Below are 57671 nucleotides of genomic sequence, written 5' to 3' on the forward strand. Positions count from 1 at the left end.
CTCTCGTTTCAATCAAGAGTAAGAATGAAGTTATCGCCGATATCGTTGCCCTGTTGCAATCTCCGGCCAAGAATGTTATTTCTGCTCTTCAATCAGGTGGTAACACCCTTCACGGAGTTCTCAAGACTCTTGGTGAACGTCCCGAATAATTTTCAAAAATCAACAAAGTATTTAAACAATTAAAATCATACAAAAAATGGCAGATTTGAAAGCTTTTGCAGAACAATTAGTTAACTTGACAGTAAAAGAAGTTAATGAACTTGCAACTATCCTTAAAGAAGAATACGGTATTGAACCTGCTGCTGCAGCTGTAGCTGTTGCTGCTGGTCCTGCAGCTGGTGCTGCTGCCGCAGAAGAAAAAACTTCTTTCGACGTAGTATTGAAGAGCGCTGGTGCAGCTAAACTTCAAGTAGTTAAGGCCGTTAAGGAAGCTTGTGGTCTTGGTTTGAAAGAAGCTAAAGACTTGGTAGACGGTGCTCCTAGCACAGTAAAAGAAGGTTTGGCTAAAGACGAAGCAGAATCATTGAAGAAAACATTGGAAGAAGCTGGAGCTGAAGTTGAACTTAAATAACATTGGCCTGGTAATCAGGTAATTCGGTTAGGAATCCTTCACAAGAGGATTCTTAACCTTTTTGTGTATATATTTCAAATTAAGTTCTCCAAATTCATTGACAGATGTCTTCAAATACTGTAAATCAAAGAGTTAATTTTGCTTCGACTAAGAATCCGCTAGAATACCCGGATTTCCTGGAAGTACAATTGAAGTCATTCCAAGACTTTCTACAATTAGATACCCCACCTGAAAAGCGTAAGAATGAGGGATTGTATAAAGTATTTGCTGAAAACTTCCCTATTGCCGATACAAGAAACAATTTTGTTCTTGAGTTTCTGGACTATTATATTGATCCGCCGCGTTATACCATTGATGATTGTATAGAGCGTGGGCTTACTTATAGTGTTCCCTTAAAAGCGAAACTTAAGCTTTACTGTACGGACCCCGATCATGAGGATTTTGATACAGTGATTCAGGACGTATTCCTCGGCCCGATTCCTTATATGACTGATAAGGCTACTTTCGTCATTAACGGTGCCGAACGCGTAGTTGTGTCACAGCTTCACCGTTCTCCGGGTGTGTTCTTCGGTCAGAGTGTACATGCCAATGGTACGAAACTTTATTCGGCTCGTATTATTCCGTTTAAGGGTTCGTGGATTGAGTTTGCTACTGACATCAATAATGTGATGTACGCATACATCGACCGTAAGAAGAAATTGCCGGTGACTACATTGTTGCGTGCAATTGGCTTCGAGAATGACAAAGATATTCTTGAGATTTTCGATCTTGCAGAAGATGTGAAGGTAAACAAGACAAATCTGAAGAAGGTGTTAGGCCGTAAACTGGCTGCACGTGTCTTGAAAACATGGATTGAAGATTTCGTTGATGAAGATACCGGTGAAGTGGTTTCTATTGAACGTAACGAAGTTATTATCGACCGTGAAACCGTACTGGAAGAGGAGCATATTGATGAAATTTTGGAGTCGGGAGTTCAGAACATCCTTTTGCATAAGGATGAACCGAATCAGTCCGATTTCTCTATCATATATAATACGTTGCAGAAGGACCCGAGTAACTCGGAAAAAGAAGCTGTGTTGTATATCTACCGTCAGTTGCGTAATGCCGATCCGGCTGATGACGCAAGTGCAAGGGAGGTTATCAACAACTTGTTCTTCTCAGAAAAACGATATGACCTTGGTGATGTAGGCCGTTACAGAATCAACAAAAAGTTGAATCTGACGACTGATATGGACGTGCGTGTCCTCACGAAGGAAGATATTATTGAAATCATCAAATATCTGATTGAGTTGATTAACTCAAAAGCAGATGTGGATGATATTGACCACTTGAGTAACCGTCGTGTACGTACTGTTGGTGAACAGCTTTCTAATCAGTTTGCTGTGGGGCTGGCACGTATGTCTCGTACGATTCGTGAACGTATGAACGTTCGTGACAATGAAGTGTTTACTCCGATTGATTTGATTAATGCGAAGACTATTTCTTCAGTAATCAACTCATTCTTCGGAACGAACGCGTTGTCGCAGTTCATGGACCAGACAAACCCGCTGGCTGAAATTACGCACAAACGTCGTATGTCTGCCCTTGGTCCTGGTGGTCTTTCCCGTGAACGTGCCGGATTTGAGGTTCGTGACGTTCACTATACACACTATGGTCGTCTTTGTCCGATTGAGACTCCTGAAGGTCCGAACATCGGTTTGATTTCTTCATTGTGTGTATTTGCTAAGATTAATGAGCTAGGATTCATTGAAACTCCCTACCGCAAGGTGGAAAATGGGAAAGTGGATCTTTCTGATAACGGTCTGATTTATCTGACTGCTGAAGAAGAGGAAGAAAAGGTTATTGCGCAGGGAAATGCTCCGTTGAATGACGATGGTACATTCGTACTTAATAGAGTTAAGTCTCGTCAAGATGCAGATTTCCCGGTTGTTGAACCATCTGAAGTTGACTTGATGGACGTTGCTCCTCAGCAGATTGCATCTATTGCAGCTTCTTTGATTCCATTCTTGGAACATGATGATGCTAACCGTGCATTGATGGGATCGAACATGATGCGCCAGGCGGTTCCTTTGTTGAGAAGTGAAGCTCCAATCGTAGGTACAGGTATCGAACGTCAGCTGGTAAGAGACTCTCGTACCCAGATTACCGCAGAAGGCGATGGTGTGGTTGACTATGTGGATGCTACTACTATCCGTATTTTGTATGACCGTACGGAAGACGAAGAATTTGTAAGTTTCGAACCTGCTTTGAAGGAATATAGAATACCTAAGTTCCGTAAGACTAACCAGAACATGACGATTGACTTGCGTCCGATTTGTGACAAGGGCCAGCGTGTGAAGAAAGGTGATATCTTGACTGAAGGTTATTCTACTGAAAAGGGTGAATTGGCATTGGGTAAGAACCTGCTGGTAGCTTATATGCCTTGGAAGGGTTACAACTATGAGGATGCTATCGTATTGAACGAACGTGTGGTACGCGAAGACTTGTTGACTTCAGTTCACGTAGAGGAATATTCTCTGGAAGTTCGTGAAACAAAACGTGGTATGGAAGAGTTGACTTCTGATATCCCGAATGTAAGTGAAGAAGCTACCAAAGACTTGGATGAAAACGGTATCGTAAGAATTGGTGCTCGTATCGAGCCGGGTGATATCATGATTGGTAAGATTACGCCGAAGGGTGAATCTGATCCTTCTCCGGAAGAAAAACTGCTTCGGGCTATCTTCGGTGATAAGGCAGGTGACGTGAAAGATGCTTCTTTGAAAGCTTCTCCTTCTTTGAAAGGTGTGGTGATTGATAAGAAACTTTTCTCACGTGTGATTAAGAATCGTAGCTCTAAACTGGCCGATAAAGCATTGTTGCCTAAGATTGATGATGAATTTGAATCTAAGGTAGCTGACTTGAAACGTATCCTGGTTAAGAAACTGATGACTTTGACTGAAGGTAAGGTTTCTCAAGGTGTGAAAGACTATTTGGGTGCGGAAGTTATTGCGAAAGGTTCTAAGTTCAGTGCTTCTGATTTTGATTCACTTGACTTTACTTCTATTCAATTGAGCAACTGGACAAGTGACGATCATATTAACGGTATGATTCGTGATCTGGTGATGAATTTCATTAAGAAATATAAAGAGCTGGATGCTGAATTGAAACGTAAGAAGTTTGCTATTACAATTGGTGATGAACTTCCTGCTGGTATTATCCAGATGGCAAAAGTATATATTGCTAAGAAACGTAAGATTGGTGTGGGTGATAAGATGGCTGGTCGCCACGGTAACAAAGGTATTGTATCCCGTGTTGTTCGTCAGGAAGATATGCCGTTCTTGGCTGATGGTACTCCGGTTGACATCGTGTTGAATCCGTTGGGTGTGCCTTCTCGTATGAACATTGGTCAGATTTTTGAGGCTGTACTCGGACGTGCCGGAAAAACGTTGGGCGTGAAATTCGCGACTCCTATTTTCGACGGTGCTACCATGGAAGATCTGGATCAGTGGACAGACAAGGCAGGATTGCCTCGCTACTGTAAGACTTATCTTTGTGATGGTGGTACAGGTGAGCAATTTGACCAGGCAGCTACTGTGGGCGTAACTTACATGTTGAAGTTGGGCCACATGGTTGAAGACAAGATGCATGCTCGTTCTATCGGTCCGTACTCATTGATTACTCAGCAACCTCTTGGTGGTAAAGCTCAATTCGGTGGTCAGCGTTTCGGAGAAATGGAGGTTTGGGCACTCGAAGGTTTCGGTGCTGCCCATATCTTGCAGGAAATCCTGACTATCAAATCTGATGACGTGGTAGGACGTTCGAAGGCTTATGAAGCAATTGTGAAAGGTGAACCGATGCCACAACCTGGTATTCCGGAATCCTTGAACGTATTGTTGCACGAGTTGAGAGGTTTAGGTTTGAGTATCAACCTAGAATAAAATAATGAAAGAATGTGAGATGTCAATGTACCGATGAAGGTCTGTTGGCATCCGCACTTTTTTCAATTTCCAATGATTCAATTATCAAATCTCAATTATATAGAGTATGGCTTTTAGAAAAGAAAATAAGACGAAAAGTAATTTCTCGAAGATCTCAATTGGTCTGGCTTCTCCGGAAGAAATCCTTGAGAATTCGAGTGGTGAAGTTTTGAAGCCTGAAACCATTAATTACCGTACGTACAAACCCGAACGTGACGGTTTGTTCTGCGAGCGCATTTTTGGTCCTATCAAGGATTATGAATGTCATTGCGGTAAATACAAGCGTATCCGTTATAAAGGTATCGTCTGCGACCGTTGTGGGGTGGAAGTTACTGAAAAGAAAGTGCGCCGTGAACGTATGGGACATATCCAGCTGGTTGTGCCGGTGGCTCACATCTGGTATTTCCGTTCGCTTCCTAATAAAATCGGTTATTTGCTCGGATTGCCGACAAAGAAACTGGATTCGATTATATACTACGAACGTTATGTTGTTATTCAGCCGGGTGTGAAAGCTGAAGATGGCGTAGCCGAATATGATTTGCTTTCTGAAGAAGAATATCTGGATATTCTGGATACGCTTCCGAAAGACAATCAGTATCTTGAAGATAATGATCCGAATAAATTTGTTGCAAAGATGGGAGCCGAAGCTATTTATGATTTGCTGGCTCGTTTGGATCTGGATGCTTTGTCTTACGAACTGCGTCACCGCGCCGGAAACGATGCGTCTCAGCAACGTAAGAATGAAGCTTTGAAACGTCTTCAGGTAGTAGAATCGTTCCGCGCATCACGTGGACGTAACAAACCGGAATGGATGATCGTACGTATCGTACCGGTTATTCCGCCCGAACTTCGTCCGTTGGTTCCGCTGGATGGTGGCCGTTTTGCTACATCTGACTTGAACGACCTTTATCGTCGTGTGATTATCCGTAACAACCGTTTGAAACGACTGATTGAAATCAAGGCTCCGGAAGTAATCTTGCGTAATGAAAAACGTATGCTTCAGGAATCTGTCGATTCTTTGTTTGATAACTCACGTAAGTCAAGTGCTGTGAAGACAGACGCCAACCGTCCGTTGAAGTCATTGTCTGACAGTTTGAAAGGTAAACAGGGACGCTTCCGTCAGAACTTGCTGGGTAAACGTGTTGACTACTCTGCTCGTTCCGTAATCGTTGTTGGTCCGGAATTAAAGATGGGTGAATGCGGTATTCCTAAATTGATGGCTGCCGAATTATACAAGCCGTTTATTATTCGCAAGCTCATCGAACGTGGTATCGTTAAGACTGTTAAGTCTGCAAAGAAAATCGTAGACCGCAAAGAGCCGGTGATTTGGGATATCTTGGAACATGTAATGAAGGGACACCCGGTACTGTTGAACCGTGCTCCGACCTTGCACCGTTTGGGTATTCAGGCTTTCCAGCCTAAAATGATCGAAGGTAAAGCTATTCAGTTGCACCCGTTGGCATGTACGGCATTCAACGCCGACTTTGACGGTGACCAGATGGCTGTTCACTTGCCTTTGAGTAATGAAGCAATTCTTGAAGCACAAATGTTGATGCTTCAATCACATAATATCTTGAATCCGGCAAACGGTGCGCCTATTACTGTACCTGCACAGGATATGGTTCTTGGTTTGTACTATATTACTAAGTTGCGTGCCGGTGCAAAAGGTGAAGGTTTGACATTCTACGGACCGGAAGAAGCGTTGATCGCTTACAATGAAGGTAAGGTAGATATTCATGCTCCGGTGAAGGTTATCGTGAAAGACGTTGATGAAAATGGTAACATTGTAGACGTAATGCGCGAAACTTCAGTAGGACGTGTGATTGTGAATGAAATCGTTCCACCTGAAGCTGGTTATATCAATACAATTATCTCTAAGAAATCTCTTCGTGATATTATTAGTGATGTAATTAAGGTATGTGGTGTGGCTAAGGCTGCCGACTTCCTGGATGGAATCAAGAATTTAGGTTATCAGATGGCGTTCAAGGGTGGTTTGTCATTCAACTTGGGTGATATTATCATTCCGAAGGAAAAAGAAACTTTGGTACAGAAAGGTTACGACGAAGTTGAACAAGTCGTAAACAACTATAACATGGGTTTCATTACCAATAACGAACGTTACAATCAGGTAATTGATATTTGGACACATGTGAACTCCGAGTTGTCTAATATCCTGATGAAGACTATTTCTTCGGACGATCAGGGTTTCAACTCTGTATATATGATGCTTGACTCTGGTGCCCGTGGTTCTAAAGAGCAGATTCGTCAGTTGTCAGGTATGCGTGGTTTGATGGCAAAACCGCAGAAAGCAGGTGCTGAAGGTGGTCAGATCATCGAGAACCCGATTTTGTCGAACTTTAAAGAAGGACTTTCGGTGTTGGAGTACTTTATCTCTACCCACGGTGCTCGTAAAGGTTTGGCGGATACCGCTTTGAAGACTGCCGATGCTGGTTATTTGACTCGTCGTCTGGTGGACGTATCACACGATGTGATTATTACAGAAGAAGACTGCGGTACACTCCGCGGATTGGTTTGTACGGACCTTAAGAATAACGATGAGGTTATTGCTACTCTGTACGAACGTATCTTAGGCCGTGTTTCCGTACATGATATTATTCATCCTACCACAGGTGAATTGCTTGTTGCCGGTGGTGAAGAAATCACAGAAGAAGTAGCCAAGAAGATTCAGGAGTCTCCGATCGAGAGTGTTGAAATCCGTTCGGTATTGACTTGTGAAGCTAAGAAGGGGGTTTGTGCTAAATGTTACGGACGTAACCTGGCAACGAGCCGCATGGTTCAGAAGGGTGAAGCTGTCGGTGTAATCGCTGCTCAGTCTATTGGTGAGCCGGGTACACAGTTGACTTTGCGTACATTCCACGCCGGTGGTACTGCTGCAAATATTGCAGCTAACGCCAGTATCGTTGCTAAAAATAATGCACGTCTTGAATTTGAAGAGTTGCGTACAGTAGATATCGTTGACGAGATGGGTGAATCTGCAAAAGTGGTAGTAGGTCGTTTGGCCGAAGTACGTTTTGTGGATGTGAATACCGGTATCGTTCTTTCTACTCATAACGTACCTTATGGTTCAACACTGTATGTAAGCGACGGCGACTTGGTAGAAAAAGGCAAACTGATTGCTAAGTGGGACCCGTTCAATGCTGTTATTATCACAGAAGCAACCGGTAAGATCGAATTTGAGGGCGTGATTGAAAACGTTACTTATAAGGTTGAATCGGATGAAGCAACAGGTCTTCGTGAAATTATTATTATTGAATCCAAGGATAAAACCAAAGTTCCTACCGCTCATATCTTAACAGAGGACGGTGATTTGATCCGTACTTATAACTTACCGGTAGGTGGTCACGTTATCATCGAGAACGGTCAGAAGGTAAAAGCCGGTGAAGTAATCGTGAAGATTCCGCGTGCCGTAGGTAAGGCGGGTGATATCACGGGTGGTCTTCCTCGTGTTACTGAATTGTTTGAAGCTCGTAACCCGTCAAATCCGGCTGTCGTTTCTGAAATCGACGGTGAGGTGACAATGGGTAAGATCAAACGTGGTAACCGTGAAATCATCGTAACTTCCAAGACGGGTGAGGTTAAGAAGTATCTGGTTGCACTGTCTAAGCAGATTCTGGTACAGGAAAATGACTATGTACGTGCTGGTACTCCGTTGTCTGACGGTGCTACTACTCCGGCAGATATCTTGGCAATCAAGGGTCCTACAGCTGTACAGGAATATATCGTGAATGAAGTTCAGGATGTATACCGCTTGCAGGGTGTGAAGATCAATGATAAGCACTTTGAGATTATCGTTCGTCAGATGATGCGCAAAGTACAAATTGATGAACCGGGAGATACTCGCTTCCTCGAACAGCAAGTCGTAGACAAACTGGAATTCATGGAAGAAAATGATCGTATCTGGGGTAAGAAAGTCGTAGTAGATGCTGGTGATTCTCAAAATATGCAAGCTGGACAGATTGTAACTGCCCGCAAGTTGCGTGATGAGAATAGTATGTTGAAACGTCGTGACTTGAAACCGGTTGAGGTTCGTGATGCTGTTGCTGCTACCTCTACTCAGATTCTTCAAGGTATCACGCGTGCTGCTTTGCAAACATCAAGCTTTATGTCGGCTGCTTCCTTCCAGGAAACGACGAAAGTATTGAATGAAGCTGCTATCAACGGTAAGATCGATAAGCTTGAAGGTATGAAGGAAAATGTGATCTGTGGTCACTTGATTCCTGCCGGTACCGGACAGCGCGAGTTCGAAAAGCTCATCGTTGGATCAAAAGAAGAGTATGACCGTATCTTGGCTAACAAGAAAACAGTACTTGACTACAATGAAGTAGAATAAATACAATTCAATTGACTATATGAAAAGGAGCAGTTGCCTAATTGGGCAATTGCTCCTTTTTTTATTTCTTTTTTACTCGCGTGTATTACCATTAGTTTCAGGAAAAATGTGTTATTTTGCAGGATAACTTTTTAATCATATTAAATATGGAAGAACAAAATAACAACGGACAATTACAGATTGAATTGAGAGAAGAGGTTGCACAGGGAACTTATGCAAATCTTGCTATTATTACTCATTCGAGTTCTGAATTCATCCTTGACTTCGTGCGCGTAATGCCGGGCATACCGAAGGCTGGTGTGCAATCTCGTATTATTGTGGCTCCGGAGCACGCAAAACGTCTGCTGCGGGCATTAGAAGATAATATAGCAAAGTATGAGCGCGTATTCGGTCCGATTCGTACTTCGGATGAACCCCCTATTTCTCCTTTGACGGGTGTAAAAGGCGAAGCGTGAGGATGATATAAAAACATTAAAAAAGAAAAAAAAGTTGTAGCGCATTGAATATTCAAATATTATTCGTATTTTTGCAGCCCAAAATGTATAGTTACGAAATTAATATAACAATAATATAAATCAAAAAACAATTAAAATGCCTACAATTCAGCAATTAGTAAGAAAAGGACGCGAAGTGCTGGTGGAGAAAAGTAAATCTCCAGCCTTGGATTCATGTCCTCAAAGACGTGGCGTTTGCGTGAGAGTATACACTACTACTCCGAAGAAGCCGAACTCTGCAATGCGTAAAGTAGCTCGTGTACGTTTGACTAACCAAAAAGAGGTGAACTCATACATTCCGGGAGAAGGACACAACTTGCAGGAACACTCAATCGTTTTGGTACGTGGTGGTCGTGTAAAAGACCTTCCGGGTGTGCGTTATCACATTGTACGTGGTACGCTTGATACAGCAGGTGTTGCTGGTCGTACTCAAAGACGTTCTAAGTATGGTGCTAAGCGTCCGAAACCAGGACAAGCAGCTGCTCCTGCTAAGGGTAAGAAAAAATAAGGATTAAGACCTAATTAAAATTAAAGTAATAACTTACGTTTTAGTTTGTTGGAAATGCTAAAGGTTGAGTAAATTCTCCGGAGGGAGAGTTGAAGAAGTCAAGAAGTAGACAACCAAGAACAAAAACATTATTTTTCAAACAAATGAGAAAAGCAAAACCAAAAAAACGCCTGATTCTTCCGGATCCTGTGTTTAATGACCAAAAGGTTTCCAAGTTCGTGAACCACTTGATGTATGATGGAAAGAAAAATACATCTTATGAAATCTTTTATGCCGCTTTGGAAACAGTGAAAGCAAAACTTCCTAACGAAGAAAAATCAGCTCTCGAAATCTGGAAAAAGGCTTTGGATAATGTAACTCCGCAAGTGGAAGTAAAGTCTCGCCGTGTAGGTGGTGCTACTTTCCAAGTTCCTACTGAAATCCGTCCGGATCGTAAAGAATCAATCTCTATGAAGAATTTGATTCTGTTTGCTCGCAAAAGAGGTGGTAAATCAATGGCTGACAAGTTGGCTGCTGAAATTATGGATGCCTTCAATGAACAAGGCGGTGCATACAAACGTAAAGAAGATATGCACAGAATGGCAGAAGCTAACCGTGCATTTGCTCATTTTAGATTCTAATACTGTAAGAAACCTAATATAAACTTAAAGTAAAGGAATTAGAAGATGGCTAAACATGATTTACATTTAACTCGTAATATCGGTATCATGGCTCACATTGATGCCGGAAAAACAACTACTTCTGAACGTATCCTGTTCTACACTGGATTGACTCACAAAATTGGTGAAGTTCATGATGGTGCTGCTACTATGGACTGGATGGAACAGGAGCAAGAACGTGGTATCACTATTACATCCGCTGCTACAACAACAAGGTGGAAATATGCTGGTGATACTTATAAAATTAACTTGATTGACACTCCGGGACACGTTGACTTTACCGCAGAGGTAGAACGTTCATTGCGTATCCTTGATGGGGCTGTAGCTGCTTACTGTGCTGTTGGTGGTGTTGAGCCTCAATCAGAAACTGTATGGCGTCAGGCTGATAAATATAACGTTCCTCGTATTGCTTATGTTAATAAGATGGACCGTTCTGGTGCTGACTTCTTTGAAGTAGTTCGTCAGATGAAGGATGTTCTTGGAGCTAATCCGTGTCCGATTGTTGTTCCTATCGGTGCTGAAGAATCTTTCAAAGGTCTTGTTGACCTTATCAAAATGAAAGCTATCTATTGGCATGATGAAACAATGGGGGCTGACTACAGTATTGAGGAAATCCCTGCAGAACTTATCGATGAAGCTAACGAGTGGAGAGATAAGATGCTTGAAAAAGTAGCAGAATTTGATGATGCTTTGATGGAGAAATATTTCGATGATCCTTCTACTATTACTGAAGAAGAAGTATTGAGAGCTCTTCGTAATGCAACAGTTCAGATGGCTGTAGTTCCTATGCTTTGCGGATCTTCTTTTAAGAACAAAGGTGTTCAGACATTGCTTGATTATGTTTGTGCTTTCTTGCCTTCTCCACTTGATACAGAGAACGTAATAGGTACAAATCCTAATACGGGAGCTGAAGAGGATCGTAAACCAAGTGATGATGAAAAAACATCTGCTTTGGCGTTTAAGATCGCAACTGACCCATATGTAGGTCGTTTGACTTTCTTCCGTGTTTATTCTGGTAAAATTGAAGCAGGTTCTTATATCTACAACTCTCGTTCTGGTAAGAAAGAACGCGTTTCTCGTCTGTTCCAGATGCACTCCAACAAACAGAACCCGGTTGAAGTAATCGGTGCTGGTGATATTGGTGCAGGTGTAGGCTTTAAAGATATTCGTACTGGGGATACTTTGTGTGATGAAACAGCTCCGATAGTACTTGAGTCTATGGACTTTCCGGAACCGGTTATTGGTATCGCTGTAGAACCTAAGACTCAGAAAGATATGGATAAACTGTCTAACGGTTTGGCTAAATTGGCTGAAGAAGACCCGACATTTACTGTGAAAACAGACGAACAGACAGGTCAGACAGTTATTTCTGGTATGGGTGAGCTTCACTTGGATATTATCATTGACCGTTTGAAACGTGAATTCAAGGTAGAATGTAATCAAGGTAAGCCTCAGGTTAACTATAAGGAAGCTATCACGAAGACAGTTAACTTGCGTGAAGTGTACAAGAAGCAGTCTGGTGGACGTGGTAAGTTTGCTGATATCATTGTGAACATTGGTCCGGCTGATGCGGATTTCACTTTAGGTGGTTTGCAGTTTGTTGATGAAGTGAAGGGTGGTAATATTCCTAAGGAATTTATTCCTGCAGTTCAGAAAGGCTTTACAAATGCTATGAAGAGTGGTGTTTTGGCAGGCTACCCATTGGATTCATTGAAAGTGACTTTGGTTGATGGTTCATTCCACCCGGTTGACTCTGACCAGTTGTCATTTGAAATCTGTGCAATGCAGGCTTATAAAAATGCATGTGCTAAGGCAGGTCCTGTTTTGATGGAACCTATCATGAAACTGGAAGTTGTAACTCCGGAAGAAAACATGGGTGATGTTATCGGTGACTTGAACAAACGTCGTGGACAGGTTGAAGGTATGGAATCTAGCCGCTCTGGCGCTCGTATCGTGAAAGCGATGGTTCCACTGGCGGAAATGTTTGGTTACGTAACAGCTTTACGTACTATTACTTCTGGTCGTGCAACCTCGTCAATGACCTACTCTCATCACGCTCAGCTTTCTTCTTCTATTGCTAAGGCTGTATTGGAAGAAGTAAAAGGACGCGCTGATTTACTCTAAAATATCTAAAGTAGCAGGCTAGCGAATGACTCTTAGCCTGCCGCTTTATCTTATTATAAATGTATTAATTAAAAAAAATAATGAGTCAGAAAATTAGAATTAAATTGAAATCTTACGACCACAACTTGGTTGACAAGTCAGCTGAGAAAATTGTAAGAACTGTAAAAGCTACAGGTGCTATCGTTAGCGGTCCAATACCTCTGCCTACGCACAAACGTATCTTTACTGTGAACCGTTCGACTTTCGTAAATAAAAAGTCTCGTGAGCAATTTGAACTCTCTTCTTATAAGAGATTAATCGACATCTATAGCTCAACAGCTAAGACAGTAGATGCTTTGATGAAGTTGGAATTGCCAAGTGGTGTGGAAGTAGAAATTAAAGTTTGATAATTAAAAATTAGTGAAATGCCAGGATTATTAGGAAAAAAAATCGGAATGACATCCGTTTTCAGTGCCGATGGTAAAAATGTACCATGCACTGTTATCGAAGCAGGTCCTTGTGTTGTTACTCAAGTTAAAACTGTAGAAAAAGATGGCTATGCAGCTGTTCAGTTGGGTTTCCAGGACAAAAAGGAAAAACATACAACTAAACCGTTGATGGGACATTTTAAAAGAGCAGGAGTAACACCGAAGAGACACTTGGCTGAGTTCAAAGAATTTGAAACAGAGTTGAATTTGGGTGATACCATTACTGTAGAAATGTTTAACGACGCTAGCTTTGTTGACGTTGTTGGTACTTCTAAGGGTAAGGGTTTTCAGGGTGTAGTAAAAAGACATGGTTTTGGTGGTGTGGGTCAAGCTACTCACGGTCAGCATAATCGCGCTCGTAAACCGGGTTCTATCGGTGCTTGTTCTTACCCTGCAAAAGTATTCAAAGGAATGCGCATGGGTGGACAACTTGGTGGTGACAGAGTCACTGTACAAAACTTGCAGGTATTAAAAGTAATCGCGGATCATAACCTTCTTTTGGTTAAAGGTTCTATCCCGGGTTGCAAAGGTTCAATCGTATTAATTGAGAAATAATGGAAGTTAACGTATATAACATTAAAGGTGAAGACACTGGGAGAAAGGTTACGTTAAACGAATCTATCTTCGGAATTGAGCCCAACGACCACGCTATTTATTTGGACGTAAAACAATTTATGGCTAATCAGCGTCAGGGTACTCATAAGTCAAAAGAAAGAAGTGAAATCAGTGGTTCAACTCGTAAGATCGGTCGTCAGAAAGGTGGCGGTGGAGCACGTCGTGGTGATATGAATTCGCCTGTTCTTGTAGGTGGTGCTCGTGTTTTCGGTCCGAAACCAAGAGACTACTTCTTTAAGTTGAATAAAAAAGTTAAGACACTGGCTCGTAAGTCAGCTTTGTCTTATAAAGCTCAAAACGATGCAATCGTTGTCGTTGAGGATTTCACATTTGAAGCTCCTAAGACAAAAGATTTCGTTGCAATGACAAAAAATCTTAAAGTTTCCGATAAAAAGCTACTTGTAATTTTACCGGAAGCAAATAAAAACGTATATTTGTCAGCTCGTAACATCGAGGGTGCTAATGTACAGACTATCTCAGGATTAAATACTTACAGAGTATTGAATGCTGGGGTTATTGTGCTTACAGAAAACTCTCTGAAGGCTATTGACAATATCTTAATTTAAAAAGGAGGCTTAAATAATGGGAATTATTATTAAACCGTTGGTAACAGAGAAAATGACTGCAATCACAGATAAGCTGAATCGTTTCGGCTTTGTTGTACGTCCTGAAGCTAACAAACTGGAAATTAAGAAGGAAATTGAAGCTCTTTATAATGTTACTGTAGTTGATGTGAATACTGTGAAGTATGCTGGCAAGAATAAGAGCCGTTATACCAAAGCAGGTATCATCAATGGTCGTACGAATGCTTTCAAAAAAGCAATCGTGACATTGAAAGAAGGAGATACTATTGATTTTTATAGCAATATTTAATAAAAATGGCAGTACGTAAATTTAAGCCCACAACACCGGGGCAAAGACATAAAATTATTGGTACTTTCGAAGAAATTACTGCATCAGTACCAGAAAAGTCTCTTGTATATGGTAAGAAATCATCTGGTGGTCGTAACAGCGAAGGTAAGATGACTATGCGCTACATTGGTGGCGGTCATAGAAAGGTGATTAGAATTGTTGATTTCAAGAGAAATAAGGACGGTGTTCCAGCAGTAGTTAAAACAATCGAATACGACCCGAATCGTTCGGCTCGTATCGCTCTGTTATTTTATGCTGATGGAGAAAAAAGATATATTATTGCTCCCAATGGATTGCAAGTTGGTGCGACTCTGATGTCAGGTGAAACAGCAGCGCCAGAGATTGGTAATGCTCTTCCTCTTCAAAACATTCCGGTGGGTACTGTGATTCACAATATCGAATTACGTCCGGGACAGGGTGCTGCTCTGGTTCGTTCAGCTGGTAACTTTGCTCAGTTGACTTCTCGTGAGGGTAAGTATTGTGTAATCAAGTTGCCTTCAGGTGAGGTTAGACAGATTCTTAGCACTTGTAAAGCTACTATCGGTAGTGTAGGTAACTCTGATCATGGATTGGAAAGTTCAGGTAAAGCAGGACGTTCTCGTTGGCAAGGACGTCGTCCTCGTAACCGTGGTGTTGTAATGAACCCGGTTGATCACCCGATGGGTGGTGGTGAAGGACGTGCTTCCGGAGGTCACCCAAGATCACGTAAGGGATTGTATGCTAAGGGACTTAAGACTAGAGCTCCTAAGAAACAATCGTCTAAGTACATTATTGAGAGAAGAAAAAAGTAATCTGATTAATTGAGTAAACTATGAGTCGTTCATTAAAAAAAGGTCCATATATTAACGTTAAGCTTGAAAAGAGAATTCTTGCCATGAATGAATCAGGTAAGAAAGTCGTAGTAAAGACTTGGGCCAGAGCTTCAATGATTTCGCCTGATTTTGTAGGCCATACAGTTGCAGTTCACAATGGAAATAAATTTATTCCTGTTTATGTTACCGAGAATATGGTAGGACACAAGTTGGGCGAATTTGCTCCAACTCGTACATTCAGAGGACACGCTGGTAACAAGAAAAGATAACAGGATTTATTTGAAATAATAAAGTAATAAATAATAATGGGAGCAAGAAAAAAAATATCGGCTGAAAAAAGAAAAGAAGCCCTTAAGACCATGTATTTTGCAAAATTGCAAAATGTTCCTACTTCTCCACGTAAGATGCGTCTGGTTGCAGACATGATCCGTGGTATGGAAGTGAACAGAGCACTTGGTGTTTTGAAATTTTCTTCAAAAGAAGCTGCTGCAAGAGTGGAAAAATTGCTTCGCTCTGCAATTGCTAACTGGGAACAGAAAAACGAACGTAAAGCAGAAAGTGGCGAATTGTTCGTAACACAGATTTTTGTTGATGGTGGAGCTACACTCAAAAGAATGAGACCGGCACCACAGGGTAGAGGTTATAGAATTCGCAAACGTTCAAATCACGTAACATTGTTCGTTGGTGCTAAAAGTAATAACGAAGATCAAAATTAAGGTAGATGGGACAAAAAGTTAATCCAATAAGCAACCGTTTAGGAATTATCAGAGGATGGGATTCTAACTGGTATGGTGGAAATGATTACGGTGATTCTTTGCTGGAAGATAGCAAAATCCGTAAATATCTTAATGCAAGACTTGCAAAAGCAAGTGTATCAAGAATCGTAATTGAACGTACGCTGAAGCTCGTTACTATTACTGTTTGCACTGCTCGCCCGGGTATTATTATCGGTAAAGGTGGCCAAGAAGTTGATAAGTTAAAAGAGGAGTTGAAGAAGGTTACCGACAAAGATATTCAAATCAATATCTTTGAAGTGAAGAGACCGGAACTGGATGCTGTGATTGTTGCTAACAACATCGCTCGCCAGGTTGAAGGTAAAATTGCCTATCGCCGTGCCATCAAGATGGCTATCGCAAACACAATGCGTATGGGTGCTGAAGGTATCAAAATTCAGATTTCAGGACGTTTGAATGGAGCTGAAATGGCTCGTTCTGAAATGTATAAAGAAGGAAGAACTCCGTTGCACACTTTCAGAGCTGATATCGACTACTGTCATGCAGAAGCATTGACTAAAGTAGGTCTTCTTGGTATCAAAGTTTGGATTTGTAGAGGTGAAGTGTTTGGTAAGAAAGAATTGGCTCCGAACTTTACACAAAGCAAAGAAAGTGGTCGTGGAAACAATAGTGGAAACAACGGCGGAAAGAACTTCAAAAGAAAGAAAAATAATCGCTAAACGAATTTGAATTTTAGGAAACTATGTTACAACCGAAAAAGACAAAATTCAGAAGACAACAAAAAGGCCGTCAGAAAGGTAATGCCCAGAGAGGCAACCAGCTGGCCTTTGGTTCTTTTGGCATAAAGGCTTTGGAGACTAAGTGGATTACAGGCCGTCAGATCGAAGCTGCTCGTATTGCAGTAACAAGATATATGCAACGTCAAGGACAGATCTGGATCCGTATATTCCCGGATAAACCGATCACTAGAAAACCTGCCGATGTACGTATGGGTAAAGGTAAAGGTGCTCCAGAGGGATTTGTGGCTCCTGTAACTCCAGGTAGAATCATTATTGAAGCTGAAGGAGTATCTTACGAAATCGCGAAAGAAGCATTGCGCTTAGCTGCTCAAAAGCTTCCTATTACAACGAAGTTTGTCGTAAGACGTGATTATGATATTCAAAATCAAAATGCGTAAGTGTTATGAAAATTGCAGAAATTAAAGAAATGACTACTAATGATTTAGTAGAAAGAGTAGAGGCGGAAACAGCTAATTATAACCAAATGGTTATTAATCATTCTATTTCTCCTTTGGAAAATCCTGCTCAAATCAAACAATTACGCAGGACTATTGCGCGTATGAAAACAGAATTGCGCGAAAGAGAACTTAACAATAAATGATCAGCTTGATGGAAGCAAGAAATTTAAGAAAAGAAAGAACAGGGGTTGTGTTGAGCAATAAGATGGACAAGACCATCACAGTTGCTGCCAAATTTAAGGAAAAACACCCTATATATGGTAAGTTCGTTAGCAAAACGAAGAAGTACCATGCTCACGATGAAAAGAATGAATGCAATATCGGTGATACTGTAAGCATCATGGAAACTCGTCCTTTGAGCAAGACTAAAAGATGGAGATTAGTAGAAATAATTGAAAGAGCTAAGTAATTATGATACAAGTAGAATCCAGACTTACAGTATGTGATAACAGTGGAGCGAAAGAGGCGTTGTGTATCCGCGTTTTGGGGGGGACAGGTCGTCGTTATGCTTCAGTGGGGGATGTCATTGTAGTTTCAGTGAAGAGCGTTATCCCTTCTAGTGATGTTAAAAAAGGTGCAGTATCAAAGGCTTTGATTGTACGTACAAAGAAAGAAATCCGTCGTCCTGATGGTTCTTATATACGTTTTGATGATAATGCTTGCGTGTTGTTGAATAATGCAGGTGAAATTAGAGGTAGTCGTATTTTCGGTCCTGTAGCAAGAGAACTTCGTGCTACAAACATGAAAGTTGTGTCACTTGCGCCTGAGGTACTTTAATTTGTAAAAGATTTAAGTAATGAGTAAATTACATATTAAAAAAGGCGATACAGTTTACGTAAATGCTGGTGAAGATAAGGGCAAAACTGGTCGTGTATTGAAGGTTCTTGTTAAAGAAGGACGTGCATTTGTTGAAGGTATCAATATGGTATCTAAAAGCACAAAGCCGAATGCAAAGAATCCACAAGGTGGTATTGTGAAGCAAGAAGCTTCTATCCACATTTCAAACTTGAACCCGGTTGATCCAAAAACTGGTAAAGCAACGCGTATTGGGAGAAAAAAGAGTTCGGAAGGAACTTTAGTGCGTTATTCTAAAAAATCAGGAGAGGAGATTAAGTAATGAGTAATACTGCTAGTCTTAAGAAAGAATATGCAGAGCGTATAGCACCTGCATTGAAATCACAGTTCCAGTATTCTTCTACAATGCAGATACCCGTACTTAAGAAGATTGTAATCAATCAGGGATTAGGTATGGCTGTTGCTGATAAGAAGATTATCGAAGTAGCAATCAATGAAATGACAGCTATTACAGGTCAAAAAGCTGTAGCTACCATTTCTCGTAAAGATATCGCAAACTTTAAGTTGCGTAAAAAAATGCCGATTGGTGTTATGGTAACTTTACGTCGTGAAAGAATGTACGAATTCCTTGAAAAATTGGTTCGTGTAGCTCTTCCTCGTATTCGTGACTTCAAAGGTATCGAAAGTAAGTTTGATGGTAAAGGTAACTATACCCTTGGTATTCAGGAACAAATCATTTTCCCTGAAATAAATATCGATAGTATTACAAGAATTCTCGGAATGAATATTACCTTTGTAACCTCTGCGGAAACAGATGAAGAAGGTTATGCTTTGCTGAAGGAATTCGGTTTACCTTTTAAAAACGCTAAAAAAGACTAATAGATATGGCAAAGGAATCAATGAAAGCACGTGAAGTAAAGCGTGCTAAATTAGTAGCCAAATACGCCGAGAAAAGAGCTGCTTTGAAGCAAATCGTAAGAACAGGTGATCCTGCTGATGCTTTCGAAGCTGCACAGAAGTTGCAAGAGTTGCCAAAGAATTCTAATCCAATTCGTATGCACAACCGTTGCAAACTGACTGGTCGTCCTAAAGGTTATATTCGTCAATTCGGAATTTCGAGAATTCAATTCCGTGAGATGGCATCTAACGGACTGATCCCAGGCGTAAAAAAAGCAAGCTGGTAATTATTGTTTAAATATTGTCAGGGTAGTCCTGATTAATTTAATTTATTTTTATATGACTGATCCAATAGCAGATTATTTAACGAGGTTGCGGAACGCGATTGGTGCAAAGCACAGAGTTGTTGAAGTTCCCGCTTCGAATTTGAAAAAAGAAATCACTAAGATTCTTTTTGAAAAAGGCTACATCCTTAATTATAAGTTTGTAGAAGATGGTCCTCAAGGAACTATTAAGGTTGCCTTGAAGTATGATTCTGTTAACAAAGTTAACGCAATCAAAAAGTTAGAAAGAATATCTTCTCCGGGTATGCGTAAGTATACTGGTTACAAAGATATGCCGCGTGTTATTAATGGGCTGGGTATTGCTATAATATCTACTTCCAAAGGTGTAATGACTAACAAAGAGGCTGCAGAACTGAAAATCGGTGGTGAAGTCTTGTGTTATGTATATTAATTAGGAGGAATTAGAATGTCAAGAATAGGAAAATTACCCATTAGTATCCCTGCTGGAGTGACAATCACTCTGAAGGATAATGTGGTTACCGTAAAGGGACCCAAAGGCGAAATGAGCCAATATGTGAATCCTGCTATCAATGTTACTATTGAAGACGGACACGTAACTTTAACAGAAAACGATAAAGAAATGCTTGATAACCCGAAGCAGAAACATGCTTTCCACGGTTTGTATCGTTCATTGGTTCACAACATGGTTGTGGGCGTATCTGAAGGTTACAAGAAAGAACTGGAACTTGTAGGTGTAGGTTATCGTGCTTCAAACCAAGGTAACATCATTGAACTGGCTTTAGGTTATACACACAATATTTTCATTCAATTACCTGCTGAGGTAAAAGTTGAAACGAAGTCTGAAAGAAATAAGAATCCTCTTATTATATTGGAATCGTGTGACAAACAATTGCTTGGTCAAGTTTGCTCTAAAATACGTTCTTTCCGTAAGCCTGAACCATACAAGGGTAAAGGTATTAAGTTTGTTGGCGAAGTAATTCGTAGAAAGTCTGGTAAATCAGCCGGCGCTAAGTAATTCATATAAAATTAGATTATTATGACAACAAAAATAGAAAGACGAGTTAAGATCAAATATAGAGTACGCAACAAAATTTCAGGTACTACTGAATGTCCGCGTATGAGTGTATTTAGAAGTAACAAGCAAATTTATGTCCAGATTATCGATGATCTTTCTGGTAAGACACTGGCTGCTGCTTCTTCTTTAGGTTTGACTGAGAAAGTCGCTAAAAAAGAACAAGCTGCTAAAGTTGGTGAAATGATTGCTAAAAAGGCTCAGGAAGCAGGTATAACTACTGTTGTTTTCGACCGTAATGGTTACTTGTATCATGGGAGAGTAAAAGAAGTAGCTGATGCTGCTCGTAACGGTGGACTTAAATTTTAATCATTATGGCAGGAGTTAATAATAGAGTTAAGATTACTAACGATATAGAACTGAAAGATAGATTAGTTGCTATTAATCGTGTTACTAAAGTTACCAAAGGTGGTAGAACTTTTAGTTTCTCTGCAATCGTTGTTGTAGGTAACGAAGAAGGTATCATTGGTTGGGGACTTGGTAAAGCAGGTGAAGTAACAGCTGCTATCGCTAAAGGTGTTGAGTCAGCTAAAAAGAACCTGGTGAAAGTACCTATTTTAAAAGGTACTGTTCCTCATGAACAATCAGCTAGATTTGGTGGTGCTGAAGTATTCATCAAACCTGCATCTCACGGAACCGGTGTTGTAGCTGGTGGTGCTATGCGTGCTGTATTGGAAAGTGTTGGTGTTACTGACGTTTTGGCTAAATCTAAAGGTTCTTCGAATCCGCATAACCTTGTTAAAGCTACAATTGAAGCTTTGAGTGAAATGCGTGATGCAAGAATGGTTGCTCAGAACAGAGGTATTAGTGTTGAAAAAGTATTTAGAGGATAAGGAGGAGATATGTCAACTATAAAGATTAAACAAGTTAAAAGTAGAATTGGTGCTCCAGCTGATCAGAAAAGAACTCTTGACGCACTGGGACTTCGTAAACTGAACCGTGTGGTTGAACACGAAAGCACTCCTTCAATTCTTGGAATGGTAGATAAAGTAAAACACTTGGTTGCCATTGTTAAGTAATTATTTGTTGAATAATAAAACGAAATTACAATATGAACTTAAGTAATTTAAAACCTGCTGAGGGATCTACTAAGACAAGAAAAAGAATTGGACGTGGTGCTGGTTCTGGCTTAGGTGGTACTTCTACAAGAGGTCATAAAGGAGCTAAATCAAGATCTGGATACTCTAAGAAAATCGGTTTTGAAGGTGGTCAGATGCCTCTTCAACGTCGAGTTCCTAAATTTGGTTTCAAGAATATCAATCGTGTTGAATATAAAGCTATCAATCTGGATACTATCCAGAAACTTGCTGAAGCTAAGAGCTTGACAAAAGTTGGTGTAAACGACTTTATCGAAGCAGGATTTATTTCTTCAAATCAGTTGGTAAAAGTATTGGGTAACGGAACTCTGACTAACAAGCTGGAAGTAGAAGCTCATGCATTCTCTAAGACTGCAACTGCTGCTATCGAAGCTGCTGGTGGAACTGTAGTAAAACTCTGATTCAATGAGAAAAGCTATTGAAACATTAAAGAATATATGGAAGATTGAGGATCTGAGACAGCGGATCCTCATCACCATATTGTTCGTGGCAATTTACCGTTTCGGATCGTATGTCGTATTACCGGGTATCAATCCGGCGATGCTGGCGAAATTGCACGAACAAACAAGTGAAGGCCTTTTAGCCTTGTTAAATATGTTCTCTGGAGGAGCATTTTCTAATGCCTCTATTTTTGCATTAGGAATCATGCCTTATATCTCTGCATCTATCGTAATCCAGTTATTGGGAATCGCTGTACCGTATTTCCAGAAGTTGCAACGCGAAGGTGAGAGCGGCAGAAGAAAAATGAATCAATATACTCGTTACTTGACGATTGCTATATTGTTAGTTCAGGCCCCTTCTTATTTGCTCAATCTTAAAATGCAGGCTGGCCCTTCCTTAAATGCTTCATTAGATTGGACTCTGTTTATGGTTACCTCTACCATTATTTTGGCAGCAGGTAGTATGTTTATTTTGTGGCTTGGTGAAAGAATTACTGATAAAGGTATTGGTAACGGTATTTCATTTATCATCTTGATTGGTATTATCGCTCGTTTCCCTGATGCTTTGTTGCAAGAAGTTGTGTCCAGAGTAGCAAATAAGAGCGGTGGTCTGATTATGTTTATAATTGAAATCGTATTCTTATTATTAGTGATTGGCGCTGCTATTCTTTTGGTGCAAGGTACAAGAAAGATTCCTGTACAGTATGCAAAAAGAATCGTTGGTAACAAGCAATATGGTGGTGCTAGACAGTATATCCCTTTAAAGGTGAATGCTGCCGGTGTTATGCCTATCATCTTTGCTCAGGCAATCATGTTTATTCCAATTACATTTATCGGTTTTTCAAATGTAAATGATGCAGGCGGTTTCTTGCATGCGTTTACAGATCATACAAGTTTCTGGTATAATTTTGTCTTTGCGGTAATGATTATATTATTTACGTATTTCTATACTGCAATTACAATTAATCCGACTCAGATGGCTGAGGATATGAAGAGAAATAATGGTTTCATCCCTGGTATTAAACCGGGAAAGAAAACAGCAGAGTATATTGATGATATAATGTCTCGTATCACTTTGCCGGGTTCTTTCTTCTTGGCTTTAGTTGCTATTATGCCTGCTTTTGCCGGTGTATTCGGAGTGCAAGCAGGATTCGCTCAATTCTTCGGCGGTACATCTTTGTTAATTCTTGTAGGTGTTGTTCTTGATACCCTGCAACAGGTTGAAAGTCATTTGTTGATGAGACACTATGATGGTCTGTTGAAATCTGGTCGTATTAAAGGACGCGCTGGTGTAGCGGCATATTAATTCTTTAGATTAGAAATGATATTTCTTAAAACAGAAGATGAAATAGAATTGCTCCGTCAGAGTAACCTGCTTGTTGGTAAAACTCTTGCAGAGGTTGCCAAACTGGTGAAGCCTGGTGTAACTACATGTGAGTTGGATAAAGTTGCTGAAGAGTTCATTAGAGATCATGGGGCAACTCCAACTTTCAAAGGATTTCCGAATCAATATGGAGAACCATTTCCCGCATCTCTTTGTACCTCTGTCAACGAACAGGTGGTACATGGAATCCCAGGGGATATCGTACTGAAAGATGGTGATATCGTATCAGTGGATTGCGGAACTTACATGAATGGTTTCTGTGGTGATTCTGCTTATACTTTTTGTGTAGGAGAGGTAGACGAAGAGATTCGTAACTTGTTGAAGGTAACTAAAGAAGCGTTATATATTGGCATCCAGAACGCAGTGCAAGGTAAAAGAATTGGTGATATCGGATATGCTATTCAGCAATATTGTGAGTCTCATTCTTATGGTGTAGTGCGTGAGTTTGTTGGCCATGGCATCGGTAAAGAGATGCACGAAGATCCTCAGGTTCCTAACTATGGTAAAAGAGGATATGGACCATTGATGAAAAGAGGCCTTTGCATAGCGATAGAGCCGATGATAACATTGGGAGACCGACAAGTGATAATGGAAAGTGACGGATGGACTGTGAGGACCAGAGATCGTAAATGTGCTGCACATTTTGAGCATACGATAGCTGTTGGAGCTGGTGAAGCTGATATTTTGTCTTCATTCAAATTCATAGAAGAAGTTTTAGGAGATAAAGCAATATAATATGGCAAAGCAATCTGCAATAGAACAAGATGGAGTTATAGTTGAAGCATTGTCAAATGCAATGTTTCGTGTTGAATTAGAAAACGGACATGAGATTACCGCACATATTTCAGGCAAGATGAGGATGCATTACATCAAGATCCTGCCGGGAGATAAAGTGAGAGTCGAAATGTCTCCTTACGACTTATCGAAAGGAAGAATTGTGTTTAGATATAAATAAAATAAGATATGAAAGTAAGAGCATCATTAAAGAAACGCACGCCAGAATGTAAGATCGTTAGACGTAATGGCCGTTTGTATGTTATTAACAAGAAAAATCCTAAGTATAAACAACGTCAAGGATAATTTGTTATTTTTGCAAAAAAAATAATTTAGTATATGGCTATAAGAATAGTTGGTGTAGATTTACCTCAGAACAAAAGAGGTGAAATTGCGTTGACCTATGTATATGGAATAGGTCGCAGTAGTTCAGCAAAAATTTTAGATAAAGCTGGTGTAGATAAAGATCTGAAGGTTAAAGACTGGACAGATGATCAAGCTGCTAAGATTCGTGAGATTATCGGTGCAGAGTATAAAGTAGAAGGTGATCTTCGTTCTGAAATCCAATTGAACATTAAGCGATTAATGGATATTGGTTGCTATCGTGGTGTACGTCACCGTATTGGTCTGCCTGTTAGAGGTCAGAGCACTAAGAACAATGCACGTACTCGTAAGGGTAGAAAGAAAACCGTTGCTAATAAGAAAAAAGCTACTAAATAATAATTGTTGATATGGCAAAAAAAACAGTTGCAGCTAAAAAGAGAAATGTGAAAGTAGACGCTAATGGACAGTTGCATGTTCATTCATCTTTCAACAATATTATTGTTTCTCTTGCAAATAGTGAAGGGCAGATTATCTCTTGGTCATCTGCTGGTAAAATGGGATTTAGAGGTTCTAAAAAGAATACTCCTTATGCAGCTCAGATGGCTGCCCAGGATTGCGCAAAGATTGCATTCGATCTTGGCCTGAGAAAGGTAAAAGCATATGTGAAGGGTCCAGGTAACGGACGTGAGTCTGCTATTAGAACTATCCACGGTGCTGGTATCGAAGTTACTGAAATCATTGACGTGACTCCGCTTCCACATAATGGTTGTCGTCCTCCGAAAAGACGTAGAGTTTAATTTACCTTTAACTTACACAATGATCTTGATTTTGTTTTTGGATTACATTAATTTCTCTCTGTAATCGCGGCTGCAACAAATTGAGTTCATGAATAAACAATTAAATATTTAAAAGAAATGGCTAGATATACTGGACCAAAATCGAGAATCGCCCGTAAATTCGGTGAAGGAATCTTTGGAGCTGACAAAGTTTTGTCAAAGAAGAACTATCCTCCCGGACAACATGGTAATTCAAGAAAAAGAAAAACTTCTGAATACGGTGTGCAACTTCGTGAAAAACAGAAAGCTAAATACACCTATGGAGTTTTGGAAAAACAATTCCGCAATTTGTTTGAAAAAGCAGCTACTGCTAAAGGTATTACCGGTGAGGTACTTCTTCAATTGCTGGAAGGCCGTCTTGACAACGTAGTATTCCGTTTGGGTATTGCTCCTACACGTGCTGCTGCTCGTCAGTTGGTTAGTCACAAGCACATCACTGTAGATGGTGAAGTAGTAAACATTCCTTCATTTGCAGTAAAACCAGGACAATTGATTGGTGTTCGTGAAAGATCTAAGTCTTTGGAAGTAATTGCTAATTCTCTTGCAGGTTTCAATCACAGCAAGTATGCTTGGTTGGAATGGGACGAGGCTTCAAAGGTTGGTAAAATGTTGCACATACCTGAAAGAGCAGACATTCCTGAGAACATTAAAGAACATTTGATCGTTGAATTGTATTCTAAATAATAATTAATTTCATGGCGATATTAGCATTTCAAAAACCTGATAAAGTATTAATGTTGGAGGCGGACTCCAGATTCGGTAAATTCGAATTCCGTCCGTTGGAACCGGGTTTTGGTATTACTGTAGGTAATGCATTACGCCGTATCCTTCTTTCTTCATTAGAGGGTTTTGCTATCACTACTATCAGAATCGATGGTGTGGAGCATGAATTTTCTAGTGTACCTGGAGTAAAAGAGGATGTTACCAACATTATCTTGAATCTGAAACAAGTGAGATTCAAGCAAGTAGTTGAAGAGTTCGAGAGCGAAAAAGTGAGCATCACTGTCGAGAATTCCAGTGAATTTAAAGCAGGTGACATAGGTAAGTATTTGACTGGATTTGAAGTGTTAAATCCGGAATTAGTTATTTGTCATTTAGATTCTAAGTCAACTATGCAGATTGATATTACCATTAACAAAGGTCGTGGTTATGTACCTGCTGATGAAAATCGCGAGTATTGCACGGATGTTAATGTAATTCCAATCGACTCTATTTATACACCGATACGTAATGTCAAGTATGCTGTAGAAAACTTCCGTGTAGAACAGAAGACTGACTACGAAAAGCTAGTGCTTGAAATTAGTACCGACGGTTCTATACACCCGAAAGAAGCGCTGAAAGAAGCTGCAAAAATTCTGATTTATCACTTCATGTTGTTCTCTGACGAGAAGATCACGCTTGAAAGTAATGATACTGACGGCAATGAAGAGTTTGATGAAGAAGTTTTGCACATGCGTCAGCTGTTGAAAACTAAACTCGTTGATATGGACTTGTCAGTTCGTGCCCTCAATTGCTTGAAGGCTGCTGACGTAGAAACTCTCGGCGACTTGGTACAATTCAACAAAACTGACCTGCTGAAATTCAGAAACTTCGGAAAGAAATCGCTTACCGAGCTTGATGATTTGCTGGAAAGTCTGAATCTGTCGTTTGGAACCGACATTTCTAAATATAAATTAGATAAAGAATAAAAAATGAGACATAATAAAAAATTCAATCATTTAGGTCGTACTGCTTCTCATAGAAGCGCTATGTTATCTAACATGGCTTGCTCTTTGATCAAGCACAAAAGAATCACTACGACTGTTGCAAAGGCGAAAGCTTTGAAGAAGTTTGTTGAGCCTTTGATTACTAAGTCTAAAGAAGATACTACGAACTCTCGTCGTGTTGTATTTAGCAACTTGCAAGATAAGATTGCAGTAACAGAGTTGTTCAAAGAAATCTCTGTTAAGATTGCTGATCGTCCGGGTGGTTATACTCGTATTATCAAGACTGGTAACCGTTTGGGTGACAACGCAGAAATGTGCTTTATTGAGTTGGTTGACTACAATGAAAACATGGCTAAGGAAAAAGTTGCTAAGAAAGCTACTCGTACTCGTCGTTCGAAAAAAGCTGCTGAAGCTGCTCCTGCTGCTGTTGAAGCTCCTGCAACTGAAGCTCCTAAGGCTGAAGAACCAAAAGCTGAATCGGCTGAATAATTTTACAGTTATTCTTATAGATATAAAAAAGGCTACCTTCGAAGGTAGCCTTTTTTGTTTGTCTGCCGTTTATTAATACTAAGATACATTAAAATATATCCTAATTAAACTTTTCATAGAGAGAATCTGTTATATTTGCAGGTGAATATGGCAAAATTTGTAAAGGTAATATTGTTTCTGTTGCTGACAGTTGCTTTTCATAGCATAGCAGGCAATGTCTCTACCGAAAGAATGGTGGATAAGCAGGGGTGTGATATTACATATGCTATGGGGCAGCGTGGGGAAATCTGTGCACCCGATCTTCCGGGTAAGCCTGTGGCTGAATTGACCAATTTGCAGAGCCATCAAATATCTGTGACACGTATTCAACGTGTACAGCTTGGAGAATATTTCTTTTCTTTAAAGAATGCGCTACAAGGTTGTGCTGATCGTGAGAGCTCACTATCACAACACTGGGGGCGGATTTATGATACAACAACTTCCTATTATTGCCAGCCATCGAGTGAATACTATGTATACACCTTGAGGCGTATAATTATTTAGCAGTATATTTATTGGTATTGTTTATTTTGTGGTTACTGGTATCTTCTGTATACTGGTGATACTACTTCTTTTTATCTTTATATTTTTACTAATAAATTAAACTTTAAATATTATGGCAACTACTCAAACGATTGATGCTACTATATTCGCATCTACACACCCCGATATCGCTAAACGCATAAGTGTTTCAGGAGTTTTAATCTCTTCTGTTATGTTATTGATTGGTATTTTAGCTTTTGCTTCAACATTCGAATTGGATGACAAGTCTTCTACAACCAGTATGGCTTTGATGGTTTTGGGGACAGGTTTATTCCTTATCGGAATTTTCCGTCTTTTCTGGAAATCAAAGGAGGTTGTTTATTTACCAACAAAAAGTGTGGCTAAAGAGCATAGTGTATTCTTTGATTTGAAGCATATGGATGCTTTGAAAAATCTTGTAAATTCGGGTTCATTCTCCGCTGATTCGAAAATAAAAAGCGAGGCTAGTGGTAATATACGTATGGATGTGATACTTTCTGCTGATAAAAAGTTTGCAGCTGTACAGTTATTCCAATTTGTACCTTACACGTATCAGCCAATAACATCGGTGCAGTATTTCACTAATGAAAAAGCTTCTGCGATAGTCGCTTTTTTGTCGAAAAGTAAAATACAATAAGTATATATCTATAACACCTGTTTGACTTTGTTTTTTCCGACACATTAAAACTATGCAGTTTGAAACTTTATATTGAGTTTGCTGCTACTAAATAAAACAGGTTTTAGATGTTACTGTAAAAGATAACTTTGATTTTCATACGAAGATGGGGATTAGTCGTTAATGACGGCGATCCCCATTTTTTTCATTAAGAAGCAGGCGTTCATGTTTTGAGCAACTCCGTTTCTCATTTGATATGAGAAGGTGAGTTCATTGTTGGTAATGTCGGCTTCGAAACAGTAATTTCGGATATTTTGTGGGAAGGACTCTATTAAAGTCCCTAATAACAAGTCATGGGTGGCGATGATACCGTTGGCGTTCATGTGCATGAATTGTTTGATAAGGGCGAAAGAGCCTTTCTGTTTGTCCATGGAGTTGGTGCCTTTCAGTATTTCATCAAGGATGATGAAAAGCTCTTCCCCGGCTTCAAGTTTGTCTATGATTAATTTAAGTCGCTTGAGTTCTGCAAAGAAATAAGATTCGTTGTCAGCTAGGGAATCACTGGTTCGAAGGCTGGTAACGAGACGGGCCGGATATATTTTCATTTGCTTTGCCCAAACGGGAGCTCCTATACATGCCAGTAGATAGTTTACTCCTACAGTACGTAAATAAGTACTCTTGCCTGCCATATTGGCGCCTGTGATTATAATAAAGAAAGGACGTTTTTCAATGTCTATTCCGTTACGCACACATTGGTTGCGATCCATTAGGGGATGCCCCAAGGCTTCAGCTTGTAGGTGGAAAGATTGAGCAGCGATAGTGGGGTAAATATAATCCGGATGATTATATGCGAATGTTGCCAGGGAACAATAGGCATCTATTTCTCCGATTGTTTCTATCCATCGGGGGAGGTCGGAGGCATGAATCTCTTTCCACTTCTCGATTCGCATCACCTGTCGTAGCTCCCAAAATATCAGTCCGTTGAGTATAGTACTCATGAGCAGATTGCTTCGTTGGTCGAGTGCGTTCATCAGTTTAGAAAGCTGGCGGACTGCTTGAGAAGCGGTTTGATTTTGACTTGTAAGGTCCGTTTTTAACTCTTGCAGTATATGACTGTGCATTTCTTTTTGTTCAGTGAGCAGAATTTGGTCAGCGTATGTTGAAAGAATCTGCAGCTTTTCTCCGTAGGTTGTTTGCAGTTTAGTGATTCCTTTAGAGAAAATAGTACTGAATAATACAAAGCTGACAAATACTCCTCCTGCAATGTTAGCCGAGATAATACCTGAAATGGCTAGACTTATACATAAGAAATTAATGACGGTAACCGCTATTGGGAGGATACGCAGGAGCGTACGTTTTCGATAATAACTCGGACTGGCTGCCCATTCTTTGATTTCGGTGGTATCGGCAGGTTTTCCTTTGTAGAGTAATCCGAGTAAGCGGATTTGTTGGCGATATTCCAAATCGGTGGAGAGTTCCCGGATGGCTTCCTGGCGGTGGTCAATAGCTGCTTTATTCTCCAGATGTGCATTGAACCAGTTTGCGAGATGTTGCTTGCCGATAGGGGTTGCGGTGCGGTTGATGTATTGGAAGAGAGAGTGTTCTCCAAATACGTCCAGATCAAGAGTGTAGAGGTGAGACGGGTTAATGAATTCTTTTCCATCGTCAAAATCGGAAAAATCATATTGCATGGCACGTAGTTCCTGCTCGTTGATTTCTATTTTCTTTTTCAGAAAGTCTTTCCGGTAGAACCAGAAATTATGGCGTTTTACTAACCAAATGAATAAGATAAAGGGTAGGACAGCGAATGCAGAGAGGCATAGCCAACCGTCAGACCAAAAAATAATGGCATTTGCTACGGCTCCTACGAATAAGATAAGTCGGAGAAGACTTATATAATAGATACGTTTCCGTGCATTCTGTAACTCCAGTTCTGTTTTCTGAATGATTTGCTGATATGTGGTAATGATCTGTTCTAGTTTTTCCATGACAAATTTAAATCTTTTGCGCAAAGGTAATATAATTCATAACGGTCGGGATAGGAGCTTGTTTTTGTCAAGAGTAGATTTACTGTTTATTAACGGAAGTAGGAAGATGTGTGGGCTTGGATTATAACTCGTCTTGATAATGTTGTTGTTAGCTGGAAGAAATTTTCAATATTTCTTTTCTCATTCTTGCATTTATCCGCTAAAATTTATAACTTTCCACTCGAAAAGGCGTTAGACAGGAAAGGAGGATGCTTATGAAGAAAGGATGTATCTTATGTTTGCTGATAAGCGTGATTAGCCTTCCGTTAATTGCGCAGAATATTATTTATTCCAACCTGAAAGAGTTGCTGACTCAACATGGCGATACCACTGCTGTGTTGCGTGTAGAAAAACGTTCCAGAAATCAGATTGTATTAACAGGAGGGGCTGATTACCGGATAACAGCCGGTGATGACGAGTCGATGTGCCGGCGTTTGAAGAAGCGTTGTTTTGCTGTGCGTGACGAAAAAGGAAATTTATATTTGAACTGTCGTAAGTTGCGCTATAAGAAATTGCGTTTTGGAGCATGGTATGCTCCTGCCGTTCAGTTAGGCAAAAACATCTATTTTTGTGCGATGCCTTTAGGATCAGTCATCGGAGGCAACTTTGTGGAAGAAGATGATGTAAAACTAGGAGGAAATATAGGCGATGCTCTTGCTGCTTCAAGTCTGGTTACAAAACGTGTTTGCTATGAATTGAATGGTGAAACGGGAAAAGTCGACTTTCTGGGGAAAGATAGAATGCTGCAATTATTGAAGAATTATCCGGAACTGAAACAAGCATATTTGAAAGATGATAGTCAGGAGGCAAAGCATACTTTTAAATATCTGTTAGAGTTGCAGAATAAACAAAAGAAATAATTCCATTAATTGCGGTTGGTATCGTATGAAAAGCCCTATCAATAATACAATCATCTATATAATGATATTATTGAGATGCGGGTTACGCTAGTTATACAAATTCCACCGATTTCATAGCGTTGATTTTAGAAAGGGCTGCTATTTGCTTTACTAAAGATTCTCTTTTATTTTAATGAAAGGGTTTTTACCAACGATCCTTCCATTCATTTTAATGAAAAGTCTATTTTTAGCTTTAGTGAAGCTCCGCCATTCGTTTTAATGATAGTTTTGCAATTTAACGTAATGCCAACCCTGCTATCTACTTCAGTGAAAGGGTTATCTATCTGTTTTGACAAAACGGCCTGTATTCGTGCCTGTATAAAAGCATAAGAGAGTTTTGACATCGCTTGTGTCTTGTTCTTCTATCAAACTGTAAATGTAATAATACCTTTCTGATAATAAATCTGTCAAATCTCTTGTCTTTTATCTTCTTTTTTTCTATCTTGCGAAGAGTTATAAGACTGTATTGCTTACAGTTTGTAATCCTTAATTCTGTTTATTATGAGAATAACTCTTGGCAACACACTACCTCCTTATCCGGATTTTGTAGAAGGTATCCGGAGAGCTCCCGACCGTGGTTATACACTTACCCCGGCGCAGACAATCACAGCATTAAAAAACGCTTTGCGTTATATTCCTATCGAGTGGCACGAACAATTGGCTCCTGAATTGATGGAAGAGCTACGCACTCGCGGGCGGATTTACGGATACCGTTTCCGTCCTGCCGGCGACCTGAAAGCCAAACCGATTGACGAATATCGGGGACAATGCATTGAAGGCAAAGCTTTTCAGGTAATGATTGACAATAACCTTTGCTTCGATATAGCATTATATCCCTACGAACTAGTCACTTACGGTGAAACCGGACAAGTCTGCCAAAACTGGATGCAATATCGACTGATAAAACAATACCTCGAAGAACTTACCCAAGAACAGACGCTGGTTATTGAGTCCGGACATCCATTAGGGCTTTTCCGCTCCCGTCCCGATGCTCCCCGCGTTATAATAACCAATTCGATGATGATCGGGCAATTCGACAATCAACATGATTGGCATATTGCTGCCCAGATGGGAGTTGCCAATTACGGGCAAATGACTGCCGGCGGCTGGATGTATATCGGTCCTCAAGGAATTGTGCATGGCACTTTCAATACCCTCCTCAATGCCGGGCGATTGAAACTGGGTATTCCACAAGACCAAAATCTGCGGGGACATTTATTTGTATCTTCCGGCTTGGGAGGAATGAGCGGCGCACAACCCAAAGCGGCGGAGATAGCAGGAGCAGTCTCCATCATAGCCGAAGTAGATAGTTCGCGTATTGAAACCCGTTACCGCCAGGGATGGGTGGGACACGTGACTGCGGATATAGCCGAAGCATACCGGATGGCATCTCAAGCAATGCAACGTCGTGAACCCTGCTCGATAGCCTATCACGGCAATGTCGTAGATCTGCTCGAATATGCCGAACGCGAAAGAATTCCTATTGAATTATTATCCGATCAAACCTCCTGTCATGCCGTTTACGAAGGCGGTTACTGCCCTGCCGGACTAACTTTTGAAGAACGCACACGCCTTCTTCACGAATCTCCGGAACAATTCCGTCACTTGGTAGATATATCCTTGCATCGTCATTTTGAAGTTATCAAGAAACTCGTAGCCCGCGGAACTTATTTCTTTGATTATGGAAACTCCTTCATGAAAGCCATATACGATGCCGGAGTAAAAGAAATCTCCCGTAATGGTGTTGATGAAAAGGACGGATTTATCTGGCCAAGCTATGTTGAAGATATTATGGGACCCCAACTCTTTGATTATGGCTACGGTCCGTTCAGATGGGTTTGCTTGAGTGGCAAACACGAAGATCTGATAAAAACAGACCATGCAGCTATGGAATGTATCGACGTCAATCGGCGCGGTCAGGATCTTGACAATTACAACTGGATACGGGATGCCGAAAAGAATCAGCTCGTGGTGGGTACACAGGCACGTATTCTGTATCAGGATGCAGTCGGGAGAATGAACATAGCCCTCCGTTTCAATGAGATGGTCCGCCGGGGAGAAGTAGGTCCTATCATGCTGGGACGAGACCATCACGATGTAAGCGGAACGGATTCTCCTTTCCGAGAGACATCGAATATCAAAGACGGAAGCAATGTGATGGCAGATATGGCTGTGCAATGTTTTGCCGGAAATTGTGCCCGCGGAATGAGCCTGGTAGCTTTGCACAATGGTGGTGGAGTCGGTATTGGTAAAGCAGTCAATGGCGGTTTCGGTATGGTATGCGACGGTAGCGAACGGGTAGATGAAATACTTCGTTCGGCAATGCTCTGGGATGTGATGGGCGGAGTAGCCCGTCGCTCATGGGCGCGTAATCCGCATGCGATGGAGACAAGCGAAGCATTTAATGACTCCCATGCAAGAGACTATCAGATAACAATGCCGTATGTAGCGGACGAAGAACTTATAAAGAAGATAGTCCCATATATTGTGGGAAAATAGTATCACATATTATGGGAATTTATTCTCTTAATATGAGAGAATAAATTCCCATAATATATGGAACTGTTTAAACATATAGCTGTTTAGTATAAACCATGCGGTGATTCGGTATGAAACTCGTGTGAACCGTGCCTGATTATATAAGGACTATTGGTAAAGAGCACTTGTTTAATGTAAAACATATAGTTATCCAGTTGAATATAACCTCTATAATAATAGATATTTGATATGAGTTGGAATAAAATTATTGAATGCGTCCCCAATTTTAGCGAGGGACGTGATTTAGAGAAAATAGATCAGATAGTAGCCCCTTTCCGTATTAAGGCCGGGGTAAAACTGCTTGATTACAGTAATGATGAAGACCATAACCGTCTGGTTGTAACTCTTGTCGGCGAGCCGGAAGCTCTGTACGAAGCAATCGTTGAAGCCGTCGGTGTGGCTGTCCGTTTGATAGACCTGAATCAGCATACCGGGCAACATCCCCGTATGGGAGCGGTAGATGTCATCCCTTTCATCCCGATTAAGAATACTAGCATGGAAGAAGCCATCGAACTATCCAAGAAAGTAGCCGCAAAAGTAGCCGAGATCTATCATCTTCCTGTCTTCCTGTATGAGAAGTCCGCAACTGCGTCGCATCGGGAAAATCTCGCTTCCGTTCGTAAAGGAGAATTTGAAGGCATGGCCGAAAAAATCAAACTACCCGAATGGCAACCAGATTTCGGACCTGCCGAACGTCATCCAACCGCAGGTACAGTCGCCATCGGAGCCCGTATGCCGCTCGTAGCCTACAATATCAATCTTAGTACGGACAATCTGGAAATAGCTACCAAGATAGCAAAGAATATCCGCCATATCAATGGAGGGCTCCGTTATGTGAAAGCAATGGGAGTGGAGCTAAAGGAGAGAAACATCACCCAGGTATCCATAAACATGACCGACTATACCCGTACTGCCCTTTACCGCGCCTTCGAACTGGTACGTATCGAAGCCCGCCGCTATGGTGTTACGATTGTCGGTAGTGAAATCATTGGTCTCGTACCGATGGAAGCCCTGATTGATACAGCTTCCTACTATCTCGGACTCGAAAACTTTTCCATGCAGCAAGTCTTGGAAGCCCGTATCATGGAATAGCCGGTAAAGAAATATGTTAGCGAATATTCAATCCAAATCAGAACGGATGTTTACAGGGGAACCTGCCTGATAAAAAACAACGGATCAAGAAGCAGGATGAATGAAACAAGAATAAACCAAGATAATTCGGATAATTTATGAGTGAAAACCTAATCATATTCAATGCCCGTATCGTAACTCCCATCGGCTTTTCCGCCCGTAAAGGCGAAGAAATGTCTCAACTGCAAGTCATAGAGAACGGAACCGTGGAAGTCACCAAAGGAATCATCACCTACGTTGGTGAGAACCGTGGCGAAGACCGCGACGGTTACTATCAACATTACTGGCATTATAACGCTCGCGGACACTGCCTCTTGCCCGGCTTCGTTGATTCCCATACCCATTTTGTATTTGGCGGAGAACGTTCCGAAGAATTCTCCTGGCGTCTGAACGGCGAAAGCTATATGTCGATTATGGAGCGGGGAGGCGGAATCGCAAGCACCGTAAAAGCCACCCGGCAAATGAATTTCCTGAAACTGCGTTCAGCAGCCGAAGGCTTTCTGAAAAGAATGAGCACAATGGGCGTAACCACCGTAGAAGGTAAAAGCGGCTACGGACTGGATCGGGAAACCGAACTATTACAGCTAAAGGTAATGCGCAGCCTGAACAACACCGAGCATAAACGTGTCGATATAGTCTCCACCTTTCTCGGTGCCCATGCCCTTCCCGAAGAATATGCAGGAAGAAGCGACGAATACATCGACTTCCTGATTCGTGAAATGCTTCCCCTTGTCCGTGACGGCGAACTGGCAGAATGTTGTGATGTCTTTTGCGAACAAGGCGTTTTCTCTATCGAACAGTCCCGCCGCCTGCTTCAGGCAGCCAAGGAACACGGCTTTCTGTTGAAACTCCACGCTGACGAAATCGTCTCCCTCGGTGGAGCTGAACTGGCAGCCGAACTGGGAGCACTGTCTGCCGATCACCTCCTGCACGCTTCCGATGCCGGCATCCGTGCAATGGCCGATGCCGGAGTAGTAGCCACCCTGTTACCTTTGACAGCTTTTGCTCTGAAAGAACCCTACGCACGCGGTCGTGAAATGATTGACTCCGGCTGTGCGGTAGCACTTGCTACTGACCTGAACCCTGGCAGTTGTTTCTCCGGTTCTATCCCGCTGACCATTGCTCTGGCCTGCATCTATATGAAAATGAGTATTGAAGAAACCATCACCGCCCTGACCCTGAACGGAGCTGCCGCCCTTCAGCGAGCCGACCGGATTGGAAGCATCGAAGTAGGCAAACAAGGCGATTTTATCGTTCTCAATTCCAACAACTATCATATTCTACCTTATTATATAGGCATGAACTGTGTAATCATGACTATTAAAGGTGGCATGTTATATCCCGTCGCTTAATAGTTGACCAACTCATTCATTAATCACTTAAAACAAAATACCATGTTAGCAGATTTAACCGTAAAAGATTTCTTAGATAAAGTAGCTTGCAGCGATCCTGTACCCGGTGGAGGTAGTATTGCCGCTTTGGATGGAGCACTGGCTTCCGCCCTTTCCACAATGGTAGCACGGCTCACCGTAGGAAAAAAGGGATACGAAGCCAGTGAAGAAGTAATGCAGCACGCACAAACTATCACCCTCCGTCTGCTGGACGAATTTATTGCACTTATCGATAAAGATTCCGCTGCCTACAACGAAGTCTTTGCCTGCTTCAAACTTCCTAAAACAACCGACGAAGAGAACGCCGCGCGAAGTGCCGCCATTCAGGAAGCAACCAAACAAGCCGCCCTCGTTCCGTTGGAAGTAGCCCGCAAGGCCCTGGATATGATGTCCGTCATAGCAGATGTTGCCCGCTTGGGCAACCGCAATGCCGTCACAGATGCCTGCGTAGCCATGATGTCCGCCCGTTCCGCCGTATTGGGAGCCTTGCTGAACGTCCGTATCAACCTTGGTTCGCTCAAAGACAGAGATTTTGTCCTCCAACTGCAAACCGAAGCCGATACAATCGAGCAAACCGCCTGCCGGAGAGAAAAAGAATTGTTGGATGCCGTAAATCAAGACCTGCGCGTATGAGTAAGAATGTATATCATATCGGTTCCGGAGCATTGACCTTCGAAATCATCGAACGAATTATCAACGAAAACCTAAAACTGGAACTAGCTCCCGAAGCCAAGTTGCGCATCCAGAAATGTCGTGACTATCTCGACCACAAAATAGCTTCTTCCGAAGAACCGCTGTACGGTATAACAACCGGTTTCGGCTCTTTATGTACCAAAAATATTTCTCCCGACGAACTCGGTACGCTTCAGGAGAACCTGATAAAAAGCCATGCTTGCAGCGTAGGCGAAGAAATCCGCCCCGTCATCATCAAACTGATGATGCTTCTCAAAGCCCACGCCCTCTCATTGGGACATAGCGGCGTACAAGTAATCACCGTGCAGCGCATCCTCGACTTCTTCAACAATGACGTCATGCCCATCGTCTATGACCGTGGCTCCCTTGGAGCCTCCGGCGACCTTGCTCCGCTCGCCAATCTTTTCCTCCCCCTGATCGGTGTCGGCGATGTCTACTATAAAGGGAAAAAGTGCGAAGCCATCAGCGTACTTGACGAATTCGGCTGGGAACCCGTCAAACTAATGAGTAAAGAAGGACTGGCCCTGCTCAACGGCACCCAATTTATGAGCGCCAATGGTGTATTCGCTATGCTCAAAGCCTTCCGCCTCTCAAAAAAAGCCGACCTCATAGCCGCCCTTTCCCTCGAAGCCTTTGATGGTCGTATCGACCCGTTTATGGACTGCATCCAGCAAATCCGCCCCCATCAGGGACAAATCGAGACAGGCGAAGCCTTCCGCAAACTACTGGCCGGTAGCGAACTGATCGAACGTCACAAAGAACACGTTCAAGATCCCTACTCCTTCCGCTGCATCCCGCAAGTACACGGTGCCACGAAAGACGCCATCCGCTACGTTGCCTCCGTATTGCTGACCGAAATCAATTCCGTCACGGACAACCCCACCATCTTCCCCGATGAAGACCGGATCATCTCCGGCGGAAACTTCCACGGGCAACCGCTTGCCATTTCTTATGACTTCCTTGCCATCGCTTTGGCCGAATTGGGAAATATCTCCGAACGCCGTGTCTCTCAACTGATTATGGGACTCCGCGGACTACCTGAATTCCTGGTTGCCAACCCCGGTCTGAACTCCGGCTTCATGATTCCGCAATATGCCGCCGCTTCGATGGTCAGCCAGAATAAAATGTACTGCTATGCGGCTTCGAGCGACTCCATCGTCTCCTCCAACGGACAGGAAGACCACGTAAGCATGGGCGCCAACGCCGCTACCAAACTCTATAAAGTGATGGACAACCTGGAACATATCCTTGCCATCGAACTGATGAATGCTGCACAAGGCATTGACTTCCGTCGTCCGCTGAAAACTTCTCCCGTTCTTGAACGTTTCCTTCATGCCTATCGGAAAGAAGTGCCTTTTGTGAAAGATGATATCGTGATGTACAAGGAGATACATAAAACAGTCGCCTTCCTGAAGAGGACACAAATTGACTATTGACCATAAACCAACCCTTTTTCGCTTTTCGTTAATAATGGTGACTGTTGTTGCCGGGTAAGTGTTGATTCTATCGACATTTATCCGGCATTGGTCGATTATAATCCCTCTGCCGGCGATAAAACTTTACTTCGTATTCCCCTCATTCCTACCTTTGCCCTATGTTTGTTCCGTATTTCCTATTAACACTTGTTTTCATTTTACTCTATTGAATGATAATAATTCCCAAATGCATTATAAATAGAAGGAAACTTGATTTGTTAATTGAGTTTTCTATATATCTTTGTTCCGTTTTTCCTTTGGAAATGAAAAGAAAACGAAAACTGCATTTTAATAAAATAGAAAAACGGATGATGGCAGAGCATGGAAAAGACGCTTCCCAACGGGTAGAGTTAAGAGAACGGATCATAACGGCAGCAACAGAAGCTTTTACTTCAAAAGGCATCAAGAGTATTACGATGGACGACATTGCAGCAGCATTAGGAATATCCAAACGTACCCTCTATGAAGTCTTTTCGGATAAAGAATCGTTGTTGAAAGAATGTATACTGAAGGCACAGGCCGACAGAGATAAGTACTTACAGAAAATCTTTGAACAGTCGCATAATGTGTTAGAGGTAATACTTGCAGTCTTTCAGAAAAGTATTGAGGTGTTCCATCAGACGAATAAACGCTTTTTTGAAGACATCAAGAAATATCCGAAGGTATATGAGATGATGAAGAACCGGCAGGACAGCGATTCGCAGAAAACGATGTCCTTCTTCAAGACGGGAGTAGAGCAGGGCATCTTTCGTCCGGATGTGAACTTCGCTATCGTTAATTTGCTGGTACGAGAGCAGTTTGACGTACTTCTGAATACGGATATCTGCAATGAATATCCTTTTATTGAAGTGTACGAATCCATCATGTTTACTTATATACGCGGCATCTCCACCGAAAAAGGAGCAAAGGTACTGGAAGACTTTATACAAGAATATCGTAAGAACCGCATCGCAGATTAGAGCAAAAGTGAGGTTTTATTGACAAACAAGTAAGATTAAATTAGAAATTCAGTTTATGAACAAGATGAAAAGATTGGCAGGTAAGAAGATTCTTCTGGTAGCTGTGGCACTCTGTGCATTTGGTTTTGCAAAGGCGCAGGACACACAGGCGGAGAAGAATATACTAACCTTAACCTTAGACAAAGCCCTGGAAATTGCATTGGATGAGAATCCGACAATAAAAGTGGCAGAAGAAGAAGTTGCATTAAAGAAAGTTGCCAGTAAAGAAGCCTGGCAAAGTCTGTTGCCGGAGGCTAGTATTGCCGGTTCAGTAGACCATACCATTAAAGCGGCTGAAATGAAATTGAACGATAACGTGTTCAAGATGGGGCAAGACGGTTCGAACACCGTTAATGCGGGGTTGAGTATTAATCTGCCACTCTTTGTGCCGGGCGTTTATCGTGCCATGTCGATGACAAAGACGGATATTGAACTGGCAGTAGAGAAGTCACGCGCTTCCAAACTGGATCTCGTGAATCAGGTGAGCAAGGCTTATTATCAGTTGATGCTTGCGCAGGACAGCTATGAAGTGCTTCAAGGCAGTTATAAACTGGCAGAAGATAACTACAATGTAGTGAATGCCAAATATCAGCAGGGAACCGTGAGCGAATATGACAAGATCAGTGCGGAGGTGCAGATGCGCAGTATTAAACCGAACTTGATTTCGGCAGCTAATGCGGTGACTTTGGCTAAGTTGCAGTTGAAAGTCCTGATGGGGATCACAGCCGATGTGGAGATAAAGATTAACGATAGTCTGACCAACTATGAGACGGCCATGTTTGCCAACCAGTTGAGAGAAGAAAATGTAAATCTGGACAACAATACCACCATGAAGCAGTTGGACTTGAACATGAAGTTGCTTGAAAAGAACGTAAAGTCTTTAAAGACAAACTTTATGCCGACTCTTTCAATGAGTTTCTCCTACCAATATCAATCACTGTATAATCCGAATATCAATTTTTTCAATTACAACTGGAGCAACAGTTCCAGCCTGATGTTCAATCTTAGTATACCTTTATATAAGGCAAGTAACTTTACGAAAGTGAAATCCGCCCGTATACAGATGCGCCAGCTCGATTGGAACCGTATCGATACGGAAAGACAATTGAATATGCAGATTGTCAGTTGTCGCAATAACATGAGTGCCAGCACAGAGCAGGTAGTCAGCAACAAGGAAAATGTGATGCAGGCAAAGAAAGCGGTAGTGATTGCCGAAAAACGTTATGATGTAGGTAAGGGCACGGTGCTCGAACTGAACAGTTCCCAAGTGTCGCTGACACAGGCGCAACTCACCTATAATCAGTCCATATACGATTACCTGGTTGCTAAGGCAGACCTCGATCAGGTTCTGGGAAAAGAATAAAGATAGACAACTAAAAAATTACAATTAAGGAATATGAAAAGAAGTATCCAATTGGTAGCCCTGCTGTTAACTGTGTTTATGGGCTCATGTACAGGTGGAAAAGACAAAGCGGCTGCGGAACATGTGGACGCGAAGCCCATTGTGAAGCTGGCAGACGTAAAAGCCCGTCCCGTAGATCAAATACAAGATTACACAGCGACGGTGGAAGCTGAAGTAAAGAATAATATAGCCCCTTCGTCTCCCGTACGTATCGACCAGATTTTTGTGGAAGTAGGCGACCGCGTATCCAAAGGCCAGAAACTTGTGCAGATGGATGCAGCCAACCTGAAACAGACGAAGCTGCAACTAGATAATCAGGAAATAGAATTCAACCGTATTGACGAATTATATAAAGTGGGCGGTGCGTCCAAATCAGAGTGGGATGCTTCGAAGATGCAACTCGATGTGAAGAAAACCGCTTATAAGAATCTGCTGGAGAATACCTCTTTGCAAAGCCCTATCAACGGTGTGGTCACTGCACGCAACTATGATAATGGCGATATGTACAGCGGTGGAGAACCCGTACTTGTAGTAGAACAGATCACTCCGGTGAAACTCCTGATTAACGTGTCCGAAACCTACTTCACGAAAGTGAAAAAAGGTACTCCTGTCGATGTGAAACTCGATGTATATGGCGATGAAGTATTTACAGGAACCATCAATCTGATTTACCCTACCATAGATGCCACTACCCGTACATTCCAGGTAGAGATCAGACTGGATAATAAAGACCAGCGTGTGCGTCCGGGAATGTTTGCCCGTGCGACATTGAACTTCGGTACAGCAGAAAACGTCGTTGTTCCCGATTTGGCAATCGTTAAGCAGGCAGGTTCCGGCGACCGTTATGTATTCGTTTATAAAGACGGTAAAGTATCTTATAATAAGGTCGAACTGGGTAGACGCATGGGTACGGAGTATGAGTTGAAATCCGGTGTACCGGATAACTCACAGGTGGTAGTTGCCGGACAGTCACGTTTGGTGAACGGTATGGAAGTAGAGGTGGAAGCCTCTTCCCAGCCTTCTTCCAAATAAGAGGTGTTCAGTACCTTTCGCCCGATGCTTTTATTAATTAACCTGATTTCAAAACGATCTTCCGGCTCCCTCTTTTGGGGAGAGGAGCAGGGAGAGGCTTTTAAATAAAATAACATGAGTTTATACGAAGGTGCGGTTAAGAAACCGATTATGACCTCCCTCTGCTTCCTGGCAGTGGTGATTTTTGGTCTTTTCTCTTTGTCCAAGTTACCTATCGACTTGTATCCGGACATTGACACGAATACAATCATGGTAATGACCGCTTATCCCGGAGCAAGTGCTTCGGATATAGAAAATAATGTGACTCGCCCGCTCGAAAATACGTTGAACGCGGTGAGCAACCTGAAACATATTACCTCCCGTTCTTCCGAGAATATGTCATTGATTACATTGGAGTTCGAGTTTGGTAACGATATTGACGTTCTGACCAATGATGTGCGTGATAAACTCGACATGGTAAGTTCGCAGCTTCCCGATGATGTCGAGAATCCGATCATCTTCAAATTTAGTACGGACATGATTCCCATCGTGCTGCTTTCCGTACAGGCCAATGAGAGTCAGTCAGCGCTTTATAAGATATTGGACGACCGTGTGGTAAACCCGCTGGCACGTATTCCGGGAGTCGGAACCGTGTCTATCAGTGGTGCGCCGCAACGTGAGATTCAGGTATATTGTGACCCCAATAAACTGGAAGCCTATCACCTGACTATCGAAACAATCAGTTCCATTATCGGCGCCGAGAATAAGAACATTCCCGGTGGTAACTTCGATATCGGTAGTGAAACATACGCGTTGCGTGTAGAAGGTGAGTTCGATGATTCCCGACAGTTGGCAGACGTAGTGGTAGGTACGCATAATGGGGCAAATGTCTTTTTGCGTGATGTAGCCCGAATCGTCGATACTGTGGAAGAACGTGCGCAGGAAACCTATAACAATGGTGTGCAAGGTGCGATGATTGTTGTTCAGAAGCAGTCCGGAGCCAATTCGGTAGAAATCTCCAAGAAAGTGGCCGACGCATTGCCGAGGCTTCAGAAGAACCTGCCGAGTGACGTGAAGATCGGTGTCATTGTCGATACCTCCGACAACATTTTGAACACCATCGACAGTTTGACGGAAACCGTTGTTTATGCCTTGCTCTTCGTTGTCATCGTCGTGTTCCTTTTCTTGGGACGCTGGCGTGCTACATTGATTATCTGTATCACCATTCCGCTTTCGTTGATTGCCTCGTTCATTTACCTGGCGATTAGTGGAAATACGATTAATATCATCTCGCTTTCATCACTTTCTATCGCTATCGGTATGGTAGTGGATGATGCGATTGTGGTACTTGAAAACGTAACGACCCATATCGAGCGTGGCTCCGATCCGAAACAGGCAGCCGTGCACGGAACCAATGAGGTGGCAATTTCTGTAATCGCTTCTACGCTGACCATGATTGCCGTGTTCTTCCCGTTGACAATGGTAAGCGGTATGTCCGGTGTACTTTTCAAACAGTTGGGTTGGATGATGTGTGCCATCATGTTTATTTCTACGGTCGCCGCACTATCTTTAACTCCGATGCTCTGTTCCCAGTTGCTTCGTTTGCAGAAGAAACCGTCGAAGATGTTCAAGCTCTTCTTTACTCCGATAGAGAAAGCACTCGACGGGCTCGATACCTGGTATGCGAAGATGCTGAACTGGGCTGTACGTCATCGTCCGATTGTCATTGTGGGATGTATTGCTTTCTTCATTGTCAGTTTGCTGTGTGCAAAGGGCATTGGTACGGAGTTCTTCCCGGCACAGGATAATGCTCGTATTGCTGTACAGTTGGAGCTTCCGATCGGTACACGAAAAGAGATAGCGCAGGAACTTTCGGAGAAATTAACCAACCAATGGCTGACGAAATATAAAGACATTATGAAAGTCTGCAACTACACCGTCGGTCAGGCTGACTCCGATAATACTTGGGCATCCATGCAGGACAACGGTTCGCATATTATCTCGTTCAACATCAGTTTGGTGGATCCGGGCGATCGTGATATCACTTTGGAAGCAGTCTGTGATGAGATGCGTGAAGATTTGAAAGCCTATCCGGAATTTAGTAAAGCACAGGTAATTCTCGGTGGTAGTAACACGGGTATGTCCGCACAGGCAAGTGCCGACTTTGAGGTTTACGGATACGACATGACAATGACCGATAGCGTAGCAGCCCGTCTGAAACGTGAATTGCTGAAAGTAAAAGGCGTGACCGAGGTAAATATCAGCCGTAGTGACTACCAGCCGGAATATCAAGTAGACTTCGACCGTGAAAAACTGGCGATGCATGGCTTGAATCTTTCAACAGCCGGTAACTATCTGCGTAATCGTGTCAATGGTGCGGTAGCATCTAAATATCGTGAAGACGGAGATGAGTATGATATCAAAGTGCGTTATGCGCCCGAATTCCGTACAAGTCTGGAGAGTCTCGAAAATATTCTCATTTACAATGCGCAAGGACAATCCGTTCGTGTGAAAGACGTCGGAAAGGTAGTCGAACGTTTCGCGCCTCCTACTATTGAACGTAAAGACCGCGAACGTATCGTGACCGTTTCCGCAGTAATCTCCGGTGCTCCGTTGGGCGACGTAGTAGCTGCCGGTAATAAGGTGATAGATAAAATGGATCTTCCGGGAGATGTCACCATTCAGATTTCCGGTTCATACGAAGACCAGCAGGATTCGTTCCGCGATTTGGGAACGCTTGCCATCCTGATTGTTGTGCTTGTATTTATCGTGATGGCAGCACAGTTCGAGTCACTGACCTATCCGTTCATTATTATGTTCTCCTTGCCGTTTGCTTTTAGCGGTGTCTTGATGGCACTATTTTTTACGAACAGTACATTGAGTGTCATGAGTTTGTTGGGAGGTATCATGCTGATTGGTATTGTGGTGAAGAACGGTATCGTGCTTATCGACTACATCACCCTTTGCCGCGAACGTGGACTGGCAGTGTTGAACTCTGTAGTAACCGCTGGTAAGAGCCGTCTCCGCCCGGTATTGATGACCACTGCCACTACCGTTCTTGGTATGATTCCGATGGCTATCGGTGGCGGTCAGGGTTCTGAAATGTGGAGTCCGATGGCGATTGCCGTAATCGGTGGTTTGACGATCTCTACTGTTTTGACATTGATTTTGATCCCTACTTTATATTGTGTATTTGCAGGAACAGGTATTAAGAACCGTCGTCGTAAGCTCCGTCGTCAACGTGAATTGGATGTTTACTTCCAGGCGAATAAAGACAGTATTATTAAGAAATAATAAAGAAAAGAAATATGAAATCAGTATTGATAACATTCGATCAGGCTTATTACGAACGAATCATGGCATTACTCGACCGTTTGGGTTGTCGTGGCTTTACATACCTTGAGAAAGTGCAGGGACGTGGTTCGAAAACAGGCGATCCGCATTTCGGAAGCCATGCTTGGCCAAGTATGTGCTCGGCTATCTTGACGGTAGTAGACGACAGCAAAGTCGATCCGTTGCTCGACACCTTGCATATAATGGACTTGGAAACCGAACAATTAGGTTTGCGTGCATTTGTGTGGAACATTGAACGGACGATCTGACCGATGTCCGGCATGTAAATAAGTAAAAAGGGAGAATCTCATAAATAATGTAGATTCTCCCTTCTTTTTTATTGCTTTTCTCTATCTTTGCAGCCTGAAAATGTCCGGCACCGATGAAGGCCTCCTCCGGCACCGATGAGGAGATGGTTCGGCACCGAGGAAGAGGTAGCTCGGCACCGGGTAAAAACAAGAACTAAAATAGTGCCTATATCTACTTGTAAAGATGGAGATAATAAAGAATTATTTGAAATATTCGTTGTGGTTCGTACTGATTGTGTTTGCAGTCTTACTCGGGCTTCATTGGCTTCCGGCGCTGACTATTGACGGGCACACGATGAGGCGTGTAGACCTTTTGAGCGACCTTCGTTATCCGGAATCAGAGACTGCCGCAGCTGATTCGGACAGCATCCCTTTGCCTCCTGTTGTAAAACCTGCCTTTGTAGATACCTGTCGTACAGGTATGACTTGCATTGAAGATTACAGTGATTCCACTCTCCGGGGGATGACTCCTTTTTATAAAGCACTTGACCGTGTCTCTTCCGATGACTCCGATGACAAACAGGTACGTATTGCCGTATTCGGAGATTCCTTTATCGAAGCGGATATCTTTACGGCTGACTTACGTGAAATGCTTCAGAAACAATTCGGCGGTTGTGGTGTAGGTTTTGTAACCATCACTTCTATGACAAGCGGTTACCGCCCTACGGTGCGACATACGTTTGGCGGATGGTCCAGTCATGCGGTAACAGACAGCGTCTATTTCGATAAGAAGAAACAAGGCATATCCGGTCATTATTTCGTTCCCCGCAACGGAGCTTATGTAGAACTGCGCGGGCAAAATAAATATGCCTCCCTGCTCGATACTTGCCAGCGTGCCTCCATCTTCTTCCATAACAGAGACTCCGTTCTCCTTTCTGCTCGTGTGAACAAAGGAGAAAACAAGAATTATTCATTAGGCCCTTCCGACGGATTGCAGCAAATTCAGGTAGACGGACGCATCGGCTCTATCCGTTGGACAGTAGACCGTGCAGACTCTACATTGTTCTATGGTTTGGCAATGGATGGAAAGAAAGGAATCATTCTCGACAACTTCTCGTTGCGTGGCAGTTCCGGTCTTTCTCTGCGGGGCATTCCTCCACAGATGTTGAAACAGTTTAACCGCCAACGTCCTTACGACCTCATTATCCTCGAATATGGTTTGAATGTAGCTACCGAACGGGGACGCAATTATGATAACTATCAAAAAGGACTGCTCACAGCTATCGAGCATTTGAAAGAATGTTTCCCACAAGCAGGAATCCTGTTGTTGAGCGTCGGCGACCGTGATTCTAAAAACGAGAACGGTGAACTTCGTACCATGCCCGGTGTGAAGAATCTGATTCGTTATCAGCAGAACATTGCCGCCGAAAGCGGTATCGCCTTTTGGAATATGTTTGAAGCAATGGGCGGAGAAGGCAGCATGGCAAAACTAGTGCATGCCAAACCTTCTATGGCAAACTACGATTATACGCATATAAACTTCCGTGGCGGCAAGCATTTGGCGGGACTACTTTATGAAACGATGATTTATGGTAAGGAACAATACGACAGGAGGCGTGCTTATGAGCAAGAATAATCTGCAGTCTGTCTTTATTCTTATTCTCGCCGGTATGTTGAGTGTTCCTTGTTTCCTTGCAGAAGCAATCGCGCAAGACCGTATCCCTGCATGTCCTCCACTGGGAAAGACCGCAAAACTTATAAAGCCCTTACGGGAAATGAACTGGGCAAATGATACGATCACTGTACAAATATCCTTCCCTTCAGCTTTCCGCGAAACCGGTCGGAATGAGATTATTGACAGTATCGCTCTGCTGGCTCCCGTCTTTGAACATCTCCGTCAGGTGCGTGCCGGACTCTCCGAAGATACAGTCCGTATCGTTCATATTGGCGACAGCCATGTACGTGGGCATATCTACCCTCAAACCATCGGTGCCCGTTTGACAGAAACTTTCGGTGCTGTTTCTTATATAGATAAAGGCGTCAACGGAGCTACTTGCCTTACCTTTACCCATCCGGATCGTATTGCCGAAATTGCCGCCCTGAAGCCCGAATTGTTGATTCTCTCTTTCGGAACCAATGAAAGCCATAACCGGCGTTATAATATAAATGTGCACTACAATCAGATGGATGAACTGGTGAAACTGTTGCACGACAGTCTTCCTAACGTACCTATTCTTCTGACTACCCCTCCCGGTTCTTATGAAAGTTTCCGGCAACGAAGGCGTAGACGCACGTATGCCATCAATCCACGTACAGCGACAGCAGCGGAAACCATTCGTTGTTATGCAAAAGACCATCGTCTGCTCGTGTGGGATATGTACGATGTAGTCGGAGGGAAGCGCCGTGCCTGCACGAACTGGACGGACGCAAAACTGATGCGGCCCGATCATGTACATTATTTACCCGAAGGATACATCCTGCAAGGAAATTTATTATACCAAGCACTTATCAAAGCATATAATGACTATGTTTCCCATTGATATAGATTTCAGTAGACTGAAAGAGGTACTTACCTACGATCCGCAAGCGCCAATGATATTCAGCAGCGGTATCTTCCTTTGGTTGTTCGCTGCTTTCATGGTGGTGTATGTGTTGCTACAACGCAAATACACCGCCCGTATCATGTTTGTTACTCTCTTCTCCTATTATTTTTACTATAAGAGTAGCGGCACCTATTTTTTCCTGCTTGCCATAGTCACCGTTGCCGACTTTTTCCTTGCGCAACTTATGGATCGTGTAGAGGGTTATTGGAAACGTAAAGGATTGGTCGCTTTGAGTTTGGGAGTTAATTTAGGACTTCTTGCTTATTTCAAATATACCAATTTTCTGGGTGGAGTGATTGCGTCATTGATGGGAGGAGAATTTACCGCTCTCGATATATTCCTGCCGGTCGGCATCTCCTTTTTCACTTTCCAGTCATTGAGCTACACCATCGACGTTTACCGAAGAGACATAAAACCATTGACCAATCTTTTGGACTATGCCTTCTACGTATCTTTCTTCCCCCAGTTGGTGGCAGGACCTATCGTGCGTGCCCGCGACTTTATTCCGCAAATCCGGAAACCCCTATTCGTCTCGCAGGAAATGTTCGGACGCGGAATTTTTCTGATCGTTTCCGGTCTTTTCAAGAAAGCTATCATATCCGATTATATCAGCATCAACTTTGTGGAACGTATTTTTGATAACCCTACTCTTTATTCCGGTGTTGAGAATCTGATGGGAGTCTATGGTTATGCTTTACAGATTTACTGTGACTTTTCCGGATATAGCGACATGGCTATCGGTATCGCCTTATTATTAGGTTTCCATTTCAATCTCAACTTTAATTCACCTTATAAGTCTGCCTCTATTACGGAATTTTGGCGTCGTTGGCACATCTCTTTATCCAGTTGGCTAAAAGATTATTTATACATTTCTCTGGGAGGAAACCGAAAAGGTAAATTCCGGCAATATCTCAACTTGATAATTACCATGTTCTTGGGCGGTCTGTGGCATGGCGCCTCCTGGAACTTCGTTCTTTGGGGAACTTTTCATGGAGTAGCTCTGGCATTACATAAAATGTGGATGTCTATCACCGGGCGTAAGAAAGGAGAGGAAAGTCACGGTTGGCGCCGTGTGTTTGGAGTAATTATCACTTTCCATTTTGTCTGCTTCTGCTGGATATTCTTCCGCAATGCCGATTTCCAGAATTCAATGGATATGCTGGGGCAGATATTCACTACTTTCCGTCCGCAGCTGTTCCCGCAATTACTTGAAGGATATTGGAAAGTCTTTGCGTTGATGTTGCTTGGCTTCCTGCTTCATTTTGCTCCTGATAGTTGGGAAAATGCAGCTTGTCGAGGAGTGATCCGTTTGCCGTTCCTAGGAAAAGCAGTATTGATGGTCGCTTTGATTTATCTGGTTATTCAAATGAAGAGTTCGGAGATTCAGCCGTTCATATATTTCCAATTCTAATTAGTTAAATTTACTCCTGTACATTGGTTTAAAACCAAGAACTCGTTTCTCACCGAGAAACAATTTGTTCCTCACCGAGGAAACTACAGTTTCTCGGTGAGGAACAAATTGTTGGTTAAAATTCGGAAATGAGGTTTCCAATAAGTCTTGATAAAGTAAAGTCTACCTCTGTACCGTTGTGTATGGCAGAGATAGACTTGCTGGAGGATTTTTTGAATATCGATTGGCTTTACTATTGTTCTAATTCTACGGAATGTCTTTGATGCAACGAAGCCGGTTTCTCCTAGAAGATTTAGTTGAAGCGTCTATCGTAAGACCATAATTAACATCAATAGAACCACAGAGCGCTTCTTTGGGGCGACTTGTAGAGGAGCGTTCTGTGGAACTCCAATATCCGCTATTGTAATAAGTTTCTGTCTTAACTTTGTTTAATGCATTAAAACCAGTTTCAGAAGATTTTTTTTCTAATTCGTGCGCAAATATTAGAATCATGGATAATTCCCGGCTATTTGGTACGCGCCAACTTCCGGGCTCGTCTGTACCACTTTTCCCTTTATAAGCGTAGCATCCGGTATTCATTGCTTTTGATGAAATATCCCAACTTTGGGTATTGGCTGTATTGAGCCTTCCATTCGCTTCCGCCCAAGTCATAGTGATGCTGTTCTTTCCCGGAGTCCCTGCGGCATTCTGGAGTATATCACTGGCAGTGTTACTTTTCGTGTCGCCGTCATTATACACGTCCGTAGGTGATACAATAAATTTTGGTGAAGAAAAAGAAGAAACTAAAATTCCATTGGTGATGGTACTACCGGTTATCGGGTAATTTTTTCTCACGCGGAAAACAGTTTTACCTAATGGTTTGGAAGCGTCGCTTTGAGAGACACTTTCGTCATATTCTGTACCTGTGGTAGAATAACTATATAGATCCAGTTTTTCATATAACTCGGCTTTCCCTTCGGCAGTCGTTCTATCTAGGATTCCGTAAGGCAAAGTTGATAAATCTATCATTGCATAGCTGTCTGCTCCGTCTGTATATGTGGTAACTTTGGTTCCTGCTTTTCTTTCTGGAGAAACAGGTATGTTTCTGACACAGCGAACTTCTTTCGAACTGTTTTTATTTGTGTTGCTGGAATTCCAGCCTGCCAATTCTATCGACCAGCCGGGAGCAGTGCTTGCATCTAGTTCTAATGCTAATGCCATCGGGCTATTATAAATGATAGTTCCGGCGGAAGCTAGTATCCCGAATGCCTGATATGCGGATGGTAAATACCATTCAAGTTCATTATTATCAGGGTCATCCGGGAGATAGTCTATCACACCATTTCCATTTTTATCTCTATTTAAGTCATGACAGAATCTTGCGTGGAAGCTGTTATAGTAGTTATATTGATATAAATCTATATTGCCATTGATTTTTCGCATAGTTGGAATGATGCTCTCCCGCCCATTATTAACAACATAGTTACCAGGATTCGTTGCTAAATTAAATGTTGCTTGCTTACCGTTCATAAAACTGCAGTAGTTTGTTTCGGCATCCTTATCCTTATTCCATGTATAAAAGGTCATAACATTATAATATCCAGAATATATGTAGTTTGCTGGTGTTATTTGATCGTCAATTCTGCTCTTATGCTCATCAAACGCATCAATGATGAGTCCCTCTGTGTATTGCCCATCTTTTATTTCACCGCCAAACAGCCCGGCATAATGTCCTCTTTTTTGTTTAATGGTATATGTTCCTTTCTTGCTTTTGGGGATTCCTTCAGCGTTTATTTCTTCGGTAGTCACTTGTACATAGAGAGTTCGCTCATATACGAAATCGGAAGTGGTGTAGTTTGTAACAGCCTTATAAATCTTGTTTCTATCGAATTCGGGGTCTACAATCATCCCATTCTCATCGGTGATATACTCGTCCGCATATAGGTATAGTTTGAATCGTGTTGGCACGAAAATATTGGTTTCTATCTGATTGGTGAGTGTATTTGCGCCACCATTACGCACCACTTCCGTATAATTTGGGTATGATGAAAGTTGAAGCCAGTTCTCTGTTGGAGAGTTCATGTTGACTAATTGTGTACATCTTGCATCCTTATAAATGCCGACAGTTACCTTCCGCCCTTGTGCATAGATGATAACAGGCCGCCATCCGTAGTGGGCATCAAAATAAACACCGGTTGCTCCAATTATATCTCCTGTTCCGTTTCCGCTGGATGAGCGAGTGGAGGATGAAAGATAAACTTTCTGTTCGGCCGTATATGAACGGATACGTCCATCATTAAGATCAACAGAATTGATGATTGTCCGGAGATCATAATAGCTGTTTATTTCCACATCAAAATTATCCGTGTTGTTATTTCCAACATATATCTGGTGGACTGTATAAAGACTTCGACTGCTTTTGGCGTATGACCACGCTTCGATATTTGTACCGGCTTCGGGCGCTTTTCCCGTTCCGTCGGTCACTTTCCGGTATCTGTCCCTTTCGGATGCTATATCTGCTACGGTTCCTTGTTTGTTCTGCGCAACATACCATTGCGATGTGAAGAAGCCGTCCGTGTCCTTGTCTGCGTCTTCGAAAGCATTGTCGCTTTCCAGGTCTGCCATTGGGATATTGTCTATTACGTCTTTATCTGCCGATGCGGGGTTGATACATAATTTGATGGGTACTTTGAGTAACCTCATACCTTCGAGCGTGTTTTCCGTGACATCGAATTTATGTTTCAGTGTGATGCGGGATACCAGCCGTTTAACTTCTATACCGCCGGAGAAACCATCCGGTGTGCCGTAGACAATTTCACCGTTGTCGCTATCTCCGGTTTTTCTTACGCTGACTCCTTTTGCGGCTCCGGCGTATGGAATTTCGCTCTCCATGGTTATCCGCGAATAGTAGAGTCCGTTTCTGTTGTCAACATAATCCAGTTGCAGGTTTTCAAGTTCGTTGATGTTTCGTATTTCCGCCAGGTTGGCCGCTACGGTTACTTTTTTGCCTAAAGCTACCAGGTAAAGCGTCTGGTCAGTGCCCACGCGTAGCGTGACATTCAGCAGAGCCATGTCGTTTACCATCGTCACCTCGTCGGAAACCTGCTGGGGCGAGCCATGTATGGAGCCGTCGCTATGAAACTGAAACAACCATAGATTGTACAGTTCCGTCACCTCTCCCGAACGTGTTTTGGCCGGAGATGTCTCTTTGAAGAATTCTACAGAGAAAGCATTATCAGTGGACATACTTCTCGATTGTAGTTCCTGCGGACTCGAAGCCGGAGGTATCTTAAAGCTAAGTTCTACTTTCACGCGTTCGCCTTCTTCTCCATTGCCGGAAGATGGCAACAGTTCTTCTCTGACGCATGAGGTCAGAGCCATTATTGTCAGCACTATCAGTATGTTTGTGGTTTTATTTTTCATGGTCACTTCGTGTTTTGGTAATAATTATAAGAGCTTGATGATATATCGCGATACCCAGATTCGTCTTTCTCTTTCATATATACAACAAAAGAAAGTCCGATAACATCCGGCGTATCATTAGCGAGTATATCCAGTTCCACGTCATATTCGTGTTGGTTTCCATCTGTAATGGTTGCAACTGTACTTTCTTCACCGCGGGGAGCGCTGAGATAAGTATACCGGACTTTAAGTTGAGCTCCTATGGGCATGGCTACGTCGTCAGGAGTAAGTTCGATATGTATGGTATACTTGCCTCCCTCTCCTTTTATTCTATTATCAGTTCCCAGACCATTAATACTTGGTATTCCTCTGATGCTATATCTGTTCTGTGTTATCGTGAAATAATAAGTAGTCTCTTCACCGGTGAAGTGCATGGAAGTGAACTTCACTCCAAAGGTGCGGTCTTCGGTCCTTGATTCTCTGCGTGCGATGTACGCTTTGGGAGTCTGGGTATAAGAACCTTCGATTTCGTGCATAACTCCTGTGGCTAAAGGTGTGAATGAGAAGTCATCGAAATTCATGGAAGTTCCTACGTGGTCTCCGCTCTTGATAAGTTCCATTTTCCAGTATGGCACGTTACTGTCCACATAGAAAGGCAGTCCGTTGATGGCTGCTCCCTTATAGTTTACGGACGTAGGCGGGTTGATTGTTATACGGGCTGCAGGAATGTTGTTTCTTACGCAACGAACGGTATATCCTTGTCCGGGAGCGGCTGCGCCGAGCACTGCTGCTGTCGGATTCTGGCTGTCGAAGGAGAATGCCTTGTTGCTTTCCGTGCTCCAATAGTTTCCCTTGTAATAATGGGAGGAAACCAGCACTCCGCTTTCATTGCGGTACTTGACGTTGGGTATCAGCAGTTCATGAAAAGAACAGTATCCATTATTATTTTCACTTTCTGCCCCGTTTGCTGCCTTCATCAATATGGCATATTCGGTAGGATTGGCCATGTGCCACTGTTGGTTGTCTACCTTCCCTTCCACACCTATCTGATGAGGGGATAATGCTGCCAGACGACAGGGATCTCCCTTACCCTGTGCTACCAGTTCGGGCGTATTCCCTGATGGGATATTGCTCGCATCCGTGATATAAGGGACATCATCCCAGCTACCGATACCCGTCACATTGAAATTTCCGGGATACCAGATTACATCATTGGTCGCTTCAACAGCCGTCGGGGCAGTGAACCCCTGCTCTATAGTGGTCGTAGCATCATTTCCGGTAGCTATCAGGCTGCCGTATTTGAACAGGGCATCGTGGTAGGCGTCGCCTTTATATACTTTAAGTATGCCGGAATAAGCCGTGTAGTCACTCCACACATTGACATTCTTGTTGAAGTCCGCCTCCCGGTCACTCACGATGACCAGTCCTTCTACCGGCTTCCAGTTTACCGTGATGTTGTACAGCTTGACAGGTTCAATCACCACATAGATGCCTTTGCTGCCTATCTGTTTAATGGTCGCATAGACATTATAATTGGTATTACGAAGGAGTCTGAAATTAGCATCTCCTTCACGGAGCAGTATCTTGTACGTAGTGGGTACGCCCCCATAAGTTGCGTTGATAAACAAATAAGCGGCATTATCCGGGTCAGTAGCTTTTGTTCCGTCGTCCGTTCCATTCTCATAGAACGATTTTTCCGCAATAATGGCGGTTGGAAAGGTATGATACAGTTTGCCGTTGTACTCTTTGTCTCCCTCGGATGCGGAAATGGTCATTTCGGAACCATTGAAGAGATCCTGTTTGGTATTGTCGGCATCCAGCCGGTCTACCAGGTAGCTGTTGCGTGGTATATTGCTAACCTGCACGTTGCTGATTTTTATTTCTTCCGTCACCGCATCGTCCTGTCGCAAAAACACGGATACTTGCGACATCACGCGGGGCATATCGATGGTTGCGGTTGTGGATGCTGTCGTGAAATCACCTTTGTATCTGCCGCCTTCCGAATTGTATACGGGGCGCAGTTGCGCCATTCCTTGTCCGGACGTCGTTCCCGGTTGAATCTTTATCTCTCCCAGATTGGCCAACGGCATATTGCCGGAGGTCAGCGCGCTGCTTTGCCAGTCGAATCCGGCGCCGTCGATATCCGTACGCTTCGTCACGGCATTCAGTTTCTCCGTCAGTTCGGGCGTCTCGTTGATGATGGCGGCGAAATAATATACTCCCGGGCTGACAGCAAGATTGAACAACCCGCTGTCGTCAATGTTCAGCGTCCCGTTGGAAGTGGTATAATTATTTAATAATGTCTCATTCTGAAAGAGCATGAAACGCACTTTCTCTATGGTCACTCCCTCCACCACGCTGCCGGTAAGGGCTTTGGTCTTTATCTGTACGGTCACTTTCTCCGCTTCAGGCAGGTTCATCACAGCGGATTCTTTGGCGCAGCCCGACAGGAGCGCGGCCGCGGCCAATGCCAGTATTCTATATCTTATTCTCATTTTCATATCCTATTCAGCAGGTTTTACGTTCACAATTTCCCATTCTCCGATAAAGATTCTGATGTTCAGGTTAGCGCCGATGCGTACTTCCACCGGATGTTCGTATATCCGGTCGAAATCGCTCTGCGATTGGTAGATATACGCTCCCGTGTCGGGGTTGCGTGCCTTGAACAGCATACTGACGATGTCAATCGGCTGTTCCGGAATCCTGCGTCCGCCGGGTGTCTCGATATATAAAAGCACCGGGCGGTCCATTGTCAGCCGCAATACCTTGATGTCGGCAGAGAGCGTGTTCGCGTCCATCAATGTCTTGAATGGAGAGTAGCGGACGGAGCGGGTGTACCCGTCAAATGTGTTGTCGGACTTATACCTCTCGTCGGTAGCAACCGCCCACAGTTTGAAGTCCGTATCCCGGTTCGCGGCGTGCGTGTCCCGGACTTCCGGCGTGAGATGTTCCAGTCCGCTTAAAGTGACTTTCAGTAGGTTGGTGTTGCGGATCAGTTCGATGCGGCGTGCGGTGACCACGCTGTTTTTAACTTCCACGGTTTCATAGGTATACATATCGCTTTGGGGATGGCGGGAGCCTGCCGCGCCATACCACAGGTCGTTTATCTCCTCTGCTTCCGGAACAAGTTCTTCGGGCAGTCCGGATGCCGTCCGGCATTTTAAGAACATATAGAGGTCGTCCGCCATTGTCGCTCCCAGCGTGACGTCTTTCCTTAAATTATGGCTTGCCGGATTTTTCATTTCTCCATGAAAATAAGTAGTGTTGTCTTTCTGCCCGTTATCCGCCCATGATATAATTCTGTATTTTCCCGGCGGCACTTTATCCAGATTCATCACATACTCGTCAGAGAGCTTTCCCCACGGGTTCGGTTTTGACACCGTCTGTATCTGTCCGTTTTGCAGGTAACTATATTCCAGTTTGTCTCCGTTGTCTGTCGCGTGGAGTTGAAGTATGCCCTCCGTGTCAAACAGGTACACGTGAATCCGCCGCACCTTTTCGCCGAAGAGATTGCCGTTGCCGGTATGATGGGTGAAGTAGAAATCGAGTCTGAGTCCCGAAAAGCAATCTTCCGTGTTCTCTTTGGTGCATCCTGCGAAAAGAGATGCAGTAATCAGGAGTATTCCTATGAAATATGTTTTATTCATTCTTTCTTTTATTTTCTCCGGTTAAAGTTCTACTTCCAAGTCTTTGTCTCTCCACTTGGAGACACGAAGCCCGAGTGCTAGATCTGCGCCTTCAGGTTCGGGCACGTGAGACGTCTGATCGAAATCTTTGATGATGGGATCTGACTCCGTCACTTTATCGCCATCGGTAATGCGAACGTCCAAACCCAATGACCATGGGGTGATAACGACATCATCAAGGTCGAGGGAATAGCAATACCCCGGCTTAAATGCGTTGATAATTTCATTATTACTTTTGTCGCTGAATGCCCTGACCGTCAGCCAGCGTTTTATCTTATCGGTACTAAAGCCCATAATCAGATGAGGCATTCCGTCTTTGATTTGTTGCAAAGTAGCGTCTGCCGCCACCGATTGGGGAAAAAGATGAAAAGCGTTCACCTTTGTAGTCTCTGATGTTCTTGCGTCATACATATTGGACTGCTGTCCTCCTTTCTTGTATTCAGCAAAACCTGTGGTCATGTTCCAGTCGGAGATACCATCGTTTGTATTCTTTATGATAGTGGCGGCGTTGAGGCTCGGCTTGAAATAATTCATATAAAAATAGAATCCGGTTGGCGTGCTGTTGATATCGAAGCCGTCGGGGAAGGGCGACCGGATGAGCCGGACACGATAGGAATAGATAGCGGCAGCGGTAGCGTCCGTTCCGTATTTCTTCCTGAAATTCTCCCGCGCGCCTGCTTCGGCTACGGTGATATCGGCTTCGGTGAA

59 protein-coding genes (2 of these 59 cut by a window edge) are annotated in these 57671 nt (G+C 42.7%); 54 read left to right on the forward strand and 5 right to left on the reverse strand.

Features of this window, described 5'->3' with window-relative positions:
* The 40 genes from rplJ to BSAG_RS15020 form a co-directional block, all read left to right on the forward strand.
* A protein-coding gene (rplJ, locus tag BSAG_RS15210; protein ID WP_004310893.1) for a 50S ribosomal protein L10 crosses the window boundary here: on the forward strand, window positions 1-149 show its 3' end. Its footprint begins 370 nt before the window's first position; only the last 149 of its 519 coding nucleotides appear in the window; its start codon lies beyond the left edge, outside the window; it ends in the stop codon at window positions 147-149.
* A 47-nt stretch (window positions 150-196) separates the two neighbouring features.
* Window positions 197-571, forward strand: a complete 375-nt coding sequence (gene rplL, locus BSAG_RS15205; RefSeq protein ID WP_004296358.1) for a 50S ribosomal protein L7/L12 — start codon at window positions 197-199, stop codon at window positions 569-571.
* A 104-nt stretch (window positions 572-675) separates the two neighbouring features.
* On the forward strand, window positions 676-4488 hold the full coding sequence (gene rpoB / locus BSAG_RS15200; protein ID WP_004310892.1) for a DNA-directed RNA polymerase subunit beta: 3813 nt from the start codon (window positions 676-678) through the stop codon (window positions 4486-4488).
* A gap of 106 nt (window positions 4489-4594) precedes the next feature.
* Window positions 4595-8878 carry a DNA-directed RNA polymerase subunit beta' gene (rpoC, locus tag BSAG_RS15195; protein WP_004310891.1) on the forward strand — a complete coding sequence of 1428 codons (4284 nt, stop codon included), beginning with the start codon at window positions 4595-4597 and terminating at the stop codon, window positions 8876-8878.
* 146 nt (window positions 8879-9024) lie between these two features.
* Window positions 9025-9333 (forward strand): DUF3467 domain-containing protein, encoded by a 309-nt coding sequence (locus BSAG_RS15190; RefSeq protein WP_004296354.1) that lies wholly within the window; start codon window positions 9025-9027, stop codon window positions 9331-9333.
* Window positions 9334-9469: 136 nt separating this feature from the next.
* Entirely contained in the window at window positions 9470-9880 is a 411-nt protein-coding gene (gene rpsL, locus BSAG_RS15185; RefSeq protein ID WP_002558078.1) for a 30S ribosomal protein S12, read from the forward strand.
* Window positions 9881-10023: 143 nt separating this feature from the next.
* On the forward strand, window positions 10024-10500 hold the full coding sequence (rpsG, locus tag BSAG_RS15180; protein WP_004296352.1) for a 30S ribosomal protein S7: 477 nt from the start codon (window positions 10024-10026) through the stop codon (window positions 10498-10500).
* A 45-nt stretch (window positions 10501-10545) separates the two neighbouring features.
* Window positions 10546-12663: an elongation factor G gene (fusA, locus tag BSAG_RS15175; protein ID WP_004310890.1), complete on the forward strand. Its 2118-nt coding sequence runs from the start codon at window positions 10546-10548 to the stop codon at window positions 12661-12663.
* Between the two features lie 80 nt (window positions 12664-12743).
* Window positions 12744-13049, forward strand: a complete 306-nt coding sequence (gene rpsJ, locus BSAG_RS15170) for a 30S ribosomal protein S10 (protein WP_002558075.1) — start codon at window positions 12744-12746, stop codon at window positions 13047-13049.
* An 18-nt stretch (window positions 13050-13067) separates the two neighbouring features.
* Window positions 13068-13685: a 50S ribosomal protein L3 gene (gene rplC / locus BSAG_RS15165; protein WP_004313455.1), complete on the forward strand. Its 618-nt coding sequence runs from the start codon at window positions 13068-13070 to the stop codon at window positions 13683-13685.
* Entirely contained in the window at window positions 13685-14311 is a 627-nt protein-coding gene (gene rplD / locus BSAG_RS15160; protein WP_004313456.1) for a 50S ribosomal protein L4, read from the forward strand. The genes rplC and rplD overlap by 1 nt, the downstream gene beginning before the upstream one ends.
* Before the next feature lie 16 nt (window positions 14312-14327).
* Window positions 14328-14618 (forward strand): 50S ribosomal protein L23, encoded by a 291-nt coding sequence (gene rplW / locus BSAG_RS15155; RefSeq protein ID WP_004296347.1) that lies wholly within the window; start codon window positions 14328-14330, stop codon window positions 14616-14618.
* Window positions 14619-14623: 5 nt separating this feature from the next.
* Window positions 14624-15448, forward strand: coding sequence for a 50S ribosomal protein L2 (rplB, locus tag BSAG_RS15150; RefSeq protein ID WP_004296346.1), 825 nt, complete (start codon window positions 14624-14626; stop codon window positions 15446-15448).
* A gap of 20 nt (window positions 15449-15468) precedes the next feature.
* Entirely contained in the window at window positions 15469-15738 is a 270-nt protein-coding gene (gene rpsS, locus BSAG_RS15145; RefSeq protein WP_004296345.1) for a 30S ribosomal protein S19, read from the forward strand.
* A 36-nt stretch (window positions 15739-15774) separates the two neighbouring features.
* Window positions 15775-16185: a 50S ribosomal protein L22 gene (rplV, locus tag BSAG_RS15140; protein WP_004296344.1), complete on the forward strand. Its 411-nt coding sequence runs from the start codon at window positions 15775-15777 to the stop codon at window positions 16183-16185.
* Window positions 16186-16190: 5 nt separating this feature from the next.
* On the forward strand, window positions 16191-16922 hold the full coding sequence (gene rpsC / locus BSAG_RS15135; protein WP_004296343.1) for a 30S ribosomal protein S3: 732 nt from the start codon (window positions 16191-16193) through the stop codon (window positions 16920-16922).
* Window positions 16923-16945: 23 nt separating this feature from the next.
* Complete coding sequence (gene rplP / locus BSAG_RS15130; RefSeq protein WP_004291234.1) at window positions 16946-17380, forward strand: 50S ribosomal protein L16; 435 nt, start codon at window positions 16946-16948, stop codon at window positions 17378-17380.
* Window positions 17381-17385: 5 nt separating this feature from the next.
* Window positions 17386-17583, forward strand: a complete 198-nt coding sequence (gene rpmC / locus BSAG_RS15125; RefSeq protein ID WP_004296342.1) for a 50S ribosomal protein L29 — start codon at window positions 17386-17388, stop codon at window positions 17581-17583.
* The gene (rpsQ, locus tag BSAG_RS15120) at window positions 17580-17849 is read left to right on the forward strand and encodes a 30S ribosomal protein S17 (protein WP_004296341.1); all 270 of its coding nucleotides are present in this window, start codon (window positions 17580-17582) and stop codon (window positions 17847-17849) included. Before rpmC ends, rpsQ begins: the two co-directional genes overlap by 4 nt.
* A 2-nt stretch (window positions 17850-17851) precedes the next feature.
* Complete coding sequence (rplN, locus tag BSAG_RS15115) at window positions 17852-18217, forward strand: 50S ribosomal protein L14 (RefSeq protein ID WP_004296340.1); 366 nt, start codon at window positions 17852-17854, stop codon at window positions 18215-18217.
* Between the two features lie 19 nt (window positions 18218-18236).
* A complete protein-coding gene (rplX, locus tag BSAG_RS15110) occupies window positions 18237-18557 on the forward strand; it encodes a 50S ribosomal protein L24 (RefSeq protein ID WP_004296339.1) in 321 nt (106 codons plus the stop codon).
* Complete coding sequence (rplE, locus tag BSAG_RS15105; RefSeq protein ID WP_004310886.1) at window positions 18557-19114, forward strand: 50S ribosomal protein L5; 558 nt, start codon at window positions 18557-18559, stop codon at window positions 19112-19114. The genes rplX and rplE overlap by 1 nt, the downstream gene beginning before the upstream one ends.
* Window positions 19115-19119: 5 nt before the next feature.
* Complete coding sequence (gene rpsN, locus BSAG_RS15100; protein WP_004310885.1) at window positions 19120-19419, forward strand: 30S ribosomal protein S14; 300 nt, start codon at window positions 19120-19122, stop codon at window positions 19417-19419.
* A gap of 52 nt (window positions 19420-19471) precedes the next feature.
* Window positions 19472-19867, forward strand: coding sequence for a 30S ribosomal protein S8 (gene rpsH / locus BSAG_RS15095; protein WP_004296336.1), 396 nt, complete (start codon window positions 19472-19474; stop codon window positions 19865-19867).
* Between the two features lie 15 nt (window positions 19868-19882).
* Window positions 19883-20452, forward strand: a complete 570-nt coding sequence (rplF, locus tag BSAG_RS15090; protein ID WP_004310884.1) for a 50S ribosomal protein L6 — start codon at window positions 19883-19885, stop codon at window positions 20450-20452.
* Window positions 20453-20473: 21 nt separating this feature from the next.
* Window positions 20474-20818, forward strand: coding sequence for a 50S ribosomal protein L18 (gene rplR / locus BSAG_RS15085; RefSeq protein ID WP_004310883.1), 345 nt, complete (start codon window positions 20474-20476; stop codon window positions 20816-20818).
* A gap of 5 nt (window positions 20819-20823) precedes the next feature.
* Window positions 20824-21342, forward strand: a complete 519-nt coding sequence (gene rpsE / locus BSAG_RS15080; RefSeq protein ID WP_004296333.1) for a 30S ribosomal protein S5 — start codon at window positions 20824-20826, stop codon at window positions 21340-21342.
* 9 nt (window positions 21343-21351) lie between these two features.
* Entirely contained in the window at window positions 21352-21528 is a 177-nt protein-coding gene (gene rpmD / locus BSAG_RS15075; RefSeq protein ID WP_004296332.1) for a 50S ribosomal protein L30, read from the forward strand.
* A gap of 32 nt (window positions 21529-21560) precedes the next feature.
* Window positions 21561-22007 (forward strand): 50S ribosomal protein L15, encoded by a 447-nt coding sequence (rplO, locus tag BSAG_RS15070; RefSeq protein ID WP_004310882.1) that lies wholly within the window; start codon window positions 21561-21563, stop codon window positions 22005-22007.
* Between the two features lie 4 nt (window positions 22008-22011).
* Entirely contained in the window at window positions 22012-23352 is a 1341-nt protein-coding gene (gene secY, locus BSAG_RS15065; protein WP_004310881.1) for a preprotein translocase subunit SecY, read from the forward strand.
* Between the two features lie 15 nt (window positions 23353-23367).
* Entirely contained in the window at window positions 23368-24165 is a 798-nt protein-coding gene (map, locus tag BSAG_RS15060) for a type I methionyl aminopeptidase (RefSeq protein WP_004313457.1), read from the forward strand.
* Between the two features lies 1 nt (window position 24166).
* On the forward strand, window positions 24167-24385 hold the full coding sequence (infA, locus tag BSAG_RS15055) for a translation initiation factor IF-1 (protein ID WP_002558052.1): 219 nt from the start codon (window positions 24167-24169) through the stop codon (window positions 24383-24385).
* 8 nt (window positions 24386-24393) lie between these two features.
* Window positions 24394-24510 (forward strand): type B 50S ribosomal protein L36, encoded by a 117-nt coding sequence (ykgO, locus tag BSAG_RS24110; RefSeq protein ID WP_002558051.1) that lies wholly within the window; start codon window positions 24394-24396, stop codon window positions 24508-24510.
* Window positions 24511-24543: 33 nt separating this feature from the next.
* Window positions 24544-24924 carry a 30S ribosomal protein S13 gene (rpsM, locus tag BSAG_RS15050; RefSeq protein ID WP_004296328.1) on the forward strand — a complete coding sequence of 127 codons (381 nt, stop codon included), beginning with the start codon at window positions 24544-24546 and terminating at the stop codon, window positions 24922-24924.
* An 11-nt stretch (window positions 24925-24935) separates the two neighbouring features.
* A complete protein-coding gene (gene rpsK, locus BSAG_RS15045; RefSeq protein ID WP_004296327.1) occupies window positions 24936-25325 on the forward strand; it encodes a 30S ribosomal protein S11 in 390 nt (129 codons plus the stop codon).
* Between the two features lie 117 nt (window positions 25326-25442).
* Window positions 25443-26048, forward strand: coding sequence for a 30S ribosomal protein S4 (gene rpsD, locus BSAG_RS15040; RefSeq protein ID WP_004296326.1), 606 nt, complete (start codon window positions 25443-25445; stop codon window positions 26046-26048).
* Between the two features lie 11 nt (window positions 26049-26059).
* On the forward strand, window positions 26060-27052 hold the full coding sequence (locus BSAG_RS15035) for a DNA-directed RNA polymerase subunit alpha (RefSeq protein ID WP_004296325.1): 993 nt from the start codon (window positions 26060-26062) through the stop codon (window positions 27050-27052).
* Window positions 27053-27055: 3 nt separating this feature from the next.
* Entirely contained in the window at window positions 27056-27559 is a 504-nt protein-coding gene (gene rplQ / locus BSAG_RS15030; RefSeq protein WP_004313458.1) for a 50S ribosomal protein L17, read from the forward strand.
* Window positions 27560-27706: 147 nt separating this feature from the next.
* Complete coding sequence (locus tag BSAG_RS15025; protein ID WP_004313459.1) at window positions 27707-28102, forward strand: hypothetical protein; 396 nt, start codon at window positions 27707-27709, stop codon at window positions 28100-28102.
* 112 nt (window positions 28103-28214) lie between these two features.
* The gene (locus BSAG_RS15020; protein WP_004313460.1) at window positions 28215-28757 is read left to right on the forward strand and encodes a hypothetical protein; all 543 of its coding nucleotides are present in this window, start codon (window positions 28215-28217) and stop codon (window positions 28755-28757) included.
* 152 nt (window positions 28758-28909) lie between these two features.
* On the opposite strand, the gene BSAG_RS15015 is transcribed toward BSAG_RS15020, so the two are convergent.
* Entirely contained in the window at window positions 28910-30724 is a 1815-nt protein-coding gene (locus BSAG_RS15015) for a MutS family DNA mismatch repair protein (RefSeq protein ID WP_004313461.1), read from the reverse strand.
* A gap of 254 nt (window positions 30725-30978) precedes the next feature.
* On the opposite strand from BSAG_RS15015, the gene BSAG_RS15010 reads away from it, so the two are divergent.
* The 14 genes from BSAG_RS15010 to BSAG_RS14945 all read left to right on the forward strand — a co-directional run bounded on the left by BSAG_RS15010 (window position 30979) and on the right by BSAG_RS14945 (window position 49896).
* Entirely contained in the window at window positions 30979-31623 is a 645-nt protein-coding gene (locus tag BSAG_RS15010) for a DUF6563 family protein (protein ID WP_004313462.1), read from the forward strand.
* A gap of 540 nt (window positions 31624-32163) precedes the next feature.
* Window positions 32164-34161, forward strand: coding sequence for a urocanate hydratase (locus BSAG_RS15005; RefSeq protein ID WP_004313463.1), 1998 nt, complete (start codon window positions 32164-32166; stop codon window positions 34159-34161).
* A gap of 228 nt (window positions 34162-34389) precedes the next feature.
* The gene (ftcD, locus tag BSAG_RS15000; RefSeq protein ID WP_004313464.1) at window positions 34390-35292 is read left to right on the forward strand and encodes a glutamate formimidoyltransferase; all 903 of its coding nucleotides are present in this window, start codon (window positions 34390-34392) and stop codon (window positions 35290-35292) included.
* A gap of 137 nt (window positions 35293-35429) precedes the next feature.
* Window positions 35430-36683: an imidazolonepropionase gene (gene hutI, locus BSAG_RS14995; protein WP_004313465.1), complete on the forward strand. Its 1254-nt coding sequence runs from the start codon at window positions 35430-35432 to the stop codon at window positions 36681-36683.
* A 42-nt stretch (window positions 36684-36725) separates the two neighbouring features.
* The gene (locus BSAG_RS14990) at window positions 36726-37355 is read left to right on the forward strand and encodes a cyclodeaminase/cyclohydrolase family protein (protein WP_004313466.1); all 630 of its coding nucleotides are present in this window, start codon (window positions 36726-36728) and stop codon (window positions 37353-37355) included.
* Window positions 37352-38851 (forward strand): histidine ammonia-lyase, encoded by a 1500-nt coding sequence (gene hutH / locus BSAG_RS14985; protein WP_004313467.1) that lies wholly within the window; start codon window positions 37352-37354, stop codon window positions 38849-38851. Before BSAG_RS14990 ends, hutH begins: the two co-directional genes overlap by 4 nt.
* 347 nt (window positions 38852-39198) lie before the next feature.
* On the forward strand, window positions 39199-39849 hold the full coding sequence (locus BSAG_RS14980; RefSeq protein ID WP_008023025.1) for a TetR/AcrR family transcriptional regulator: 651 nt from the start codon (window positions 39199-39201) through the stop codon (window positions 39847-39849).
* 55 nt (window positions 39850-39904) lie between these two features.
* A complete protein-coding gene (locus tag BSAG_RS14975; RefSeq protein WP_004313469.1) occupies window positions 39905-41251 on the forward strand; it encodes a TolC family protein in 1347 nt (448 codons plus the stop codon).
* Window positions 41252-41284: 33 nt separating this feature from the next.
* A complete protein-coding gene (locus BSAG_RS14970; RefSeq protein ID WP_004313470.1) occupies window positions 41285-42322 on the forward strand; it encodes an efflux RND transporter periplasmic adaptor subunit in 1038 nt (345 codons plus the stop codon).
* 114 nt (window positions 42323-42436) lie between these two features.
* Entirely contained in the window at window positions 42437-45595 is a 3159-nt protein-coding gene (locus tag BSAG_RS14965; RefSeq protein WP_004313471.1) for an efflux RND transporter permease subunit, read from the forward strand.
* 14 nt (window positions 45596-45609) lie between these two features.
* Entirely contained in the window at window positions 45610-45903 is a 294-nt protein-coding gene (locus BSAG_RS14960; protein WP_004313472.1) for a PG0541 family transporter-associated protein, read from the forward strand.
* Between the two features lie 223 nt (window positions 45904-46126).
* Window positions 46127-47518, forward strand: a complete 1392-nt coding sequence (locus BSAG_RS14955) for an SGNH/GDSL hydrolase family protein (protein ID WP_008023016.1) — start codon at window positions 46127-46129, stop codon at window positions 47516-47518.
* Window positions 47505-48422, forward strand: coding sequence for an SGNH/GDSL hydrolase family protein (locus tag BSAG_RS14950; protein ID WP_008770600.1), 918 nt, complete (start codon window positions 47505-47507; stop codon window positions 48420-48422). Before BSAG_RS14955 ends, BSAG_RS14950 begins: the two co-directional genes overlap by 14 nt.
* Window positions 48409-49896, forward strand: coding sequence for an MBOAT family O-acyltransferase (locus BSAG_RS14945; RefSeq protein ID WP_008016305.1), 1488 nt, complete (start codon window positions 48409-48411; stop codon window positions 49894-49896). The genes BSAG_RS14950 and BSAG_RS14945 overlap by 14 nt, the downstream gene beginning before the upstream one ends.
* A 246-nt stretch (window positions 49897-50142) precedes the next feature.
* Here the strand turns inward: BSAG_RS14945 and BSAG_RS14940 are convergent, their stop codons facing one another.
* The 4 genes in view from BSAG_RS14940 to BSAG_RS14925 are tightly spaced (at most 21 nt apart) and all read right to left on the reverse strand, a layout consistent with a single transcriptional unit that may run on beyond the window.
* Window positions 50143-53298, reverse strand: a complete 3156-nt coding sequence (locus tag BSAG_RS14940) for a DUF4906 domain-containing protein (RefSeq protein WP_004313476.1) — start codon at window positions 53296-53298, stop codon at window positions 50143-50145.
* Between the two features lie 2 nt (window positions 53299-53300).
* Window positions 53301-55772 carry a DUF4906 domain-containing protein gene (locus BSAG_RS14935; protein ID WP_004313477.1) on the reverse strand — a complete coding sequence of 824 codons (2472 nt, stop codon included), beginning with the start codon at window positions 55770-55772 and terminating at the stop codon, window positions 53301-53303.
* A 9-nt stretch (window positions 55773-55781) separates the two neighbouring features.
* Window positions 55782-56924, reverse strand: a complete 1143-nt coding sequence (locus BSAG_RS14930; RefSeq protein WP_004313478.1) for a FimB/Mfa2 family fimbrial subunit — start codon at window positions 56922-56924, stop codon at window positions 55782-55784.
* 21 nt (window positions 56925-56945) lie between these two features.
* Window positions 56946-57671, reverse strand: partial view of a hypothetical protein gene (locus tag BSAG_RS14925; RefSeq protein ID WP_004313479.1) — the 3' portion only. Its footprint extends 663 nt past the window's final position; only the last 726 of its 1389 coding nucleotides appear in the window; the start codon falls outside the window, past its right edge — the gene reads right to left on this strand; its stop codon occupies window positions 56946-56948.

Origin of the sequence: Bacteroides sp. D1, from assembly GCF_000157095.2 — a bacterium.
GTDB lineage: Bacteria > Bacteroidota > Bacteroidia > Bacteroidales > Bacteroidaceae > Bacteroides > Bacteroides xylanisolvens.

Excerpts from the sequence above, each read along its gene's own strand:
- rplL (WP_004296358.1), top strand. The coding sequence starts at position 197 with ATGGCAGATTTGAAAGCTTTTGCAGAACAATTAGTTAACTTGACAGTA.
- rpoB (WP_004310892.1), top strand. The coding sequence starts at position 676 with ATGTCTTCAAATACTGTAAATCAAAGAGTTAATTTTGCTTCGACTAAG.
- rpoC (WP_004310891.1), top strand. The coding sequence starts at position 4,595 with ATGGCTTTTAGAAAAGAAAATAAGACGAAAAGTAATTTCTCGAAGATC.
- BSAG_RS15190 (WP_004296354.1), top strand. The coding sequence starts at position 9,025 with ATGGAAGAACAAAATAACAACGGACAATTACAGATTGAATTGAGAGAA.
- rpsL (WP_002558078.1), top strand. The coding sequence starts at position 9,470 with ATGCCTACAATTCAGCAATTAGTAAGAAAAGGACGCGAAGTGCTGGTG.
- rpsG (WP_004296352.1), top strand. The coding sequence starts at position 10,024 with ATGAGAAAAGCAAAACCAAAAAAACGCCTGATTCTTCCGGATCCTGTG.
- fusA (WP_004310890.1), top strand. The coding sequence starts at position 10,546 with ATGGCTAAACATGATTTACATTTAACTCGTAATATCGGTATCATGGCT.
- rpsJ (WP_002558075.1), top strand. The coding sequence starts at position 12,744 with ATGAGTCAGAAAATTAGAATTAAATTGAAATCTTACGACCACAACTTG.
- rplC (WP_004313455.1), top strand. The coding sequence starts at position 13,068 with ATGCCAGGATTATTAGGAAAAAAAATCGGAATGACATCCGTTTTCAGT.
- rplD (WP_004313456.1), top strand. The coding sequence starts at position 13,685 with ATGGAAGTTAACGTATATAACATTAAAGGTGAAGACACTGGGAGAAAG.
- rplW (WP_004296347.1), top strand. The coding sequence starts at position 14,328 with ATGGGAATTATTATTAAACCGTTGGTAACAGAGAAAATGACTGCAATC.
- rplB (WP_004296346.1), top strand. The coding sequence starts at position 14,624 with ATGGCAGTACGTAAATTTAAGCCCACAACACCGGGGCAAAGACATAAA.
- rpsS (WP_004296345.1), top strand. The coding sequence starts at position 15,469 with ATGAGTCGTTCATTAAAAAAAGGTCCATATATTAACGTTAAGCTTGAA.
- rplV (WP_004296344.1), top strand. The coding sequence starts at position 15,775 with ATGGGAGCAAGAAAAAAAATATCGGCTGAAAAAAGAAAAGAAGCCCTT.
- rpsC (WP_004296343.1), top strand. The coding sequence starts at position 16,191 with ATGGGACAAAAAGTTAATCCAATAAGCAACCGTTTAGGAATTATCAGA.
- rplP (WP_004291234.1), top strand. The coding sequence starts at position 16,946 with ATGTTACAACCGAAAAAGACAAAATTCAGAAGACAACAAAAAGGCCGT.
- rpmC (WP_004296342.1), top strand. The coding sequence starts at position 17,386 with ATGAAAATTGCAGAAATTAAAGAAATGACTACTAATGATTTAGTAGAA.
- rpsQ (WP_004296341.1), top strand. The coding sequence starts at position 17,580 with ATGATCAGCTTGATGGAAGCAAGAAATTTAAGAAAAGAAAGAACAGGG.
- rplN (WP_004296340.1), top strand. The coding sequence starts at position 17,852 with ATGATACAAGTAGAATCCAGACTTACAGTATGTGATAACAGTGGAGCG.
- rplX (WP_004296339.1), top strand. The coding sequence starts at position 18,237 with ATGAGTAAATTACATATTAAAAAAGGCGATACAGTTTACGTAAATGCT.
- rplE (WP_004310886.1), top strand. The coding sequence starts at position 18,557 with ATGAGTAATACTGCTAGTCTTAAGAAAGAATATGCAGAGCGTATAGCA.
- rpsN (WP_004310885.1), top strand. The coding sequence starts at position 19,120 with ATGGCAAAGGAATCAATGAAAGCACGTGAAGTAAAGCGTGCTAAATTA.
- rpsH (WP_004296336.1), top strand. The coding sequence starts at position 19,472 with ATGACTGATCCAATAGCAGATTATTTAACGAGGTTGCGGAACGCGATT.
- rplF (WP_004310884.1), top strand. The coding sequence starts at position 19,883 with ATGTCAAGAATAGGAAAATTACCCATTAGTATCCCTGCTGGAGTGACA.
- rplR (WP_004310883.1), top strand. The coding sequence starts at position 20,474 with ATGACAACAAAAATAGAAAGACGAGTTAAGATCAAATATAGAGTACGC.
- rpsE (WP_004296333.1), top strand. The coding sequence starts at position 20,824 with ATGGCAGGAGTTAATAATAGAGTTAAGATTACTAACGATATAGAACTG.
- rpmD (WP_004296332.1), top strand. The coding sequence starts at position 21,352 with ATGTCAACTATAAAGATTAAACAAGTTAAAAGTAGAATTGGTGCTCCA.
- rplO (WP_004310882.1), top strand. The coding sequence starts at position 21,561 with ATGAACTTAAGTAATTTAAAACCTGCTGAGGGATCTACTAAGACAAGA.
- secY (WP_004310881.1), top strand. The coding sequence starts at position 22,012 with ATGAGAAAAGCTATTGAAACATTAAAGAATATATGGAAGATTGAGGAT.
- map (WP_004313457.1), top strand. The coding sequence starts at position 23,368 with ATGATATTTCTTAAAACAGAAGATGAAATAGAATTGCTCCGTCAGAGT.
- infA (WP_002558052.1), top strand. The coding sequence starts at position 24,167 with ATGGCAAAGCAATCTGCAATAGAACAAGATGGAGTTATAGTTGAAGCA.
- ykgO (WP_002558051.1), top strand. The coding sequence starts at position 24,394 with ATGAAAGTAAGAGCATCATTAAAGAAACGCACGCCAGAATGTAAGATC.
- rpsM (WP_004296328.1), top strand. The coding sequence starts at position 24,544 with ATGGCTATAAGAATAGTTGGTGTAGATTTACCTCAGAACAAAAGAGGT.
- rpsK (WP_004296327.1), top strand. The coding sequence starts at position 24,936 with ATGGCAAAAAAAACAGTTGCAGCTAAAAAGAGAAATGTGAAAGTAGAC.
- rpsD (WP_004296326.1), top strand. The coding sequence starts at position 25,443 with ATGGCTAGATATACTGGACCAAAATCGAGAATCGCCCGTAAATTCGGT.
- BSAG_RS15035 (WP_004296325.1), top strand. The coding sequence starts at position 26,060 with ATGGCGATATTAGCATTTCAAAAACCTGATAAAGTATTAATGTTGGAG.
- rplQ (WP_004313458.1), top strand. The coding sequence starts at position 27,056 with ATGAGACATAATAAAAAATTCAATCATTTAGGTCGTACTGCTTCTCAT.
- BSAG_RS15025 (WP_004313459.1), top strand. The coding sequence starts at position 27,707 with ATGGCAAAATTTGTAAAGGTAATATTGTTTCTGTTGCTGACAGTTGCT.
- BSAG_RS15020 (WP_004313460.1), top strand. The coding sequence starts at position 28,215 with ATGGCAACTACTCAAACGATTGATGCTACTATATTCGCATCTACACAC.
- BSAG_RS15015 (WP_004313461.1), bottom strand. The coding sequence starts at position 30,724 with ATGGAAAAACTAGAACAGATCATTACCACATATCAGCAAATCATTCAG.
- BSAG_RS15010 (WP_004313462.1), top strand. The coding sequence starts at position 30,979 with ATGAAGAAAGGATGTATCTTATGTTTGCTGATAAGCGTGATTAGCCTT.
- BSAG_RS15005 (WP_004313463.1), top strand. The coding sequence starts at position 32,164 with ATGAGAATAACTCTTGGCAACACACTACCTCCTTATCCGGATTTTGTA.
- ftcD (WP_004313464.1), top strand. The coding sequence starts at position 34,390 with ATGAGTTGGAATAAAATTATTGAATGCGTCCCCAATTTTAGCGAGGGA.
- hutI (WP_004313465.1), top strand. The coding sequence starts at position 35,430 with ATGAGTGAAAACCTAATCATATTCAATGCCCGTATCGTAACTCCCATC.
- BSAG_RS14990 (WP_004313466.1), top strand. The coding sequence starts at position 36,726 with ATGTTAGCAGATTTAACCGTAAAAGATTTCTTAGATAAAGTAGCTTGC.
- hutH (WP_004313467.1), top strand. The coding sequence starts at position 37,352 with ATGAGTAAGAATGTATATCATATCGGTTCCGGAGCATTGACCTTCGAA.
- BSAG_RS14980 (WP_008023025.1), top strand. The coding sequence starts at position 39,199 with ATGATGGCAGAGCATGGAAAAGACGCTTCCCAACGGGTAGAGTTAAGA.
- BSAG_RS14975 (WP_004313469.1), top strand. The coding sequence starts at position 39,905 with ATGAACAAGATGAAAAGATTGGCAGGTAAGAAGATTCTTCTGGTAGCT.
- BSAG_RS14970 (WP_004313470.1), top strand. The coding sequence starts at position 41,285 with ATGAAAAGAAGTATCCAATTGGTAGCCCTGCTGTTAACTGTGTTTATG.
- BSAG_RS14965 (WP_004313471.1), top strand. The coding sequence starts at position 42,437 with ATGAGTTTATACGAAGGTGCGGTTAAGAAACCGATTATGACCTCCCTC.
- BSAG_RS14960 (WP_004313472.1), top strand. The coding sequence starts at position 45,610 with ATGAAATCAGTATTGATAACATTCGATCAGGCTTATTACGAACGAATC.
- BSAG_RS14955 (WP_008023016.1), top strand. The coding sequence starts at position 46,127 with ATGGAGATAATAAAGAATTATTTGAAATATTCGTTGTGGTTCGTACTG.
- BSAG_RS14950 (WP_008770600.1), top strand. The coding sequence starts at position 47,505 with ATGAGCAAGAATAATCTGCAGTCTGTCTTTATTCTTATTCTCGCCGGT.
- BSAG_RS14945 (WP_008016305.1), top strand. The coding sequence starts at position 48,409 with ATGTTTCCCATTGATATAGATTTCAGTAGACTGAAAGAGGTACTTACC.
- BSAG_RS14940 (WP_004313476.1), bottom strand. The coding sequence starts at position 53,298 with ATGAAAAATAAAACCACAAACATACTGATAGTGCTGACAATAATGGCT.
- BSAG_RS14935 (WP_004313477.1), bottom strand. The coding sequence starts at position 55,772 with ATGAGAATAAGATATAGAATACTGGCATTGGCCGCGGCCGCGCTCCTG.
- BSAG_RS14930 (WP_004313478.1), bottom strand. The coding sequence starts at position 56,924 with ATGAATAAAACATATTTCATAGGAATACTCCTGATTACTGCATCTCTT.